The sequence below is a fragment of the Thalassoglobus neptunius genome (genome assembly GCF_007859735.1).
In the GTDB taxonomy this organism is placed as follows: domain Bacteria; phylum Planctomycetota; class Planctomycetia; order Planctomycetales; family Planctomycetaceae; genus Thalassoglobus; species Thalassoglobus neptunius.
Genome location: NZ_SIHI01000001.1, coordinates 2,309,249 through 2,366,919 on the forward strand (window position 1 = coordinate 2,309,249; position 57,671 = coordinate 2,366,919).

At 52.4% G+C, this 57,671-nt stretch carries 53 protein-coding genes and 1 tRNA gene (1 of these 54 cut by a window edge); 19 read left to right on the forward strand and 35 right to left on the reverse strand.

Annotated features, from left to right (window positions below; all coding sequences use genetic code 11):
* The first annotated feature begins 224 nt into the window (after window positions 1–224).
* The 7 genes from KOR42_RS09090 to KOR42_RS09125 all read left to right on the forward strand — a co-directional run bounded on the left by KOR42_RS09090 (window position 225) and on the right by KOR42_RS09125 (window position 7,127).
* The gene (locus KOR42_RS09090) at window positions 225–617 is read left to right on the forward strand and encodes a hypothetical protein (protein WP_146508995.1); all 393 of its coding nucleotides are present in this window, start codon (window positions 225–227) and stop codon (window positions 615–617) included.
* A 192-nt stretch (window positions 618–809) separates the two neighbouring features.
* Entirely contained in the window at window positions 810–1,298 is a 489-nt protein-coding gene (locus KOR42_RS09095; RefSeq protein WP_197440998.1) for a YdeI/OmpD-associated family protein, read from the forward strand.
* Window positions 1,299–1,699: 401 nt separating this feature from the next.
* The gene (locus tag KOR42_RS09105; RefSeq protein ID WP_146508997.1) at window positions 1,700–2,422 is read left to right on the forward strand and encodes a YebC/PmpR family DNA-binding transcriptional regulator; all 723 of its coding nucleotides are present in this window, start codon (window positions 1,700–1,702) and stop codon (window positions 2,420–2,422) included.
* Window positions 2,423–2,593: 171 nt separating this feature from the next.
* Window positions 2,594–4,132, forward strand: coding sequence for a YifB family Mg chelatase-like AAA ATPase (locus tag KOR42_RS09110; RefSeq protein WP_146509000.1), 1,539 nt, complete (start codon window positions 2,594–2,596; stop codon window positions 4,130–4,132).
* Between the two features lie 24 nt (window positions 4,133–4,156).
* On the forward strand, window positions 4,157–4,963 hold the full coding sequence (locus KOR42_RS09115; RefSeq protein WP_146509001.1) for a hypothetical protein: 807 nt from the start codon (window positions 4,157–4,159) through the stop codon (window positions 4,961–4,963).
* Window positions 4,964–5,044: 81 nt separating this feature from the next.
* On the forward strand, window positions 5,045–6,073 hold the full coding sequence (locus KOR42_RS09120; protein ID WP_146509003.1) for a ThiF family adenylyltransferase: 1,029 nt from the start codon (window positions 5,045–5,047) through the stop codon (window positions 6,071–6,073).
* Window positions 6,074–6,398: 325 nt separating this feature from the next.
* Window positions 6,399–7,127 carry a hypothetical protein gene (locus tag KOR42_RS09125; RefSeq protein WP_197440999.1) on the forward strand — a complete coding sequence of 243 codons (729 nt, stop codon included), beginning with the start codon at window positions 6,399–6,401 and terminating at the stop codon, window positions 7,125–7,127.
* 52 nt (window positions 7,128–7,179) lie between these two features.
* Here KOR42_RS09125 and KOR42_RS09130 read toward each other — a convergent pair whose 3' ends face one another.
* The 5 genes from KOR42_RS09130 to KOR42_RS09150 all read right to left on the reverse strand — a co-directional run bounded on the left by KOR42_RS09130 (window position 7,180) and on the right by KOR42_RS09150 (window position 12,881).
* Window positions 7,180–7,737, reverse strand: coding sequence for a DUF6702 family protein (locus KOR42_RS09130; protein ID WP_146509007.1), 558 nt, complete (start codon window positions 7,735–7,737; stop codon window positions 7,180–7,182).
* Complete coding sequence (locus KOR42_RS09135; protein ID WP_197441000.1) at window positions 7,737–10,091, reverse strand: M1 family metallopeptidase; 2,355 nt, start codon at window positions 10,089–10,091, stop codon at window positions 7,737–7,739. Before KOR42_RS09135 ends, KOR42_RS09130 begins: the two co-directional genes overlap by 1 nt.
* A 116-nt stretch (window positions 10,092–10,207) precedes the next feature.
* Complete coding sequence (locus KOR42_RS09140) at window positions 10,208–10,831, reverse strand: hypothetical protein (protein WP_146509009.1); 624 nt, start codon at window positions 10,829–10,831, stop codon at window positions 10,208–10,210.
* A 174-nt stretch (window positions 10,832–11,005) separates the two neighbouring features.
* Entirely contained in the window at window positions 11,006–11,239 is a 234-nt protein-coding gene (locus KOR42_RS26520) for a putative signal transducing protein (RefSeq protein WP_197441001.1), read from the reverse strand.
* 25 nt (window positions 11,240–11,264) lie between these two features.
* Entirely contained in the window at window positions 11,265–12,881 is a 1,617-nt protein-coding gene (locus KOR42_RS09150; RefSeq protein WP_146509013.1) for a CREC-EF hand family protein, read from the reverse strand.
* A gap of 644 nt (window positions 12,882–13,525) precedes the next feature.
* Between KOR42_RS09150 and KOR42_RS09155 the strand changes: the two genes are divergently transcribed.
* The 4 genes from KOR42_RS09155 to KOR42_RS09170 all read left to right on the forward strand — a co-directional run bounded on the left by KOR42_RS09155 (window position 13,526) and on the right by KOR42_RS09170 (window position 17,601).
* Window positions 13,526–14,677: a tetratricopeptide repeat protein gene (locus KOR42_RS09155; RefSeq protein WP_146509015.1), complete on the forward strand. Its 1,152-nt coding sequence runs from the start codon at window positions 13,526–13,528 to the stop codon at window positions 14,675–14,677.
* Between the two features lie 61 nt (window positions 14,678–14,738).
* Window positions 14,739–15,734 (forward strand): RluA family pseudouridine synthase, encoded by a 996-nt coding sequence (locus tag KOR42_RS09160; RefSeq protein WP_146509016.1) that lies wholly within the window; start codon window positions 14,739–14,741, stop codon window positions 15,732–15,734.
* Window positions 15,734–16,612, forward strand: a complete 879-nt coding sequence (locus KOR42_RS09165) for a fumarylacetoacetate hydrolase family protein (RefSeq protein ID WP_146509018.1) — start codon at window positions 15,734–15,736, stop codon at window positions 16,610–16,612. Before KOR42_RS09160 ends, KOR42_RS09165 begins: the two co-directional genes overlap by 1 nt.
* A gap of 356 nt (window positions 16,613–16,968) precedes the next feature.
* The gene (locus tag KOR42_RS09170) at window positions 16,969–17,601 is read left to right on the forward strand and encodes a hypothetical protein (protein ID WP_146509020.1); all 633 of its coding nucleotides are present in this window, start codon (window positions 16,969–16,971) and stop codon (window positions 17,599–17,601) included.
* Window positions 17,602–17,832: 231 nt separating this feature from the next.
* On the opposite strand, the gene KOR42_RS09175 is transcribed toward KOR42_RS09170, so the two are convergent.
* The 4 genes from KOR42_RS09175 to KOR42_RS09190 form a co-directional block, all read right to left on the reverse strand.
* Window positions 17,833–18,732 (reverse strand): menaquinone biosynthesis family protein, encoded by a 900-nt coding sequence (locus KOR42_RS09175; protein WP_146509022.1) that lies wholly within the window; start codon window positions 18,730–18,732, stop codon window positions 17,833–17,835.
* Window positions 18,733–19,003: 271 nt separating this feature from the next.
* Window positions 19,004–19,813, reverse strand: a complete 810-nt coding sequence (locus KOR42_RS09180; protein ID WP_146509024.1) for an enoyl-ACP reductase FabI — start codon at window positions 19,811–19,813, stop codon at window positions 19,004–19,006.
* 167 nt (window positions 19,814–19,980) lie between these two features.
* Window positions 19,981–21,114: a glutamate 5-kinase gene (proB, locus tag KOR42_RS09185; protein ID WP_146509025.1), complete on the reverse strand. Its 1,134-nt coding sequence runs from the start codon at window positions 21,112–21,114 to the stop codon at window positions 19,981–19,983.
* A gap of 143 nt (window positions 21,115–21,257) precedes the next feature.
* A complete protein-coding gene (locus tag KOR42_RS09190; protein WP_146509027.1) occupies window positions 21,258–21,788 on the reverse strand; it encodes a hypothetical protein in 531 nt (176 codons plus the stop codon).
* A gap of 305 nt (window positions 21,789–22,093) precedes the next feature.
* On the opposite strand from KOR42_RS09190, the gene KOR42_RS09195 reads away from it, so the two are divergent.
* On the forward strand, window positions 22,094–22,516 hold the full coding sequence (locus tag KOR42_RS09195) for an MFS transporter (protein WP_146509029.1): 423 nt from the start codon (window positions 22,094–22,096) through the stop codon (window positions 22,514–22,516).
* Between the two features lie 293 nt (window positions 22,517–22,809).
* Here the strand turns inward: KOR42_RS09195 and KOR42_RS09200 are convergent, their stop codons facing one another.
* The 3 genes from KOR42_RS09200 to KOR42_RS09210 form a co-directional block, all read right to left on the reverse strand.
* Entirely contained in the window at window positions 22,810–23,013 is a 204-nt protein-coding gene (locus KOR42_RS09200) for a carbon storage regulator (RefSeq protein ID WP_146509031.1), read from the reverse strand.
* Window positions 23,014–23,187: 174 nt separating this feature from the next.
* Entirely contained in the window at window positions 23,188–23,463 is a 276-nt protein-coding gene (locus tag KOR42_RS09205) for a hypothetical protein (RefSeq protein WP_146509033.1), read from the reverse strand.
* Window positions 23,464–23,604: 141 nt separating this feature from the next.
* Window positions 23,605–23,677, reverse strand: a tRNA-Glu gene (locus KOR42_RS09210).
* 193 nt (window positions 23,678–23,870) lie between these two features.
* On the opposite strand from KOR42_RS09210, the gene KOR42_RS09215 reads away from it, so the two are divergent.
* From KOR42_RS09215 to KOR42_RS09225, 3 genes are all read left to right on the forward strand, one after another.
* Window positions 23,871–25,421 carry a serine/threonine protein kinase gene (locus KOR42_RS09215; protein WP_231740816.1) on the forward strand — a complete coding sequence of 517 codons (1,551 nt, stop codon included), beginning with the start codon at window positions 23,871–23,873 and terminating at the stop codon, window positions 25,419–25,421.
* A 154-nt stretch (window positions 25,422–25,575) separates the two neighbouring features.
* Window positions 25,576–27,471: a hypothetical protein gene (locus KOR42_RS09220; RefSeq protein ID WP_146509037.1), complete on the forward strand. Its 1,896-nt coding sequence runs from the start codon at window positions 25,576–25,578 to the stop codon at window positions 27,469–27,471.
* Between the two features lie 337 nt (window positions 27,472–27,808).
* Window positions 27,809–28,162, forward strand: coding sequence for a PilZ domain-containing protein (locus KOR42_RS09225; protein ID WP_146509039.1), 354 nt, complete (start codon window positions 27,809–27,811; stop codon window positions 28,160–28,162).
* Window positions 28,163–28,354: 192 nt separating this feature from the next.
* Here KOR42_RS09225 and KOR42_RS09230 read toward each other — a convergent pair whose 3' ends face one another.
* The 11 genes from KOR42_RS09230 to KOR42_RS09280 all read right to left on the reverse strand — a co-directional run bounded on the left by KOR42_RS09230 (window position 28,355) and on the right by KOR42_RS09280 (window position 41,217).
* Window positions 28,355–30,100 carry an SMP-30/gluconolactonase/LRE family protein gene (locus KOR42_RS09230; RefSeq protein WP_146509041.1) on the reverse strand — a complete coding sequence of 582 codons (1,746 nt, stop codon included), beginning with the start codon at window positions 30,098–30,100 and terminating at the stop codon, window positions 28,355–28,357.
* A 183-nt stretch (window positions 30,101–30,283) separates the two neighbouring features.
* Complete coding sequence (locus tag KOR42_RS09235; protein ID WP_146509043.1) at window positions 30,284–31,588, reverse strand: sensor histidine kinase; 1,305 nt, start codon at window positions 31,586–31,588, stop codon at window positions 30,284–30,286.
* A 129-nt stretch (window positions 31,589–31,717) separates the two neighbouring features.
* Entirely contained in the window at window positions 31,718–32,383 is a 666-nt protein-coding gene (locus tag KOR42_RS09240) for a putative metallopeptidase (RefSeq protein ID WP_231740817.1), read from the reverse strand.
* Window positions 32,384–32,724: 341 nt separating this feature from the next.
* Window positions 32,725–33,423: a bL17 family ribosomal protein gene (locus KOR42_RS09245; RefSeq protein WP_146509045.1), complete on the reverse strand. Its 699-nt coding sequence runs from the start codon at window positions 33,421–33,423 to the stop codon at window positions 32,725–32,727.
* 78 nt (window positions 33,424–33,501) lie between these two features.
* Window positions 33,502–34,512 (reverse strand): DNA-directed RNA polymerase subunit alpha, encoded by a 1,011-nt coding sequence (locus KOR42_RS09250; RefSeq protein WP_146509047.1) that lies wholly within the window; start codon window positions 34,510–34,512, stop codon window positions 33,502–33,504.
* Between the two features lie 108 nt (window positions 34,513–34,620).
* On the reverse strand, window positions 34,621–35,004 hold the full coding sequence (gene rpsK, locus KOR42_RS09255; protein ID WP_146509050.1) for a 30S ribosomal protein S11: 384 nt from the start codon (window positions 35,002–35,004) through the stop codon (window positions 34,621–34,623).
* Between the two features lie 225 nt (window positions 35,005–35,229).
* Entirely contained in the window at window positions 35,230–35,616 is a 387-nt protein-coding gene (rpsM, locus tag KOR42_RS09260) for a 30S ribosomal protein S13 (RefSeq protein ID WP_146509051.1), read from the reverse strand.
* A gap of 395 nt (window positions 35,617–36,011) precedes the next feature.
* Window positions 36,012–36,128, reverse strand: coding sequence for a 50S ribosomal protein L36 (gene rpmJ, locus KOR42_RS09265; protein WP_146509053.1), 117 nt, complete (start codon window positions 36,126–36,128; stop codon window positions 36,012–36,014).
* Between the two features lie 356 nt (window positions 36,129–36,484).
* Entirely contained in the window at window positions 36,485–36,940 is a 456-nt protein-coding gene (locus tag KOR42_RS09270; RefSeq protein ID WP_197441003.1) for a response regulator, read from the reverse strand.
* Window positions 36,941–37,247: 307 nt separating this feature from the next.
* Entirely contained in the window at window positions 37,248–38,666 is a 1,419-nt protein-coding gene (locus tag KOR42_RS09275) for a DUF1559 domain-containing protein (protein ID WP_231740818.1), read from the reverse strand.
* A gap of 193 nt (window positions 38,667–38,859) precedes the next feature.
* Complete coding sequence (locus KOR42_RS09280; RefSeq protein ID WP_197441005.1) at window positions 38,860–41,217, reverse strand: BatA domain-containing protein; 2,358 nt, start codon at window positions 41,215–41,217, stop codon at window positions 38,860–38,862.
* Between KOR42_RS09280 and KOR42_RS09285 the strand changes: the two genes are divergently transcribed.
* A complete protein-coding gene (locus KOR42_RS09285; RefSeq protein ID WP_146509059.1) occupies window positions 41,191–42,183 on the forward strand; it encodes a Swt1 family HEPN domain-containing protein in 993 nt (330 codons plus the stop codon). The genes KOR42_RS09280 and KOR42_RS09285 overlap by 27 nt on opposite strands.
* Before the next feature lie 13 nt (window positions 42,184–42,196).
* Here the strand turns inward: KOR42_RS09285 and KOR42_RS09290 are convergent, their stop codons facing one another.
* Together KOR42_RS09290 and KOR42_RS09295 are read right to left on the reverse strand one after the other, a co-directional pair.
* On the reverse strand, window positions 42,197–43,471 hold the full coding sequence (locus KOR42_RS09290; protein WP_197441006.1) for a Gfo/Idh/MocA family protein: 1,275 nt from the start codon (window positions 43,469–43,471) through the stop codon (window positions 42,197–42,199).
* Window positions 43,472–43,690: 219 nt separating this feature from the next.
* Complete coding sequence (locus KOR42_RS09295; RefSeq protein ID WP_197441007.1) at window positions 43,691–44,836, reverse strand: ATP-grasp domain-containing protein; 1,146 nt, start codon at window positions 44,834–44,836, stop codon at window positions 43,691–43,693.
* 431 nt (window positions 44,837–45,267) lie between these two features.
* On the opposite strand from KOR42_RS09295, the gene KOR42_RS09300 reads away from it, so the two are divergent.
* The gene (locus KOR42_RS09300; RefSeq protein ID WP_146509063.1) at window positions 45,268–45,729 is read left to right on the forward strand and encodes a RidA family protein; all 462 of its coding nucleotides are present in this window, start codon (window positions 45,268–45,270) and stop codon (window positions 45,727–45,729) included.
* A gap of 168 nt (window positions 45,730–45,897) precedes the next feature.
* Here the strand turns inward: KOR42_RS09300 and KOR42_RS09305 are convergent, their stop codons facing one another.
* The 10 genes from KOR42_RS09305 to KOR42_RS09350 all read right to left on the reverse strand — a co-directional run bounded on the left by KOR42_RS09305 (window position 45,898) and on the right by KOR42_RS09350 (window position 56,940).
* A complete protein-coding gene (locus KOR42_RS09305; protein ID WP_146509065.1) occupies window positions 45,898–46,590 on the reverse strand; it encodes a response regulator in 693 nt (230 codons plus the stop codon).
* The gene (phoU, locus tag KOR42_RS09310) at window positions 46,587–47,270 is read right to left on the reverse strand and encodes a phosphate signaling complex protein PhoU (protein ID WP_146509066.1); all 684 of its coding nucleotides are present in this window, start codon (window positions 47,268–47,270) and stop codon (window positions 46,587–46,589) included. The genes KOR42_RS09305 and phoU overlap by 4 nt, the downstream gene beginning before the upstream one ends.
* A 114-nt stretch (window positions 47,271–47,384) precedes the next feature.
* The gene (gene pstB / locus KOR42_RS09315; protein WP_231740880.1) at window positions 47,385–48,131 is read right to left on the reverse strand and encodes a phosphate ABC transporter ATP-binding protein PstB; all 747 of its coding nucleotides are present in this window, start codon (window positions 48,129–48,131) and stop codon (window positions 47,385–47,387) included.
* Window positions 48,132–48,236: 105 nt separating this feature from the next.
* On the reverse strand, window positions 48,237–49,274 hold the full coding sequence (gene pstA / locus KOR42_RS09320) for a phosphate ABC transporter permease PstA (RefSeq protein ID WP_146509068.1): 1,038 nt from the start codon (window positions 49,272–49,274) through the stop codon (window positions 48,237–48,239).
* Complete coding sequence (pstC, locus tag KOR42_RS09325; RefSeq protein ID WP_146509070.1) at window positions 49,271–50,248, reverse strand: phosphate ABC transporter permease subunit PstC; 978 nt, start codon at window positions 50,246–50,248, stop codon at window positions 49,271–49,273. The genes pstA and pstC overlap by 4 nt, the downstream gene beginning before the upstream one ends.
* 330 nt (window positions 50,249–50,578) lie before the next feature.
* Window positions 50,579–51,541 carry a PstS family phosphate ABC transporter substrate-binding protein gene (locus tag KOR42_RS09330; RefSeq protein WP_146509072.1) on the reverse strand — a complete coding sequence of 321 codons (963 nt, stop codon included), beginning with the start codon at window positions 51,539–51,541 and terminating at the stop codon, window positions 50,579–50,581.
* Window positions 51,542–51,663: 122 nt separating this feature from the next.
* Complete coding sequence (locus KOR42_RS09335) at window positions 51,664–52,965, reverse strand: O-acetylhomoserine aminocarboxypropyltransferase/cysteine synthase family protein (protein ID WP_146509074.1); 1,302 nt, start codon at window positions 52,963–52,965, stop codon at window positions 51,664–51,666.
* 396 nt (window positions 52,966–53,361) lie between these two features.
* Complete coding sequence (locus KOR42_RS09340) at window positions 53,362–54,360, reverse strand: sodium:calcium antiporter (RefSeq protein ID WP_146509076.1); 999 nt, start codon at window positions 54,358–54,360, stop codon at window positions 53,362–53,364.
* A 256-nt stretch (window positions 54,361–54,616) separates the two neighbouring features.
* Window positions 54,617–55,036, reverse strand: a complete 420-nt coding sequence (locus KOR42_RS09345; RefSeq protein WP_197441008.1) for a M90 metallopeptidase family protein — start codon at window positions 55,034–55,036, stop codon at window positions 54,617–54,619.
* Window positions 55,037–55,041: 5 nt separating this feature from the next.
* Window positions 55,042–56,940, reverse strand: a complete 1,899-nt coding sequence (locus KOR42_RS09350; RefSeq protein WP_146509080.1) for a sulfatase — start codon at window positions 56,938–56,940, stop codon at window positions 55,042–55,044.
* On the opposite strand from KOR42_RS09350, the gene KOR42_RS27365 reads away from it, so the two are divergent.
* Both KOR42_RS27365 and KOR42_RS09355 read left to right on the forward strand, forming a co-directional pair.
* Window positions 56,939–57,085, forward strand: a complete 147-nt coding sequence (locus tag KOR42_RS27365; RefSeq protein WP_231740821.1) for a hypothetical protein — start codon at window positions 56,939–56,941, stop codon at window positions 57,083–57,085. The genes KOR42_RS09350 and KOR42_RS27365 overlap by 2 nt on opposite strands.
* 66 nt (window positions 57,086–57,151) lie before the next feature.
* Window positions 57,152–57,671, forward strand: partial view of a sugar phosphate isomerase/epimerase family protein gene (locus tag KOR42_RS09355; protein ID WP_146509081.1) — the 5' portion only. 383 nt of this gene lie beyond the right edge of the window; only the first 520 of its 903 coding nucleotides appear in the window; the start codon lies at window positions 57,152–57,154; the stop codon falls past the right edge of the window.

A 57,671-nucleotide genomic window follows, 5' to 3' on the forward strand; every position in this document is an offset into this window, starting at 1 on the left:
TCTTCGCATGCGAATACGGCTCGACATACTTGCGTCCAATCCGAAGCGACAGCTTTGCCACTTCCAACAACACATTCGTTCGTGGGGAATCACTCATCACCAGATTTTAGCGCATTCTCATCTCAGATTCCAGAGATGTTTTCAACAATGCAATTGGTTTTCAACCTCAGATCTACGACTCGACAGCCAAGAGCTATTTAACCACAGATAACCAGTCTCCAGTGATGTTTGTTGTTTATCTCGATGCCGAGAATCGCGTACAGAACGTCACAGGACTTTACAAATGGATTTGGGGATTTCGCGGGGGCTTGGAGAAGACCCGCTATGACGATCGACGACTCGACCGGCTAAAGCGAATCGTTGATCAAATTGGCGAAGTCCGAACTTCGGAAAGCGCACTCCCGTTCGCATTCAATAGTCTGCTCGTAGGCCTCGAAGTGCCCGATGAAACCATGCTTGAGATTCTGAATATCATTCGCCCAGAGTGGGTTGTTGTTGGGAAGCTCGGTTTAGAGAGTGAGCTTGTCCTCACGCTCGAAGATTTGCGAAATCAAAGCGACAACCCGAAGATTCAAGAACGCATCGATGCCCTGATCACCGGAGGTGTGATCGAGTAGATCACGTGAATCCTTCTTGCGATCCTGTACATCCCGAGTGTTCATTCATCGCATCTCTTTTGCATTTGCTCTGTGAAGAAAATCGGGCACTTTAACTTCAGGTGTGTTCTCGATAAAACGCAATTTGAGTTCAGATTCCGAAGACGCAATTCGTCATGGACAGTTTGACTTGGAAATAATTCGAGAACCACCATGGATTCAGAAGTCGATACATACCTCTCAAACGCGACGAGTTGGAAGACAGAATTGACGGAACTGCGACGAATCGTTCTGAGTTGTAACTTGTCGGAAGAGTTCAAGTGGCGGATTCCCGTTTACTGTCACCAGAACGCGAATGTTGTGTCGATCTGTGCTTTGAAAGATTCCTGTGTGTTGAGTTTCTTCAAGGGCGCACTGTTAAAAGATGCTCAGAACATCCTCTCCAAACCTGGCGAAAACACACGATCCGCTCGGGTCATTCGCTTTTCGAATGTTGGAGAGATTATCGATATCGAGCCTGTCTTGATCGAGTACATCAAGGAAGCTGTGGCTGTTGAAGAGTCGGGCTTGAAGTTCGACTTCAAGAAAGAAGCAGAAGTCGATTTGCCTGCCGAAGTTCAAGCTGTCTTCGATGACAACTCGGAATTGAAGCAGGCATTCGACGGTCTGACACCCGGGAGGCAGCGCGCTTACGCCTTGTAATTCTCCTCAGCCAAACAAGCGAAGACCCGAGTCTCGCGAGTTGAGAAGTCCGCTGCGCGAATTCTCGAAGGGTAAGGACTGAACGACTGCACATGCGGTCTCTCTCAGAAAATGCCGTCGTGCGACGGTTCGCACAAATCGATCCGCTGAAAGAACTCTCCTCGGTCACAGCTCGTCGATCAGGGACCATTCGCCCTTGCTGAAAGAAATTCCGTTCTCGGCAGGATTCCATGAAGCTGGGAAATCTTTCTGGGTGGCGGAAGAATCCGAGATGGGCCACTACTATTGATCAATCGTCTTCTCGTTGCGAGAATTCTCGCCTGACTGGCCGAAATTCGCTATCGTAGGCGGCCGTACAGAACTCCTGGCTTCGCAAACATTACAGCAAACTGAAATCAATTATGGGACGAAGTTTCGAAAACCGGAAGCACTCGATCGCCAAGACCGCAGCGCAAAAATCGAAGTTGTACTCAAAGTACGGAAAACAACTGTACGTGTGTGCCAAAAACGGAGTGGCCGATCCGGAAGCAAACCCCTCGCTGAAGAACCTCATCGAAAAGGCCAAGAGAGAACAGGTCCCTGCTCACGTCATTGAAAAAGCGATTGAAAAAGCAAAAGGTGTCGGCGGCGAAGATTACACTCCCTCACGCTACGAAGGCTACGGGCCGGGTGGCTCTTCCATCATCGTCGACTGCTTGACAGACAATCCCAACCGGACAATCACCGACGTCCGCAACTGCTTCACGCGAGCAAACGCCAAACTCGGTGCTTCGGGTTCTGTCGTTTGCTTCTTCGACCATCTGGCCGTTCTTTCTTTTCCGGGAGAGAATGACGACGAAGTCCTGGAAGCGATGTTGGAAGCAGGCGTCGATGTTGAGGATGTCGAGTGCGAAAACGGTCGAGTCACGCTCTTCGCACCAGCTTCCGAGTTCAACAACCTCTCGCAGGCGTTTCAGAAATCGTTCCCGGAGATCGAACCAGAAGTCCTGGAAATTACCTTCGTTCCTCAATCCAACGTCACTCTCGAGGAAGAGGATATCCCAGGGTTTGAGAAACTGATGGAGCTGCTGGAAGACTGCGGAGATGTTCAAGACGTGTACCACAATGCGATCATTCCGGAGTAAAGACTGATTGAGAAGCAGAGAACGAACTGAACAAGAAGAGAACACGCGACGGCACAGTGACTGAACAACATTGCGGCATCTCAGCGACAGTGTTATTCTGTTCACTAAACGTTCAATATTGAAGGCCTCATCCGCCTCTTCTTTCTGACGTGACAGAAAACGAATCCGATCATGCTCGCGAAGTTGTTGACCTATTCGATTTTTGGAATCGATGCGCGAGCTGTCGAAGTTGAAGTTGATATCTCACCAGCTTCGCTCCCGAAAACAATTCTCGTCGGTCTGGCAGAAGCAGCTGTCAAGGAAAGCACTCATCGAATCGAGAGAGCCCTCGCCAATAGCGGGTACTCCCGACCGGTCGATCGAGTTATGATCAACTTGTCTCCTGCTGACTTCCCGAAGGAAGCGTCGTCGTTCGACTTGCCGATCGCGTTAGGAATGCTTGCTGCGAGTTCTCAACTTCAGTCAGAACAACTGGAGGATTACTGCGTTGTCGGCGAGTTGGCTCTCGACGGCTCCGTTCGCAAAATCCGTGGAACGCTTTCCATGGCTTTGCAAGCGAGAGAAAGTGGCAAGCGGGGATTGATCGTCCCGGTCGAAAACTCCAAAGAAGCGGCCGTCGTCGAAGGAGTCGAAATCATTCCGGTCAGTACCCTGACGGAAGCTGTCGGATTCCTGACAGGGCAGCTGCAGATCGACCCGATGCAGTTTTCATGGGAAAACGCCGTCGACAAATTCGGTCAATATCCAGTCGACTACTCCGATGTGAAAGGCCAGGAACTGGCGAAGCGTGCGGTCACGGTTGCCTGTGCAGGACGTCATCACTTGTTGATGATCGGATCCCCCGGAACCGGAAAGACACTGCTCGCCCGACGACTGGCAACGGTGATGCCATCGCTGTCTCCGGAAGAGAGTCTCGAGACAACGCGGATTTACAGCGCAGTCGGCCGGCTCGATGACGGGCAGGCATTGCTTCTCCAACGGCCATTTCGATCCCCGCATCATACCATCAGCCAGGCTGGTCTTGTCGGTGGAGGAAGCACTCCCACTCCGGGAGAAATCAGCCTTGCCCATCACGGGGTTCTCTTTCTCGATGAGCTTCCGGAATTCAATCGAAACACTCTTGAAGTGATGCGGCAACCGCTCGAAGAAAACCGTGTGACGATCTCACGTGCCATCGGAAGCATGACCTTCCCGGCGAACCTAATGCTCGTCGCAGCCATGAACCCCTGCCCCTGCGGCTACCGGGGCGATCCCAAACGTCAATGCAACTGCACCCCAATGCAGATTGAACGGTATCTGTCGCGGATCAGTGGCCCGCTGCTCGACCGGATTGATATTCACATCGAAGTTCCTCCTGTTCCGTTTCGTGAACTGTCGGACAGCCAGTCCGGAACCGACAGCAAGGAGATGAAAGACGCCGTCGAACACGCAAGAGAGATTCAAAGGCGTCGCTTTCAGGGTGGAGAAGCGATGCTGAATGGAACAATGTCGCCGCGTGAATTACGCAAACACTGCAAACTCGCACCCGCTGCTGAAGAACTCTTGAAAATGGCGATGGAAGAGATGGGACTGTCTGCCAGAGCGCATGACAAAATCCTACGCGTTGGACGGACAATCGCTGACCTCGATTCTTCCGGCCTCATTGATGCTCACCACTTGACGGAAGCCATTAACTACCGAACTCTTGACCGAAACTATTGGACGCAGTGACTGAAAAGAGATGAGGTCGATGCCATGATTTCCGCGAGCCAACTGTCCGCCAAGGTTCCGCCGGACCATCGTTTCGTCCTTCTCGGAGCCAGCAATCTGACACTTGGACTTCCGCTGCTCACGCGCTCACTGAGAGCAGCGCTTCCCGATCAACGAATCGAAATCCTCGCCGCCCATGGGCACGGTCGATCGTATTTGAACTGGAGCTACGTGATCATCCGGGGACTTCCCGGAATTCGATCGTGTGAGCTTTGGGACGATCTGAATCAACTTCCGCCAGCCAAACAGACTTACGCCCTCGTCACCGATCTGGGTTGCGATTTGATGTATGGAGCGACTCCGTCCTCGATCGTTGATTCCGTCGGTGAGTGTCTCCATCGATTACAGAATCACGGTGCCCGAACGGTTTTTCTTCGCCCGCCGCTGGAACGACTGAATCTCTTGAGTGAGTGGCAATACTTCGTAGCCAAGAACACTTTTTTCCCGGGGCCGACGCCTCCATGGTCAAAGATGCTTGCCGACATTACTCAGGTCGATGAACATGTTTTGACCGCTGCAAACCAAGTCAGTGCGTTGTCGATTTCGCCGCTTGTGGACTGGTATGGAGTGGACCCGATTCATATTTCTCGCGCGTCCCGAGTTGCTGCGTGGTCCGAAGTCCTTCAAGCTTGGGAGATCGGCGACGCAATCACAGCCCAGCCGGCATCAATCGGTGATTATCTGGGAGTCTGGACACAACGCCCCTCTGACCGAAGTCTGTTCTGGCTCCGGCAGATCCAACCTCAACCCGCATACGAATGGAACGACTCGACAAGCTTGTGGCTCTACTGATTTTCACATCGCCGCAGACAACTCGGCCATCTCTGTTGATCAAAGAACCTCGACTTCCGTTTCGAGCAAACAGTACAGACAATGGATCGCTACCAAAAACAGATTCTATTCCACGGAGTCGGAGAAGAAGGCCAGAAACGGCTTCTTGAAAGCCGCGTCGCTGTCATCGGTTGCGGGGCTCTTGGTTCCGTCATCGCTCAAACGCTGGCACGTGCCGGAGTGGGGCATCTCCGGATTGTCGACCGTGATTTCGTCGACCTGTCCAATCTTCAACGGCAGGTTCTCTACGACGAAAAGGATGTTCAGCAACGACTTCCCAAAGCCGTCGCTGCGCAGAGAAAATTGAGTGAGATCAACAGCGAGATCGAAATCGAAGCGATCGTCGCCGATGTTCACTGCGGAAACATTCTGGAACTGATCAAAGACGCGGACCTCATTCTCGACGGAACAGACAACTTCGAAATTCGATTCCTGATCAATGACGCGTCAGTTGAGTCGTCGATTCCCTGGGTTCACGCAGGGTGCGTCGGGAGCCATGGGCAAGTCATGACAATTCTGCCCGGTGAAACTCCCTGCCTCAGATGTTTAATGCCAGAGATTCCCGATCCGGGATCGGCCGAAACCTGCGACACCGCTGGAGTCCTTGCTTCGGCCATTCAAGTGGTTGCATCGCTTCAGGTTGTGGAAGCGATCAAGTATCTGACCGGACAGCCGGAACAGATTTCGCGGTCATTGACGATTGTCGATGTTTGGGACGGGTCTCTTCGAAAACTGGACACGAGCCAATTGAATCAGGCGAAAACTTGTCCCTGTTGTTCCGGCAAAGATCGCGTCTGGCTGCGAGGAGACCGCGGATCACACTCAACCGTATTGTGTGGACGAAATGCCGTGCAGTTCACTCCGTCGACCGAAATGCGGCTCGCGTTCTCTGAACTTGAGAAGAGGCTCGCAAGCCAGGGTTCGGTGCGAAACAATTCCTTTCTCTTAATTTTCAAGCCCAGCAGTTCGGATCATGAATTGACGATTTTCCAGAACGGACGAGCAATCATCAGCGGAACTGAAGATCTCGTCGAAGCCCGCGCAATTTACACGCGTTACATTGGTCAGTGATTACGGTGTCGATTCACAGCTTCGATCGCACGCATCCGCTGAGAGTGAAAAATGTCACACGGTGCCATCAATCCAACTATGAATTGCGTATGAACGGTGGCCCCCCGAGAAGATGGTCTGAGCACTTCGTCAACTTGTCAGCGAACATGATCACAATGTACGGATTTCTGGAAGCAGTCCATTCTTGTCGTTCGAATCGAGTCATTCGTGCGCGATCACTACAAGAAATTCCATGTTGGACGAGATTTGGCGGCCCGAATCGTTCGCTCAAGTGTTGAAAACAACTCTGCCGAGAAGCATTGTGAACCCATCGAGGAATGAAGTTATGAATCCGTATCAAAGAACACTTCTCGCAATCTTCTCGATCGGACTGGGATTTTCGATCTGTGCTGCGGTTGAGCAGAACGCTTCCTCGCAAACTGCCTCCAAAAAGGCGCTCGAATCACTGAACGAAATGATTGGAGAGTGGCGTGGGACGGGACAACTTCGACGCGGATCGAATTCTGGAGCGTGGCGACAATCGGGCCAGTTTGAGTGGGACTTCAGCAGCGAATCGCCGGCCATTCGATACATCGTCAACGACGGAAAGCTGACCACTTCCGCCTCGATCACATGGTCGCGCACCGAAAAGTTCTCGCTTCAACTGCTGCAACCGGATGGAACAAAGAGAACCTATCGCGGCGACTGGGACGAGGGAAAACTGGTGGTGATTTCCAAACCGGATGATGATGGAATTCGATATCGAATCACCCTGACTCCACTCAACGAAAAACGTCTACTTGTGCTCCATGAGAAAACGTCACCGAGCGGTTCAAGTTTTTTCCGGATCGCGGAAGTTGGCAACACACGGGCCGGAACACGTCTCGCCATCCCCGGAGGCGGCATGCGTGAGTGCGTGGTCACCGGCGGAACGGCACAGACTGCGGTAACACACAACGGAGAGACGTATTACGTCTGCTGTACCGGATGCAAACAAGCATTCGAAGACGACCCCGAAGGCATCATCGCCGACTTCAAATCCCGACTCAGTGAGCGTCTGAAAACTTCAGACTAAAGCAACTTGCTCTTTCCCGTGCGAGTGAGTGAAAATCCAATCCGAAAAAACTCTAGCTCGGGCTGCGAGATTCATCTTTCGCGGCTTGCGATCCCCAGCGATACGACTTTTCCTTGGCGTCCCAAAGCAGCTTCTTCTGATCTGTTTCGGCCGTGAAATTGAAGGTCTGCTTTTCTCCGGGCTGTAAAATCGTCACCGAGTTCACTTGATCGTGCATCTCAAGCAAGAGCTTGTTTTCAACCAGAAGATCATCACGTCCCATCAATGGCTTCAGTTCGAAATAGATCCACGTGTGACGCACATCGCTATCGATTCCGACGGATTGAAATGCGAGCTTCTTTCCTCCAGCAGTGACTTCGAACGTTTCACTCACGTACTCGAAGATTTTCTTTGACGCGGAGGGATCATCGATTCGAACAATTCGACCTGTCCGCTTCCGCAGGACTTTTTCGAGGTCAATGGAAGCCACACGTACCGAAACCTCGAAGCATGCGGACTCTTCGTTCCATTCCATTTCCGCATGGCTCGAATGGAAAGGATGCGCATCGGCTTGATTCCCCAGAACCAGCCAGCACGTCACAACGACTCCCAAGATCCAGAAGCGGTTCATCACTCGTCTTCCTTCTTGTCGTCGTCCTTCTTGTCCTCTTTCTCTTTTTCGGCGTCTTTTGCTTTCTGCATCGGATTCTTGCTCTTACTCTCTTTGAAGAGTTGGAATCGAGACTTTGTGATCCGTCGAGGCCAATAGTTGTTGTCTTTATCGGTGTCGGCAGTTTCCAAATGAGGATCAATTGTGATCGACTCAATTGTCTTGTCCGTAATGAACATCTTCGAGACGCGTTGATTGTTCCGCCTCCAGATTTCCGCCGGAATTCGCAACTCCTGAGACGACTCGTCCTCGAAATCGATCTTCAGAAGAATTGGCATCACAAGCCCTCCGAGGTTTTCGAAGTCGAACACATAAAAGTTCCGCCGCTCTTCAAGAAGTTCGCGTTCATCGTCGTCGAGTGATTTCAAGAATCGTTGATAGGCTTTGCGGTCCGCTTCGGTAATGTCCAACTCGTCGAAGTCGTTGTAAAAGTCTTTCAGAATCGGATATCGATCAGCCCGCTTGGGGAGATCTTTGTTTCGCTGGTCGGAAATGGATTCCGGTTTTTCGTCGCGTTCTTTTTTCTTCAGAGGCTTGGTGACTTCAGGATCGGGTGACTCGAGGGTGAAGAGGTGAACGTCGCTGATCGCGATGTCAGTATGGTCGGTTGTGTAAAACCATCCGCGCCAAAACCAGTCGAGATCCACTCCGGAAGCATCTTCCATTGTTCGAAAGAAATCAGAAGGCGTCGGCCGCTTGAACTTCCATCGTTGGGCGTATTCCTTGAATGCGAAGTCGAAAAGTTCGCGGCCCAAAATTGTTTCGCGAAGAATCGTGAGTGCTGTCGCTGGCTTGGCGTAGGCATTGTTTCCGAATTCAAGGATCGATTCCGAATTCGTCATGATCGGCACCTGATTGTGGCTTCGCATGTACGGCACAATCAACTCAGGCACCCCGCGACGCGACGGGTAATCGTCCTCCCATTCCTGTTCTGTAAGATACTGAAGGAAGGTATTGATGCCTTCGTCCATCCATGTCCATTGCCGCTCATCGCTGTTGACGATCATCGGGAAGTAATTGTGCCCGACTTCGTGAATGATGACCGAGATCAAGCCGTACTTCGTTCGCTCCGAATACGTTCCGTCTTCTTCAGGACGCGGCCCGTTGAAACAGATCATGGGATACTCCATCCCATAGACCGGACCGTTAACGGAAATCGCCACCGGGTACGGATAAGAAAAGGTGTACCGGGAGTAGACGTCGAGAGTATGAATGATCGACTGCGTGGAATATTTACTCCACAACGGTTCGGCTTCGTTGGGATAGTAAGACATCGCCATGACCGAATGCCCGTCCACGCTGTGGTGCATGGCATCCCAGATAAACTTCCGAGACGACGCGAAAGCAACATCACGCACGTTGTCAGCTTTAAAGATCCAGGTCTTCTGACCTTCGGGCTTGGACTTTTCGTTCTCCTTCGCTTCCTCCGGAGTGATGATGAAGACCGGGGACTTCGCCGTTTTGGCTTTCTCCAGACGTTCTCGCTGTTTCTCTGTAAGCACGTCCGCCGAGTTCTGAAGCACACCGGAGGCAGCGACGACGTGATCATCAGGAACTGTAATCCTGATCAGGAAGTCCCCGAGTTCGAGCGTGAATTCTCCGCGTCCCAGGAACTGCTTGTGCTGCCAGCCTGTGTAGTCCGTGTAAGCGACAAGTCGCGGATACCAGTGTGCGACTTCGTAGATGTTGTTTTGATCTTTCTCGAAGAACTCGTATCCGGTGCGACCTCCGATAAGATCGCTGTTGTTCATCTCGTAGTTCCAACGGACGGTGAACGTCACCGACTCTTTCGGCGCAAGTGGTTGAGGAAGGTCGATGCGCATCATGGTTTTCACGATCTGATGATCGAGATCCTGCCCTTGAGCGTCGACGAGATCAGTGATGGTCATGGTTCCATCAAATGTTTCCCTCGCGCGGATGCGTTGAAGAGCCCCCGTTGAGAGCCGATTCAGCGATGGAGCCGTCGCTGTGAGAGAGGCATCGGAATCGGGAGAGAAAATGTTCGCGTCGAGTTGCATCCACAAGTAAGACAGAGGGTGCGGCGAGTAGTTGTAGTACGTAACTTCTTCGGCACCGGTGATCGTCTTCTTCTCGTCATCCAACTGAACGTCGATGACGTAATTGGCTCGCTGTTGCCAGTACTGTGGCCCAGGAGCTCCTGATCCCAGGCGTGTCTCAGTCGGAGTCGGCAGAACTTCATCAAGTTGCCGAAACGAATCGACCTGGTTGTACTTCCGATTCGTGACTTGAGACTCACAGTTACTTGTCACCACAAAGAGGAGCAACGTCGTCAGCATGCAGGCACTAAATCGCATTATTGTCTCATCAACTCAAAGAATTCACAGGTGCTTACAATCAAAAGTCTGCCTGTGAATTATGGCGAGTCGAAAAGATGAGTGTCTACGCGATGCGCACGCAACTTTTAAGAAGTTTAAAAGAAGATGGGCTCGACGCTCGGTCCGTCGACTTCGACTCCGGGAGGACCATCGAAGTGTTCTTCGACGAATCGGTCCCATTCATCGCGTGTTTTCTTCGAGACAAGCTCCGACATTTTCGCGTTGCATTCATCGCAAAGCATCATCGGTGAGCCCCCCGCCAGCCCATCGTTGGAAAGATCAACGAGAAGATCATTGTCGATGAACAGCCCGACAATTTCGTACCGGTGGCAATCGCTTCGCAGTTTACTGCAGAATGTGCACTGCTCAATTCCGTCAAGGGGATTCGAGGATGGCTGACTTTCTGAGAGCGAGTCGTCTTCCACTGGCTGCTGAGGGACGTCCGTTTCTGAATTCTCGGCGCCTTCTCGGTTTAATCCCTGCTTCTCGAAGAAGTCTCGAAGATTCTGCGTCGTCTCTTCGGAATAGCGACTCCGCATCTGGAGTGCACAGTAAATGCAGATCGCCATTTCAAAGACTGTTTCTCCGCCCACAATGCTCTTCAGGACGGTGAACAGATCATGCGTGTCGCAGAATTCTTGCCCGCAGTCGATGCACTGAGTGAACGGTTTCTCGGTGAACTCTGAATAGAATTCTCGCGGAGTTTTCTTGCGGTCCATAATTCTTCGACCATCAACTCGATTCAATCGGCGTGAATGCGGGTGTCCCGGCGCCGGACCAGCGAAGTCCAGTCGAGATCGATATTCGATCCTTCGAAAGATCGAAAGATCGAAATCAAATCGACTGGAATTCTCTCCGCTTAAGATTTTTAGTGCGTTCCGCTTCCGGAAAAATCAGGCCGGATCGATCGTTTCGTCTCCCTCAGAATGCACATCGATAAATTGAACGGCGCGCTCCGAGTCTTTTTGCAAAACGAAAAGGCGAACGGCAGTGACTCCGGTGAAACCACCCTGATGCTCATTCTCGATCTCACACCGAATCCCTTCTCCCTCCAGAGCAGCGCGAATTACTTCCGCCTTTGCGAGATTGGTGGTTGTATAAATAGGGATGAGGGAATCTTCGGACATCGGTGTGTCTCTTTCTCTGTCGATTTCATTGCTGTCGAAGTGACTCCGCAGCTTCAGCTTCGGAAAGTTCCAGGAAGTTATCGCCATTTTGATCGAGTTCGTCAAACTTCTCTCGGCCTCCCAGGAACTCACGCCAGGAAATTTCTCCGTCAAGGTTATCATCCATTCGACGAAACCAGACCGGCCCCGACGAATCATTCACAATCCGACCTTGACGGGACTGTTCCATTTGATTGTTCGCGGGATTCCGTTCCAATATTTCCGGCTGACTGAACGTCACATCAAACTCTGTTCGAAACTCATCCTTGAGGAGTGCTCCGTCCTGATTCATGTCGAATGCCAGAAGGCGCTCCTCGCCTTCAACGAACTCTCGCGTATTCAAACGCCGGTCCGCGTTCACATCGAGTATATCAAATAAATTCTGTGTCGACTCGAAGAGTGTCAGAACGAGCCGCCCCTGCTCCGCTAGTCCATCCATCGAGAAGAAGAATTTGATCTCGTCACGCGTGACCTGTTCGTTTCCATCGAGATCGACTTCGTCAAATGGAACATTCGCTTGCAGCCCGAAATACTCTGCTTCAGACAGGTAGCCGTTCTTGTCATTGTCAGACATGATGAATCGCACAAGGTAAAGCCGCGTGGCGTCAAAGCGTTGATGAACATTGCTTCGAGCCTGCCATTTCACTTGAACTCCGCCAGCATCGATCACAGGACGTGTCGTTCCGTCCGATTCTCCTTTGACGACTTCAACCCGAGGAGGAGAAAGCGAGACCTTCATCACATAATCAGCCGGTGCGAATTCCAGAAACTTGCGAATCTCAACGGAATCCCAATTCCCGTCGCTGTTGAAGTCGAACCGTTCGAATTCGCGGTCTGACAGTGTGGGAAACATTGTTGCCGGGACGACATCACTGAGCCCATAGAACTCCGGTAGAGCGCGAACCGTCGCTTCGACTTCCGACTGGTCGCGAATGAAATGCAGTGCAATCGGGGAATTGTTTGTGGTCGATTCTTGTTGAGCCTGAATGACTGAGAGCGGAAACGGCTGCAATTCTGCGACGCTCAACGTTTCGTCGTCGTCGAAGTCCAGAGCTTTCAGGATCTCCAATCCCTGAGTGACCTCATCTCCGTCGATTCTCCCATCCGAGTTCAAATCGAGGTCATCATAGAGCCTCACGGATTGAGCAAGATTCGCTTTCCTTTCAATGGAGAGCGGCGGGCCCAGTGCTGTCTGAAGGAACGTGCTGAACTCTTCCTGGGAGATTTTTCCGTCTTCCGGGGCGATGTCGACCTGAGTCCATTTCTCTTCGAGTCGCAGTGCCCCTTTTCGCAGCCTCCCGGAGACAGGAATCTGCTGAGCTTCGGTATCGTTGAGAACCCCGTCTTCGTCGGTATCGAGTTGCCTGAAGACTTCGACCGCATACTGACGACGCATTTCGTCTATGCTGAATCGCCCGGTTTGGAATTCCGCTTCGATAATCACCGGTCGCGTCGGGCTGAGAAAAACAAGCCGGGCTGCTTCTTCCCGCTTCTGACCGATCGCGAGCGAAGCGAAGAAGAGAACAAACACCAATCCGCCACAGGGAACGGCGATTCGCCTCCTGATTGCAGACCAACTCGCCTTGAAAGCTCTGTCAATCATGGTCGAATTCTCCCGACAATCTGGGACGATGTTTCAATCGGTGGATTAAACATTGAAAGGGAAGTTCTCAGCACAACGTTTCCCGAATTTCAGGGAAGAACGTCGAAAAGGCTGAGATCAACACCCTGCGTGCTCACTCTGCGTGCTCACTTTGCATGCTCACTGAACTGGCTGCTCGCGAAGTCCGTCGCAGTTCTTGGAGATTCCGTCGCAAAGCTTCTTTTCTGATGCGACAACTCCCGTCTTGCAAAGAAACATTACGGATAGAACGTCACGACCTGTTGGCCGAGACTGCCTATTCGTTGGATGAATCTCGCAAAAACTCAATGATTCACGCAGCGGGACCGAATTTCTTCAGCTGACGCTTGCTGCAAAGTTGACTGATGTCATTGTCGCTCTCAGCATGCAATTCGTCGACCAAAAGGAGAAATTCACACCAATCTGAGGAACCAATTCCGGGACTGCGAGTACAAATTCCCTGCTCGTTGCAACGAGAAAGAGGACCGCAGCTTGACCGATTTTCCCAAACGTCTTTATACTAGCAGTTTGAGTCAATCGACTCTTTGATTTCACATGAATGCGATTCTGACAACGATAAATTCTTTCACGGAAGAATTTCTGACACGCCTGATCGACGGACCGTCATGAGCGAAGAAAAACAGACAACTGCCACAGTCACTTCCGAGAATCCTCCTCAAGATCCGGATTTCCATTTTCACCACGAAGCAGAGACGACTGAACTCGAAAAGTGGCTGAAGGCTGCCGGCAAGAAAATTGAGCCGTATTCCAATCAAATCCTGATTGGAGCCATCGCGCTCGCTGTTGTCGCTGCGATCGCCATTTACTGGGTTCGCTCGTCAGACGCGAGTCAGGGGGCTGCGTGGCAACAGTTCGTGAAAGCAACAACTCCTGCGGAATACGAGAAAGTTGCTTCGACATTCTCCAGTTCGCAGGTCGGCGCGTGGGCAATGCTCGAAAGCGGTCGCGGACATTTGCGAGAAGGTCTGAATACCGCTCTTACTAATCGCGAGAGCAGTGACAAAAGCCTCTCACAAGCCAAAGACGCATTTTCTCAAGTCCTTGATCATCCACACGCCACAGACGAAGCCAAAGCAGACGCCATTTACGGCCTCGCAACAGCCCTCGAAGTTCTCTCTGGGGATGACTTGAATCAGGCAATTGAACAGTATCAGCGGCTGATCGACACCTATCCCGGGTCGCAACACGTCGCATGGGCCACGCAACGCATTAAAGACCTCAAAAAGAGGTCCGCAGCGGAATTTTACGCCTGGTTCCGAAAGCAGAATCCTGAACCGGACGACCGTCGCCTCCCCAGCGATCTCACCAATCAAGGAACAATCCCGGGCGCGGAAGAGCTTGATTTGCTGATTCCTGACAGCGACGAGGTCGGAGAACCTGTTCAACCACTCGGAGTCGGTCCCGAGAACACCAACACCGTCCCTGAAGAAATGCCAGCCGAAGAAACTCCGGAAGACGACGCCAGCCCGGAAGCCCCAGAGTTCCCATCAGGCACTGATTCGTCAGGTACGGAGCCATCGGGCACCGAATCTTCGGAAACGGCTTCGCCAGCTCCGGAAGCAACAAGTCCTGAACCAGCCAGTGAGGACAGCTCCTCAGAATCGAACCCCGCCCCGGAAAGTTCACCTGAAGAGTCCGCTCCTGAGTCGGAAGAAGCTTCCTCAACACCTGAAGGCGAAGCTGACTCGACTTCGGAAGCCGCTCCATCATCGGATTCATCCAGCGACTCCGAAGAAACAGCCCCCGAATCCGAGTAATTCCGCGTGATCGTGTTTTAAAGTCGTTCTCGCGACGCTAACGATCTTTGAGACACAGACCATGACTGAAGATGCGACCACAAAACCTCAAATGCTCACCGTCGAGGGGCGTGCGCATGGATGGCGGCTCGATCATTACCTGACCCGGATTTTTCCGAATCACAGTCGTGGCCAGTTTCAAAAAGCCATCGCTGCGGAAACCGTGCTTGTGAACGGACTTCCGGTCAAGGCTTCGCGCCGACTGCGAGTCAACGATCGCATCTCAGTCTGTCTTCCGAAAGAACCCGATTCCACAATCACACCGGAAGATATTCCTCTGGATGTGATTTTCGAAGACGAGTTCATCGCGGTCATCAATAAGCAGGCGAACCTGATTACTCATCCCGGAAAGTCCAACTTCACCGGAACACTCGCTGCCGCGGTCCAGCACCACTTTGATCAACTCAGCGATGTCGCGGGGCAACTTCGACCGGGAATCGTTCATCGCCTCGACCGAGACACGACCGGCGTCATTATTATCGCCAAGAACAATCAGGTTCACCATCAACTCACTCGCCAGTTTGAGCAGCGCACGGTCGAAAAAGAGTACCGCGCCCTCGCCTACGGGAAGCTTGATCGTGACGCCGATCTCGTCACGACGCATGTGAAAACACATCCCAAAGCACGCGAGAAAATGATTGTCTGCCCGCCGGGACACAACACTCGCGAAGCAGTGACTCGGTACAACGTACTGGAACGATTCGATCGCTTCGTTTACGTTCAACTACTCCCCAAAACTGGACGCACGCACCAGTTGAGAGTTCACCTGCAGCACCTGAAGGCTCCCATTATTGCTGATCGACTCTATTCCGGACGTGAGTCACTCATGCCCTCAGAACTGAGCGGTCTAGACACTTCGGAAGAGGAATCCGCCCTCATTTCACGTCAGGCCCTGCATGCTTTTCGACTGAAGATTCGCCACCCGGTGACCGATGCCATCATGGAATTCGAAGCACCGTTTCCGGATGACTTTCAACGCACTTTGAACACCTTGCAAGAACAACGAAAGCCGCATTGATGAAACTCGGAAAGATTCAAACACCAGACGGTCAAACTCATGTCGCCATCGTGTCGGATACCGGGGCAAAGCTTCTTCAGATGAATCAATCGGAAGAAGTGTCGACGCTTGCTGATATCCTCAACAGCCCGAATCCCGCACAGCTTGCTGAGTCTCTCGCAGAATCGGGCGACGAGATTTCTCTCGAAGGCGTTCGCTTTCTCGCTCCCGTCGACAATCAGGAAACATGGGCGGCAGGAGTCACTTACAAGCGAAGCCAGGTCGCGCGAATGGAAGAATCGGAGACCGGAGCAAGCCATTACGATCGCGTCTACGATGCCGATCGCCCGGAGTTGTTCTTCAAAGCAACCCCCAACCGAATCGTTTCTCCCGGCGAAGCTGTTCGCGTCCGATACGACAGTAACTGGTCGGTCCCCGAACCTGAGTTTACCCTCGTCCTGAACCCTCAATTGAAGATCGTCGGCTACACCATCGGCAACGACATGTCCGCCCGAGACATTGAAGGGGAAAACCCGCTATATCTTCCGCAGGCCAAAGTCTACCGGCAATGCTGTTCGCTCGGCCCGGTTGTTCGACTGGCGGATAGCGAACTCGATTTGAAATCAACAACTGTTGAATTGATCATCCGTCGAGGCGGAGAAAGCGTTTTCAAAGGCGAGACCGATCTGGGTCAGCTTCATCGGAAACTTGACGAACTCGCCGACTGGCTCGGACGCGAAGATGACTTCCCGAACGGTGCCTTTCTCCTCACCGGAACAGGAATCGTCCCCGACGACAATTTCACGTTGGAAGATGGAGATGAGATTTCCATTTCCATCGCTGGAATTGGATCGCTGGAGAACAGTGTGGTCAAATCTGATCGACCAGCCGCACACTGACCCCAATCGATAAATTCCCCAGCATCTGGGCCGCCGTGAGTCTGATTTGGGATCGGAATTCGACTGTATTTGCGAATTCTGCCGATCTTCAAAGCAGACGGCTCAGTCTGCGGACTCGCATGATCGATGGAAAACATTTCCGTCTCGATCACTCACGTCAGTCCCCGGATGCTCGTTCGAGAATCGAACGCGCGACGAGTCGAGTCATTGTCCGTGCCTCGTCATTGGGAATTGAATTCATGTGTTGGAGAACTATCGCTCCTTGCTTCACTCTCCTCTTTCTTGCAACGAGTTCGGTCAGAGCGCAACCATTTCCTGCACCCGCCAGCGGATGTAATGAGTGTCAGCAGTCACAGGTGATCGCCCCCGCTGGTCCTGTGATGATGCCGCAGTATTCGGTCTCTCCCATGCCATACATGGCACCCGCGCCCTACTGCGGCCCTGTCCCGCTCGCATGCCGACCGAAACACAAGCATTGCCCGCTGAGAGGCATCGGCCTGGGTTGCCGACCATGTCCGCTCCTGTGCCCGTTGCGAGCAATCGCTCCTTGCGGCCCATGGGGTCCACCCGCGTACTGCCCACCTTATCCCGTCGTGCCGTACACACCTGTCGTTCCCTATGGAGCCACAGTTCCATACACACCAGCACCAGTCATGTCCGCACCGACGATGAGCCCGGTCATTTCTCCTGTGCCGTCTTCGTCGTACCCGACAGTTCCAAGCAATGGAACAATGACCGCTCCGACCGGAGATGTCTCATCAACAGGGACTCAATATTTTCAATATGAAAACCGGTCACCTTTGAGCGTTCCAAACCCCTATCTCGACTCCGCGACGGCGCCACAGGATTGGACACCGGTTCATCAAAGAACCGCAGCTTCGGGCTCCGATGCGACCTCAATGTACAACCCGACGCGAACACCTCAGAACAGCCCGAAATTTTCACAAGCACCAGCAAGCGTGCTTCAAGCGAATCGATTCTATCGCTAGAGCAAGTTTCTCTTTCCTGTGCACTCGCTTGAACACTTTCATCAGGTCAAAGGCTGAGTTTGCTCATGCGAGTGAGTGCAAACCAAAACCAAAAAGTGGCCTGATGCGATACTGTTCTTCCCTGTACGAACACCTGGACGGTTCCTCCCAGTCCGGTATGCGTACAAACGAAACAACCGAGTTGCGTCATCGAACGCAACTCGGTTGAACGTTGTGGAACGTTACTGAAAACTACTCACCGGAAATGAATTCCAGTTTGACAGGATTCGGAATAATCCCCGCTTCGAATCCTTCTTGAAGCAATCGGGCAACTGCTTCTCGTCCACGCTCACCGAAATCGAGCGTCCAGTCGTTGACGTACATCCCAACGAACTTGTCCGCTTTGGCATGATCAAGGTCTCGGCCATACTGCAGTGCGTGCTCGAGTGCTTCTTCGCGATAGTCGAGCCCATACTGAATGCTCTCTTTGAGCAGCTTCGTCACTTCGTTCATCTTCGTCTCGCCAAGATCCTTGCGGATTGCATTGGCACCGAGTGGAAGTGGAAGTCCGGTCCTCTCCATCCACCACTCGCCCAGATCGACGACAAGACTCAACCCCTGATCGCCGTACGTCAATTGACCTTCGTGAATGATGAGCCCGGCATCCGCCTCACCCCGTTCGACGACGTTCAAGATTTCATCAAATGGGTAAACTTCGTAGGTGAAGGTCCCGCAATCACCGGATGTGTGCGACTCTTTCGTCGACGTCTGCGGCTTTCCTCCCAGACAGAGGTTCAATGCCAGGAAAGCTGTTGTGAGAGTTCCCGGAACGGCAATTTTCTTGCCTTGAAGCTCAGCAATACTCGACTCGCCGCGAGTCACCACCATCGGGCCATAATTGTCCCCCATGCTGGCTCCGCAGGCGCACAAAGCGTAGGTATCTGTCAGATAAGCGTACCCATGCAGACTGACTGCCGTCAGTTCCAGTTCGGCAGCGAAAGCCCGGCGATTGAGCTTTTCGATATCCTGCAACTCGTGAGTGAAGAGATAGTCTCCGGTTTCGATTTTGTCGTTGGCGAGTGCGTGAAACATGAAGGCATCGTCCGGGTCCGGGCTGTGCCCAACATGAATTTCTGTCGTTTTTTCAGTCATTGCTGCACTCATTCAACCATTCCGATTTGAGGGATAACTCCAACCATGTCATTCGGTGGATTCAGCAGCTTCTGCAATCGAAGCAGCCGACATTTCGAAGCACGTGAAGAGCAACTCATGGAGAAGCCTTCGTAATTTTTCGGGAATCCAACCGACCTTATTGTGAGCAGACTTCGGTTTCAAGCTCACGCGATCTCTGATCTCAACACCGAGGAAACCGCAGCGAAAGCCGATCTTTCACCGCACGTTTCAAAGAATTCTCCCCGGAACACTAACCACCTTGATCCACTGCATTCTTGACGATCTGCTCGTCGAAGTAATTTGTTTCCATTCCCGCATCAATCACCAATCCCTGACAATTGATTCCCGACGACCGAGGACTCACCAGAAACGCCACCGTGTTGGCGACTTCAGCGGTCTGAACGGCTTGCTTTCGAAGTGTCGCTTGCTCGGCGAACAGATACGAATCGACATACCCGGGAATGCCGGCCGAAGCAGAGGTTTTCAGAAGCCCCGGGCAAACCGCATTAAATCGAACCTTTGAAAACCCGGAGAAAGACTTGGCGAGAAAACAGATCGACGAATCCAGAGCCGCTTTCACCGGTGCCATGTATCCGTAGTTCTCCGCTGCCATTCGAGTCGTGGAAATCGAAATCGTCACCACACTCCCAGATGAGGGATCGAGGATCTCGCGAAACGCATTGCACGTCGCAATCAACGAAAAACAGGAAATATCGACCGCCTGCAGAAATGCGCTGCGAGGTGTCTCGTGAAAAGGAAGCCATCCCGCTGAGTAGTCCGCAAACGCGATGGAATGAACAAGCCCTTGAATCTGAGAGCGATCTTTCGCCAGGGACTCCGCAAGTCGATCAATCTCCTCCTGATGTTCGACATCACAAACATAGATCGGAGCATCACCCACAAGCTTCCGAAGACTCTCCCGGCGCTGTTCGCTGCGAACAGAATAGAGAACGTCAGCGCCGAAGTCGGACAACAGCTTTCCCACATGAAATGCAACGCTCTTCCGATTCGCAGCTCCCATCACCAATACTGATTTGCCAGCTAGATCCAGAAAATCCATCCGTATTATCCATTTCAAATGCGTGCCTCTGACAAAGCGACCTCAATTCTGCATGGCCGAAAGACACAATCCACAAATTTACGAGAGCGTTTTCGAAACTGCGATCTCGTCAACAACCGACACGCAAAACCACCACGTGAACAATGAAGAACGTTCCCCGCGATCACTCATCGAATGACGCAGAGATTGTCACGATGAATCACCTCAACATACGGGACGGATCCCATCATCTCTTCCAGTTCTTCCGTTCTGCGTCGAGCAATTCGACTCACCAATTCCGAGTTGTAATTCGTGAGCCCCCGCGCGAACTCATGACCTGATTCATCGGTCAACGAAACAAGTTCACCCCGATTGAAGCTTCCGGAAACTTTTGTGACTCCAATCGGAAGCAATGACTTCCCGCGATGACGAACGGCATTCACAGCCCCGGCATCGAGCTCGAGTGTTCCATGCGGAGTCACCGTAAAACCAATCCATCGTTTCCATGCTGGAATCAACGGTCCCTGTGCAGTGAACAGGGTCCCAATGTCTTCACCGTTGAGAATTTCCTCGAGGACATTTTCATTCCGCCCGTTCGCAATAATCACACATCCCCCAACAGACGTTGCGACCTGAACGGAATCGAGCTTCGACTGCATTCCTCCTGTTCCACGCGAACTCTTGATCTCTTTCGCCAGCGACAAAATCTTCTCGTCGACCGAACTGATTCTCGAGATCCGCTGGCTTTCGGGATCACGAGGATCGCCATCGTAAAGTCCGTCGACGACAGACAGAATCACGAGCAGCGGCGATTCCAACAGATTGCTGACCATGGCCGCGAGTCGATCATTGTCACCGAATTTGATCTCCCGCACACTCACCGTGTCATTCTCGTTGACAATCGGCACGACTCCATATTCGAAGAGCGTGTTGAGAGTGTTCCGAACGTTGAGATAGCGATCGCGATTCCGAAAATCGTTCGCGGTGAGGAGCATCTGGGCTGCGTGGTAACCAAATTCCTGAAGAGCTTCATCGTAAGCCCGAATCAGACTCGCCTGCCCTGCCGCAGCGGCTGCCTGCAAGTGAGGAAGATCCGTCGGTCGACCCGGAAGTCCGAGAAGACCAATCCCAGCTCCGACCGCTCCACTCGAAACGACGAGAACTCGCCGCCCGGTTGATCGAATCAAGTGAATCTGACGAGCGAGCGCGCGGACACGATCGACGTCCAACCGGTCATCATCTCGGGAAAGGACATTCGTCCCCACTTTGACCACGACGATGCGTGCATTCGCAACGACTTCCTGTCGCACAAGATCTTGCATGAATTCCGTTTTCATCCAGTTTGAAACAGGTCCTCAAGTTCTGTATCTGCATCGCAACAGTCGACTCAACGTTGCGACTGCAAAGAGAAGTTCGATAGAGGCAAGAGCCGGTCAATCACTAAAGCCAGGCACACGAACGAAGGCTACTCGTCTTCTGAATACGGGAGTCCGTTCTCTTCGTGAAGACGTTTCTTCTCTTCGCGGTCCTCGAGAATCGTGACGGTGCCGTTGGTCTCGTCATACGCATAGACCTGCCAAGGATAAAGCCCCTTCATGTTGTTCGGGTTCAACCGAACCTGTTCATCGAATTCCTCGAACGTCAACGGCTTGGGGTCTTCGGAACTATCAATCGAATTCGCGAACGACGAAAGCTTCGCGTTGTACTCCATCGTCGCTTTGTTCAATCGTGACGTGGCAGCGAAATGCGATTGTGTGACAGCAGTCAGATAATCTCCCGCGTTGGTTTCGTTGGAAACCTCGACGAGATTCGGGTTCTCTTCAAGAGCTTTATTCTTGTCGACAATTTTCCATTCGAGTTTTGAAAACCCTTGCGGCTTCTTTTCGACAGGTTCTTGCTGAACAGCTTCGGGAGAATCGGCGGTGGAATCAGAACTGGGCGCTTTTTCACAGCCTCCCAGAAAACAGATTGTCAGGAGAGCGCAAGCGGTTCTCATGGAATAATCTCTGTCGAATTTCAACAACGTTGGCTCAAGACACCCTGAACCCTTCCCTTATTATGGATCGATTGCGTCGAGCCTTCAATAAGCTGATCTCTGATTCTGAGGGAGTGCATTGAATTCGCAATGACGAAATTCGGCCGGACCCCTCATCTCTGGTTGATCAATCTCAAGGAATCGAAGTCGAGGCTTCCCGCCTCCTCGCATCAAAATCGACTGGTGCGGAAAACTTGACCGATCACCCGCCATTCGTGATGATGAACAATGGTCCCTCTTCTTTGCACTCGCAGACGGAACTCAATATGCCAGGCGAGTTTTTCAATTCATCCGGGAAGCCGAACGGCTCGATTCTGGCATCGACGTTCGTCCTCCTGACCGGCGCCATCGGGCTGCTTTTCGTCATTGCAGTCACCGGGGGAGATCCGTACACAACCATCGTCAGCGGAATTATCACCTTCGTCGGCCTTTGCCTGCTTGTTTTCCTGATCCGCGCGACGTCGTCATTCAGCCCCAAAAACGTCTACAACTGGGTCTTCAGCAAACAAGCCCGGCCCGAGCATGAATACGAACCACGACGCGCGGAAAGATCTTCCCGCTCTTACGGAGGCAACCGCCCTCCGAATGCCGAAGAACTGCGGGACATGAAAGATGGGCTGAGAAACTGGGTCCCTTCCAACGTCTCGAAGAACTCGAAAACAACGCGTCGAAATCGACCGGAAGCGTAAATAGACTGGCTTCAGGCGGTGAAAACGAGCAGCAGGAATTCCACCGAAAACGTGTTCACTTCAGGAACACCGTCGCATTCCGGGCTCAAGAATAGAATTGCGACTTCAGGAATTACGAATAGAACGGGCCTCGAAAACCTTCATTGATTCACAGAAAGCCCCGCGCTGGGAACTGCCGCCCACACGCATTCGCCCAAGAAACAACAAAGCCCCCGCGTTCAACAAAGCGAAATCGACATACGGTTTGGTCGACTCCGTTTGCCCGGGTTTTCGAAATCAAACTCACCGATACTCTACTGAGCGGCGAGCTTTTGATTCTTCTTTTCAAGTTCAGCGGGCGAGCCCTCACCGTCGCAGAGTTCATCGCGAACGATGTTCATCTCGCGAGGAGCATCAATTCCGATACGAACAGTGTTTGGGCCGATGCGAACAACCGTGACCGCAATGTCTTCACCGATCAGGATGCGCTCACCGGGTTTTCTTGAGAGAACCAACATAGTGTGGTTTCCTTCCTGTGGGAGTCTCGTTCAAGGAGCGGCTTCCTGCCGCGTCTGGCGCCATCAAAACGAGCATGACATCACAACGATACCAGCATCCAAACGAGTTGTCCAGCACCCAACACCCAATAAGACAGCTGCCCACTTTTCAGGCACTGCCACGCTGCACAACTTTTAGGCACCCTGAGCCCCTTGGAACCCGAGGCTCTTCAGCCCCGCAAGCGGTTCGGTATCCGTCATCTTAACTGCCGTAATGGCAGAGAATGCGAGGACGACTTTTCTCGCTCCGGAGGTATCCGGCCTCTCGCGCTCGAACGCGACGAGCCCCTCGGAAGTCAGAAATTCACGAAACTCAATCGTCTCACCAGCAGCAGTGACCACCAGCCCCCGACGAGGCATTGATGTCGGCCAGTTTTCAAAGAGTTGCTGCCAAGCAAATGCAGTATCCATCGATTCCCTTGATTTCGAACAAGTCCATACATGGAGTATTCGTCGGAATCCGAGCCCGGAAGAGGAAGATTTGCTTCGCCGAAGAAATTATGGCAAGAAGAAAGGCGGCAACGATCGTAAAATCGTTGCCGCCTGTTCAGGTGACCCCAACGGGATTTGAACCCGTGTTACTGGACTGAAAATCCAATGTCCTAGGCCGCTAGACGATGGGGCCAGCGAGACATACGGTATCGGCTGATTCGACAATGTCAAGCAGACCCATTCACGAAAATATCGCAAACTTCCAACAAAGTTCGAGGATCGCAGTGACACACCCGTCGGACACGCGAGATGACAGAATTGTTCGCATCCTGGACACACTTTTGCAAAAAATGCACAGCGAAAAAGCATTCAACCTCGAAAGAGAATTGGAAAAATTTCCAGATTTCGCTCAGGAAATTCGTGAACTGTGGGCCACGATCATTGTTGCTGAGAATCTTCACTCCCCGATTTCTGATCCGGGCAAACACGAAGGCACCCCAACTCAATCTTCTGAACTTCCTGAAATCAACGATTACGAATTGATCGCCGAAATTGGACGCGGCGGAATGGGTGTTGTCTATGAAGCACGACAGATTTCCCTCAATCGTACTGTCGCCATCAAAATGCTCCTGCAGGGAGCCTCAGCGACATCCATCAACCATTTTCGATTTCAGAGCGAAGCAAAATCCGCCGGCAGACTCGACCACCCGAATATTGTGTCGGTCTTCGAAACCGGGAACTCCGAGGGGCACCCGTTCTTTAGCATGCCCCTGATCAACGGAACCACTCTCGCCAAAAGAATTGCGGAAGGCCCTCTTTCAAATCGTGAGTGTGCCGAACTCATGATCCCCGTTTGCAGAGGGGTCGCCTACGCACATCGACAGGGAGTCCTTCACCGGGACCTCAAACCTTCCAACATTCTGATCGATGAAACCGGTCGTCCTTTTGTTTCTGACTTTGGACTGGCGAAACGCTTTGACACCCCGTCTCTCACACATGGAGAGAATTCAGACACCCTCACTGAATCGGGCGCCATTCTTGGAACTCCAGGATACATGGCCCCCGAACAGGCAGCTGGGCAAAGAGAACAGGTCGGACTCGGAACCGATATCTACAGCCTCGGAGCAATTCTCTACGCATGCCTCACTGGTCGTGCTCCGTTTCAGTCAGCAACGCCCATTGACACTCTCATGATGATTCTTGAGCAGGACCCTCCCCTGCCGAGACTCCTCAATCCGGCCGTCGACACTGATCTCGAAATGATCGTATTGAAAGCGATGCAAAAGCCGGCGGACCTTCGCTACGCAACTGCCGACTCACTTGCTGACGACCTGCAAGCTTTCCTCAATCACGAACCGGTCAGCGCCAGATCGTCGCACTTCTCGCAGGTGTTGAGCCGCGCATTTCGTTCAACTCACCACATTAACGTCCTCGAGAACTGGGGGGTTTTATGGATGTGGCATGCAGCAGTCCTCCTGTTTCTCTGCCTGGCAACAGAAGCAGTCAGAAACAGCGGCATTCACTCCCGGATTCCCTATTTCGGACTTTGGACATTCGGCCTCGGCACGTGGGCTGTCATTTTCTGGAACCTTCGGCGGCGATCGGGACCGGTCACATTCGTCGAACGACAAATCGCTCACGTCTGGGCAGCCAGTATGGCGTGCTCAACCGGACTGTTCGGAATTGAATACCTTCTCGACCTTCCAGCACTGACACTCTCCCCGGTGCTCGCTTTGTTTGCCGGAGCCGTCTTCATCGCCAAAGCGGGAATTCTCTCCGGCGAGTTCTACATCCACGCCACGATTCTGTTTCTCACTGCCATTCCGATGGCGATTTTCCCGCAGTACGCGCTCTCAATATTCGGAGTGATTTCCGCAGGAACATTTTTCCTCCCGGGTTGGAAATTTCATCGAATCAAACACCGAAGCGAAAGGTGATCCTCTCCTGAATCAAAGCATTCCGTCGGAGTAATCGGAATTTTCGATAGCGTCAGAGCATTTCGAATTTCGTTCAAATTCCTCTGATCCGAGCGAAGCTTCACTGTCGATACCGAAGAAGATTCTCTAGCTCATCACCAAAGGGGGGGATGTGATGCGCATTCAACAACCGCGCATGCGCGGTCGCATTGCTGGACTTGTTCTCGCGGCAACTTGTGCTTCTGGTCTTCAATTGACTGGCTGCGCACGACCATCGCCGCGCCACTTGGGCGCTGTTCTTACGAAAAAGTCTCGGGCTGAGGCAGCAACTCCGCACGAATCCGATTCGCCGACGCTGCGCAGTACGCGGCACTCTCCGGGCCCGGATTTCGTTTCGGTTGACGACGCTTCCAGTAAATCGTCACGGTCTTCGCTCCCGTCGCGAAGAAATCAACATCCACTTGCATCCAATTCGATCGACCCACTTCCCAATCCGCATCCCGATCCGTTTCTTGGGCTGGATGAAATCCGGTTTCCACAAGAGAAACGAGCGGCTTCAGGAAACGAGACCACGGGCAGCTCGGCGTTTTCTTCGGGAATCTCTTTCCGCGAACCGTCCGCAGGGAACGGAATTCAGCAGATCGACCAATCCGTCATGGAAGACCTCGAATCGCTCGTCCGCACCGATTCCGCACGCCCATTCCCGGGATTCGAAGCTGCAGATTCGCCCGCTCCGTCGCAATCTGCTCCTTCGCAATCAGTCCATCCGATTGCAGAGAGCAGCGAGCCGACAGCTCCGACCGAGACAGTTGTCTTGAAACATCAAATCGTTCAAGTCGACGAAGAATTCACAAGCAGCGCTCCCAATGCGCAGCTTCAGCCAGCGAGTGCGACGGATTCACAAGAGGTCGTCGCGCTGCCTGAGCCGTCTCTCGGAGAACCGCTGGCACACGATGAACATCAGCCGAGAGTTCAATTCGCTGATGCCCAACAGCAAACGCAGCCTGACTCCGCGCAACTTGCAGAAATTCAACCGCGCCGATCGGCAATCAAGCGAGTCAATGACGAAGAGATCACCCCGGTCACTCGCGAAACTAGCGCAAGAGATCGGATGGAACAGCTCATCTCAATGGCACGCACTCACCAGATGCGAGGCGAAACTCACGCCGCGTACCGAAACGCATTGCTCGCCAAGCACATCGCGGACAAACACGAGTTGACGATCGGAGTTCTCGACCAGTGTCCAGTGGCCCTCTGCGAAGAAATTGCAGGACAACTTTGGGGCTCACCATCGGATCATTCGCTTCCTCATGATGGGAAGCATCCGTCAGCGGTTCCGAGCATCAAGCCGAAGGAACAACCGAGCGAAAGCCATCAAAAAGTGTTCGCAGGCAAAACCGAGTCACCGTCATGGGAAGGACTTCCCGACAAGCCCGCATCTCAGTTCAGCGAACAGAATACTGCTTCGCCAATGCGGAAACTTGAACCTGCTCCTGGCAGCAGCAACGTTCCACCGATGGCAGCTGTTCCGGAAACCGAAATCGCAGACGCGTTCTCACTTGAACCGGTCGCCGATCCAGACTTGCCAACCGCTGCACCGACACCCAGCAACTTCGGACTGGTCGACAGTGACGCCACTGCGGCAGAAGCAACTGACGTCGAAAGCGACCAATCGAACGAATTGCAGCCGACCGTCGCCAGCGCTGACGCCGGACAGGAATCTTATCCGGATCGCGCGGTCCCACTGTTCGAGTCACTCGAAAACGCCGAAGCAGGTGACAGCTCACTGGCACAGTCATCGACGGCAACATCGAATGCCGCTGAACCGGTACTCGCTGCGGACTCAACAAAATCCGCAGCATCGGTCAGTCCAAGTGGAGAAAAGGCGAACGCAGCCACTGCGTCGACCAATCTTCGCTGGGGAACAATGGCATTCATTACCGCCACTGTGCTGACCATGATCGGAGCCCGTCTGAACCGTTCGAAACCGGCGAAGGAAGAAACACTTTCCGAAGAAGCCTCTTCCGAATCATCGAAAAAGGTCGAACTGAAAATCCGGCGCGCAGCCTAGAGCAAGTTGCTCGTTCCTGTGCACTCGCTTGAACTTTTCCATCCGGGAAAAGGCGGAGTTTGCTCGTGCGAGTGAGTGTAAAGCAGAACAGAAAATGCTCTAACGAGGAGAGATCCTTCACGTTCTTACACTCCTGATCAGGATCGAAAATTCCCGATCGGAACAATGTGGAGTGATCTCAACCCTCATGCAGGAACCGAGCGTAGCAGTTGAGACGGTTATCCGGGATCAATCCGTCTTCACCCAGCTGCAATTCTCTGGTCAGGCCGTCGAACGGAACCATTGTGATCTAGCTTATCTGCAAGTGAACAGATAATTCCTGCAGAGAACTGTGACAATGTCTAACGATCCTGGTGCTCGTCCCAGTATGGATGATCTTCGTTCGGTGCTGGAGAGCATCAATCAGTCCGATGCGAATCACGAACGGAGCGCTGAACGACTTCAACTCTCCGTCCCGGCCGAGGTGACCACATTGCGTGGCAACACCATCTCCACGATGACCCGAGAAATCAGCCGCTTTGGAATTGGTCTGCTCCACAAGGGGCAAATCAATCCGGGCGAAGTCACCGTTCGAATGGCGAGTGAAACTCGGCAGTTCGAATATCGAGTCCTCATCGAATGGTGTCGTCCGTGTGATGGAGGCATGTTCATCAGCGGTGGACGATTCCTTGCCCGCCGCGACGCCGAGTAACAACTCCAACGGCAACGCTCGCCTTCAACTTTCTCACTCAAGAACCTCCAACTGGCGGAATTCTCTTTCCGCAACAGTTGAAGGGTCCGGCTGCGCTCGTAGCCGTTTCATGCGATCAAACGAGTCAACAGTTCAAGCGAACACATTGGCCTGAGTGAAATCCACTCAGCAGCGCGATCGATAAGGACTCGCCTATAAACTCGGCTTCGGCTGCTTGACCGCTGCTTCCCACGGTCGAACTCCGGTCGCTTTGATCTTTCGGGAGTACAATTTGTCACCACAAGTTGCGTAGAGAACGTCCAGGTTTTCGCCGCCGAAAACGACGTTCGAGAGCCAGGCGTCTTGCGGTTTCTCGATGATAAAGTGGACGCGGCCGAGTTGATCGAGCACCTGAAGACCGACACGAGTGGTGACGTAAGTTCTTCCTTCTGTATCAACGGCCATTCCGTCTGCCCCGCTCTTCAATTCCTGATCTTCAAGATGCAGGTGCCCATAGACCTGCTTGTTCTGCAGCTGGGTGTTCTCATCCAGAGTGAATGAATACGTGAATCGTCCGTCAGTATCGGCAACGGTGAGAATCGACTGATCCGGAGAAACAATAATCCCGTTGGGACGGGCAATCCCTTCGTCAGCCAACGTCACTTTTCCTTCGGCGTCGAATCTCCAGACTTTCTTGTTCTGCGGGTCTGTGAAGAACCCAACTCCATTGGGGAGAACCACGAGGTCGTTGCACGGATAACCTTCGCAGACGACTTCCTCTTCGCCGTCGAGTGTGTAGCGGACGATTTTCTTCGTTCCGTTTTGACACCCATACAGCTTCTGATCGGCACCGAACATCAATCCGTTGATCCCGGGACTGTCCTTCACGAACACCGATTTGTTTCCGGATCGATCGATCTTGTGAATCGTCGCATTGGGAATATCGGTGAAATACAAATTCCCGTCGCTATCAATTGCCGGCCCTTCAGTAAATCGATGACCGCTGCTGACCTCGACCCAGTCTTCTCCCGGAATCAGCAAATCCGTCCGTCGTCCTTCGGTAGTTCCAACAGACACTTCCCCGGGATAGCCTTCCCACAACCACTTCAAAGCTTCCGGCATGATCGAAGCAGCATGCTTTGAGTTGTGCCCCCCATCGCCCCAGGCATGATTGACTTCGTATCCCGCGAACTTCAGCGCGGACAGCATCGCCTGATTCGCGACAAACCATTCTCCGCCGTAAAGATTGAGATCCGTACTTCCATCCTGCAGAAAGACTCGAATCGGTTTCGGCTCGTGTTTTCGGATCATCACGGGATACGCATCACCTCCACGCAAACCGACAAAGGTGCCAATGGTACTCAGCACGCGCCGGAACTGATCGGGACGTTCCCAGGCAACAGTGAATGCGCAAATCCCACCGGAACTCGCGCCCGCAATGGCGCGATCGTTGGGGTCGTCACTCAACGAGTAGTCCTTGCCCACTTCGGGAAGAATCTCCTCAACAAGAAATCGAGCGTATCGATCACCTAGACCGTCATACTCGAAGCTTCGATTGAATCGCGGCTGCGATTGATCATTCGCCGCAGGCACACCGCCAGGGCTGATGAAAATTCCGATCTGAACCGGGATCTCTTTTTTGTGAATCAGGTTGTCGAGAACTGGAAGAAGGTGCCATCCCTTCGCACGGTTGAGGCCGTCTTGAACGACAAAAACACATGCTTCCTGAGAAGGGTCGTACTGCTGCGGAACGTAAATCCAGTAATCACGCACAGTCCCGGGAAAGATCTTGCTGCGCCACTGAATCGGCCCGATCACTTTCCCTTCCGGAACACCGTCCTGCCGGATCGAATCCTCAGTGAGTGGATAATCCGTTTCCGCAAAAGCGGACTGATTCAATGACCAACCCAATGTGGCACACACAGCAAACCCGAAAACGAAATAACGCAGAACGCTCATGCTGATTCTTTCCTCAGAAACCCGAACAAATCCAACAATCTGGATGCTACTTCAAGTTCACACAAAGTGCGATCAACATCACATGGCCGACACTGAAAAGAACCTGCCGGGCGACTCACGACGAAGAGCCTGCGCTTCCAGTTCAACAAGACCGCCCTTCCAACACCGCAACTTGACGCGACGTTATTGGATAATCGGCAACGTCACACGAAAGACGGTTCCGACTCCCGGTGTTGACTGAACGAGATTCATCGTCCCCCCTGCCGAACGCGTGATGTTGCGGCAAACGAACAATCCCAACCCGGTCCCGTTGGACTTCGTCGTGAAATACGGCTGAAAGAGTTGCTCTTGTGACTCGAGCGGAATCCCACATCCATCGTCCGCGACATCGATCTCCAAAGCATCGTTCTGAACTCGAACGATGATCTCGATCGTCCCGCCTTCTTCTGTCGCATCGAGCCCATTCAAAATCAAATTCAAGAAGACCTGAAGAATCTCGTCGCGAACCGCAGTCACCCGGGGCAGATTCTCCGGGAACTCCGTTTTGATCGTCTTCCCTTTTTTCCGCTTGTAATACTTTGCGATATCCAAAGCGTTACGAATCACTTCATGAATATCGATCCGCTGCAACATCTTTGTGCCCGGGCGGGAGAATTCAATCAACTCTCGAAGCGTCCGCGTGATTCGTCGAAGTTGTTCGTCAATCAATTTCAGGCGGTCTTGAGACTCCGGATCGAGTTCTTGCCGATTCATCATTTGAACGAGAGAACTGATCGCGGTCAGTGGATTCCCAACCTCGTGTGCAATGCCCGCAGCCAGAAGCCCGAAGGCTGCCTGTTTCTCCTGCTGAACAAGAATCGCCTGCGACTCTTGCAGCTCTTCTGTTCGTCTTTGAATACGGCCCTCAAGTTCCTGATTGAGCAGAGTGAGTTTGCGCCCAGTCTGCCTCAAGAGATTGGAAAGTGCAGTCCCCGCCCATGTCACCCAGCCCATGAATATCAACATCAAGACCAGCGACACAAAATCTTGGCGCGACAATTCTCCTGGCTCAAATGCCAATGTTGAGTAGCTGACCGCGTGCAAAGCGAACGTCGAGTACGTTACCGAAGGGGAATACCTCAACGAACAAACTAGAAGTGAGAGAAAGTAATACAGCCGAAAAGGGCTGTTTATGCCTTCGTCGTAGTGGCACAGAAGGCCGATGAACACAGCCTCCATGAATGACACAAACAACGGAAAACGGCTGAAGAAAACCTCTCCGCGATAGTGCCACGCCAGATCAAACAAGGCATACACAGCTCCGACAGTCAAGATTCCATTCAGGTACGGCTGACTGGGTGTCGGAGAGAGAAAATTGACCAGGAGATAACCAACGATCAGCCCAAACCATCGAATTCGAAGCGTAATCGACTCCGCTCGCAGCTGCCAATTGGCCTCAATGGTCAGATCAGAGTCAGGAACGTCATCGTTTGGCTCAGAGTCACTCATCTGTTGCCTGAAAGTCAGTGAGCACGGAATTCCACAAAGTGCGATTCTAAAGCAAGATGCTCGTTCTTGTGCACTCAGCCGAACAGATTTGATGTGCGAATTTCACTTTTCGTCAAGCAAAATTTGTCATCACCCCCGGTCTTCTCTTCCCGGCAGCGAGCCAGAATTCCCTGTGATGAGTTTCGCGCGAGCAGCATTCTTGACGGGAATGAGTTTGGGAATGGGAATCCTGACACCCACGACTTCCCCATGACGTTTCTGCAACTCTTCGAAACCGCAGTGGAGAAATGTGTACAACGATTCGGGAGGACGCATCGCCAGATACTCCCGAGCAAAGACTTCCATCTGGCCGTCATACTCTTGCTGGGAGTGGGTATGCACATGGCAACGCCCCGAAAAACGTCGAATATCTCCATCAAATTTCGGGCTGATGTGATAGAGCTCGTGCAGAATTGTGACCATCTTTTCCTGAAACGATTGATCCAGGAACCGGGGCAAATAGAAGGTGAGAATGTATTTCATCTCACGCTTTCCGAGATACAGCCTCTGCACCGTCCACGTTTGACCATTCCGTCGCCAGGTCAACGCCCCGTCTTCGAACCGCATCGGTGTCAATTTGGCTTGCAACCCATGCAACACTCGAGAACGAGCTTGCGCGAAGCTGACAGCGACTTCTGCCATATCGATATGGAGAAACGCTTCGTGTCGGTTGGTGATGTCTTCACAGAGTTGCGATATCGCTTCGGTAAAATCGAACGGACCAAGTGCCGAGCGAAGTCGAGTCAAACGCGCCACAACAGCTTCCTTTCGCAATGGCGTCAGAGTCTACAACAGCACGATTCCAACCGTGCGGGGCACCCCGAAAAGGAACACCCCGGTTGCACACCCTGAATTCTGTCGACCGGCAATATTACTGCTTTTACCCATTTCTGAAAACGCAATTTCTCATCGATTGCCAGTCGTTTGAACCGATTCGGCGCCGCGAAACATAGAATGCTCGTTCCCCAACCGATTCAGCGGGCACGTTTCAGAAGAACGAAACAGCGCGAAGAGTTTTGCTTTGACCAACAAAAAAAGAGGTTGCGACAACATCGCAACCTCTTTGAATTTGAACTGAGTTCACTCCGCGACTCACTCTAAGAAGTCTTTTCTTCGCCTTCTTCAGTCGCTTCTGTGCTCGCTGCTTCCACTTCGGCTGTGGTCTCGGATTCATCGCCTTCAGGTGCTGAATCACCGGCAGCTTGAGTATCGCCTTCGACGTTTTCTTCATCGTCTTCAACGACAACAGGGGCGACACTTCGTTGCTTCACGCGATCACGCTCACCAACGAATTCGATAAGGGCCTGCTTACCAGCGTCCCCAAGTCGAACCTTCGCGAGTTGCACGATGCGAGTGTATCCGCCGTCGCGATCAGCAAATCGTTCGGCCAATTCCGAGAACAAGATATCAACAGCTTCTTTATCGCGAAGCAATGAAAATGCTCGTCGACGATAAGTGACAGCTGGAGCCATGGCCTGAGCCCATTGCTCCCATTCGCTCGATCCACGCCATTTCTTCCAGGCGTCGCTGCCTTTTTCGGCAGTTGTGGCGAACTGTGCTGCACGCTCTTCGTGTGGAGCAGCCTTCTTCGCAATTGTCACCAGTCGTTCGACAAATGGTCGAAGTTCTTTGGCTTTGGCAACTGTCGTGACAATTCGACCAGAAACCTTCGGCGCACCTTCGGTATCTTCGTCGATTCGCACAGTCTTGATCAGACTCGCAGCCATATTTCGAAACATCGCTTTACGATGGCTCGAATTGCGACCGAGCTTCCGGCCTCTCATCAGGTGTCGCATAGTACTTTATCCACAATCAATTCATTGAGCTGCTTGCCTGCAACTCATCAATATCCTGAATCTGAAAACTCCAGCTGATCACATCCGTGATCGTTCAGGAACTCGCATTCCCAAACGCAATCCGATCTGATTCAACTGCTCACGCACTTCAACCAATGTTGTTTCACCAAAGTTGCGAACGGTCAGCAACTGGTCCTCAGTTCGAGAAACGAGGTCTCGTACCGAGTTGATGCCTTCTGATTCGAGACAGTTTGTCGCTCGAACAGAAAGGTTCAGTTCTGCCAGACTACGATTGAGCTTCTCTTCAAGTTCAAGATCAATCGGTGAGTAGCCCGTTGCTTCCAGCATACCCTTCAAGCCTGCCTCTGGTGGCAGTTCTGGACCTGGTTCCTGGTAGTTGATGAACGGATTGAGGTGCTTCCGCATAATCTTGGAAGCTTCAACTAGTGCCATTTCCGGAGAAACGGTTCCGTCCGTCCAGATTTCCAGCGTCAACTTGTCGTAGTTTGTCCGTTGCCCAACGCGTGTGTCTTCAACGTTGTAACGAACTCGAGTCACTGGAGAGAAAGCTGCATCGAGAGGAATCACGCCCAGTTCTGGACTGTTCTCATATGCTTCTTTGGCCGGGATGTAACCACGTCCGTTTTCGACGGTCAATTCCATGCTGAGTGGAACGTCGTCGGTCATAGTGGCGATGATCAAGTCATTGTTGATCACTTCAACTTGATCGTCAGTGATGACATCGGCACCCGTCACAACACCACGTTCGTGCTTTTCGATACGCAGTGTTTTGTTGGTGCTGCTGTGGTTCTTGACGACGAGTGATTTCAGGTTCAGACAGATATCGGTGACATCTTCGACAACACCCGGAATCGTTGTGAACTCGTGCTGAATCCCACCGATTTTCACGCGTGTGACGGCACTTCCCTCAAGGCTTGAGAGGAGAATTCGTCGCAGGCTGTTGGCAATGGTGTGTCCAAATCCGCGTTCGAAAGGTTCAGCAATGAACGCACTGTATGTGTCAGTCGCTGTCTCGTTGACGGGAACGACACGACTTGGGAGCTCAAGATTTCTCCATCGGATTCTCACCGGGCAGTCTCCTTATTTCGACGATCAGTGTCGATCAAAAGCCGGATCACGCACATTTCTGAACGGATCGGGCGAACTGGCGATTAATTACATGACACCAGACGGTGATTAGACGCGACGACGCTTACGAGGCCGACATCCGTTGTGAGGAAGAGGTGTCACATCTTCGATTGCTTTGATCGAAATCCCTCCGACCTGCAAACCGGTGATTGCGCTTTCTCGCCCTGAACCTGGTCCTTTGACTCGGACTTCCAGTTCACGGACACCAAACTTGCGAGCTCGGTCGGCACACGTTTCCGCAGCACGTTGAGCAGCAAACGGAGTGCTCTTTCGAGATCCCTTAAAACCGACAGTTCCGGCGGACGCCCAACACAGAATATCGCCGTTCGTATCAGAGATCGAAACGAGAGTGTTGTTGAACGTCGCTTTGATGTGAGCAACACCGCGATTGACATTTCGCCGTGTTCGTTTTTTCTTGTTGGCCTTGGCCACAGAGCGAACCCCTCAAAAAAGTAGTTTGTTCGAATACGATTCAGGAAATCTCATCAGGCACGAAACCTGATTAAACATCGCGGACAGCTGCCATCCGCATTCTTTGACCTCAGTTGAAATGGGGTCCATCTATGAGAACAGTCGCCCGTGATCTCGTCAGACAGTATCTCGTCACGCAGTGAGTAAGTTGACGGGACCCCACGAGACGAATCCGACCACAGCCAATTAGTGACGCATGTCCTTAACACCCTTTTTACCGGCAACCGTTTTCTTGGCACCTTTACGTGTTCGGGCGTTTGTCTGTGTATTTTGACCTCGTACCGGCAACCCGCGACGATGGCGGACTCCTCGGTAGCACTGAATCGAGCGAAGTCGGGAGATGTTGTCACCGGTCTGGCGACGCAACTGCCCTTCGACAACGAATTGATTATCGAGGATGTTGTTGATTCGCTGAATATCATCGTCGCTCAATTCACGAGCCCGACGATGAGTTTCGAGACCAAGCGTCCGGCAGATCTCGATGGCTTTCACCTCACCAATCCCATGCAGATACTGCAAAGAGATATAGGTTGGCTTGTTGTTTGGAATGTCCACACCCAAAATACGAGGCATGAGAGTTTCCTGTTTCTACTTCGCTAAACTCGTGACTTCTAAATTTCTTCACTCGACCGAAGTCACGTTTTTTGCTGACTGCGGAACTCGACTGAAAAACACGACGAGGAACTGACTCCTCGATCTGGAATACAACACTCTGGCCATTTGTGTTTCAGTGACACCATTCGTGAGGAAGAACACACTTCACATCCCGACGTCGACCATCCTGCCTGTATTCACTTCCTCAATTCTGCGATTTCCCAACGGCAACTGTGCGGAGACAGATTTAACATCGACCAGAATTCAATTCCTGACACTTTGTCCAATGCTGCGACCGAACCACCTGCCCAATGCTGAAGCGCTACGAAAATCGCCGCCGATAGACTGCGACCATTTTCGATGACCGTTGGAGATCACCCTTGCCGTTGTTTGTGGCGAGGGTTGGCTGAGCAAATGACAAAGTTGCGACCTTTTCGGCGGACAACTTTGCAATGCTCACAGATGCGTTTAACGCTTGAGCGAACCTTCATTTCAATTGACTCCGTATTTAACCACCGATGTTATGCAGGCGCAATCACACGATCTGCTCGATGGAATCACCAGTTCGACTTCAATGTGGAGACTGGGGGCGCTGTTGAGAACGAAAGCGTGGCAGTATAAGCGAGCAGCACCAGTTTTCACAAGTTTCCGGGCCTCACTCCAGGCCCTCACAAGACAACAACTTAACCCGTTACTGACAAAACAGTTACGACATACACCCCGATTCCGGGCTGTTTTTTTTTGAAATTTGCAAAAATAAATCCTACCGCCCAGCGAGAACAGTAAACAACACACGGAAAAAGAGTTACGTCGATTCGCACCACAAAACAGGCGAATTCAACTTCATCTACTTCGACTGCGGGGCGTCAACTTCCTGCAAATAGGCGAGGAGGCGATCACGCTCGCTTGTTAAGTGTCGAACACGCAACAGCGACCGCACTCTCGTCTTCAATTCGAGACGATTCACAGGCTTGCTCAGGAAATCGTCAGCTCCGGCAGCGACCGCTTTCTCAATGTCGCCGGACTCCTTGAGGGCTGTCACCATCAAGATCGGAATCCGTTTTGTTTCGTCGCCCGATCGAAGTTGTTGGCAGACTTCGTAACCGCTCATCTTCGGCATCATGATGTCGAGCAGAATCAAGTCCGGAAGCTCAGCCCGTGCTTTTTCCAACGTCTTCTGCCCGTCCTCCGACATGAGAATCTCGTGCCCATCATCGCTGAGATACGCTTCCAACAGTTCCCTGTTCTGTTCGTTATCGTCAGCAATGAGGATTCGCCCGGTGATGGTTTCCGTATTCGTCATGACAGCAGTCTATCAGCAGTTAGGTCGAGAAAAGCTAATGATGCCAGTAGGCTCACAAATGGACGATCAATCAACCAAAAGGCAATCGTCGACGCGGTTCGTCTCATACTGAGCGAATCAACGGAATTCTACACACAGACGATTGCATCATCCAAGCCTGATCGCCGTTCTTCCCGTTTCTCTGTCGCGACACGAGATCGAATTTCGTTCAACAGTCAGGTGCACACGATCAAGACAACCATCGATCGGGACGAGAACTTCTCCCAAACCTGACTTGCGTGCTCGCAGCAGCAATCACAACCAATCGTCAATCTTGAGGAGACTTCGACGGATCATCTTTCGGAAGAATTCGAATCCGCCTCGCTTGCACTTCAAAGTCTAATCCCACCGAAGCAGTGATCTCTTTCAACAGCTCCAGAAGATCGACGTCCTGCAAGCTCAATGTCACTCGATGATCCAATTGTTCGGGATCAACGTCACTGTGATCAACGGACACTCCGGCAATCTCCGAGAACTCTCGCAAGAGGATTCCAACTTGTGTGGGATTCACCAATCGATACTCAACGAGTCGCTGCTCTAGTCGCTCGTCGATCGAGAACGGAGCGGCATCGGACGCGAGCAGAGGAAGCACAGGTTCGTGATCAGACGAATCTTCTGGCTCCTCCTCAACGCGATCGTCGAATTCGACAGGAGTCCCGTTTTCATCGGTTTCGAGGCTGAGCCCATCGGCCATCGCAGCCATTCGTCGAATGATGCGCGGATCAGTCTCAGCAGAAACCTGTTTCACGGATCCATCTGCCATCAGAACAAGCATCGAATCCTGATCGCCGGTTCCAATTCCATCCGGCCCATTTACATACGGTTCCTGATTGAAGCTGCGAATCGTCGCGTTTCCAGGACGAGCCCAAGCCCCCAGCATCGACTGCACTCCGACGATCAACATCGTGTTGGAGGTTCCATCCACGATGTCCGACTTTTGTACGGTTCGAAACGGTGAGAAAATTCCCGCACGCGGATGATTGATCGACAAACGCTCTGAGTCAGGTCCCACTCCGGAAACACCGGCGAAATGCGTCGCTGGGTAACGATCATCACCTGCCAGACGCGTCACTTCCGGGTTCTGATATTGTTCCAATCGGCGACGGACAAAAGAATCGTTCTGGCGGTCGTTCCAGGCCGCTTTCCAATCCAAAGAAAGATTCCCGGCGTTCTCTTGCCGCTCCAGTTGTGCAATCCAACTCCATCGAGGAACGCTCTCATCGCGAGTTAAATCCATCCCGTTCGCGTACGATCCAGTCAGGGCAAGGTTGCGATCGAGCGAATCATAAATGCCCTTGAGTCGCTGTTGCAGTAGACCGTTGCCATCGACATCAGCTTCATTCGTCTCGTTTGCACTCCCGTCGCCTTCGATGGTTATTGGCCCGACGTCAGTCCCTCCCGAGGTTTCCAGCGATTCCTCCGGCACACTGGTCTCCGAATGTGTGGCTGTGTCGGTCGATACTGTTTCTGGTTTCAGAAGGAACCAAACAATCCAGGTGACAACAAGAATCCCGACGAGAAGAATTCGGACCGGAAACGAAGACCCCACTCGCGATTGCAACGACTCCGGAAGCTGAATCGGCTCAACTCCCACCAGTCGACCGTCCTGCTCTTCCAGCAAGACTGGTTGACTGCAGTCCGGGCACTGAATCGTCTGTCCGCGACGACTCAGGTCGCGAACTCGCAATGGGGCAGAACAGTGAGGACAGGGAAACCGATTCAAATTGCTGACTTTCACTTCAGTCGTGAGGAACCGCCGAATTCTATGATTCCCGGGCGAATGCCTCCAGAGCATCTTATTCTCTGCATCGCAGCGACTCCCGAGACCGCATCAAGATGTGCTCTCGCCGCACACTCCCGACGTGGCCGAGAATGAAGGCTCAAGCGGAACTCCCAGCCCCTCTGAAGAATGTCATTCGAATCCCCGGTGCTCGCGTCAGCAAAATTCCCCCCAGTGACATCGTTCCAGCAACCACGACGAAAATTGCATTGGCGGACATCGGCAACGACCAGATGATCGCGATACCGCACAGAAGCCCCAACAGCATTCCAACCCCGAGTCGATACGAAGCCCCGAGGACCGCGTCGATGAGGAGAAACAGAAACGCAAAGAAAAACAACCAGCGAGAGTACGCATGAACCGAAACGGGATCGGAGAACTGGGAGTATCCCGATGAGTCATTAAGTGAGTCGGTCACTGTCACATTCAGCCCCTGAAAGATCTCCTTTCGAATTCGATCACGGGAATCGAGCGTCTTCAGATCACTCTCAGCTTGGTCACAGTTCCGAAACAGAACTTGTTGAGCATCTTCGTTGTCTCGATAGCTCAGTCGGAACACGCCAGGACGGGCAAGAACAGTGCCCAGAAGCTGATCTGTCGAAGTCGGCCGCCCGACCATTTCCCACACCAGATTCTCTTGCTCATCGACGATGCGAGTGAGTGGACCGCTCATTGTCAGGTCCAAAAGGTCTCCGCTTCCGACCGTCGAGACCACAACTTTTCTCTCGAGTGAATTCAAGTAACGAACCATTTCCTGAATCATCGGAAGATAGCTGGGCCACAGAACCCAACTCCCCCATTGTGGTTCAAAGCTCGTATTGACGAGAACGACCGCTCCCAGCCCGACTTGTCTTTCCACAATCAGCGGATCACCGTTCACAAGATCGACGACTCGCTTAACGCCAGCGTCAATATCATCCGGAATACTCGACTTCACGTACTGGTAGATCCGAGTGGTTGAGAAACCCGATTCCGGAGAATTCCGAAACTCACGCACGATCGGATGCGTCGACGGTTCCGATTCGAATCTGAACGACTCTTCAAACCTCGGATCGATGGACTTGTGTTCTCCCAGCACTGCGGGCAGCAGATCAACTCCTTCACTCCCGAAAACCTGATTCACAGCGGTCGCGTTCGTTGTCTCGTCAACTGAGAACATAACGCCCCCTCCAGCCTCGACGAACTGCCTGAGCCGTTCAGCATCAACGAGAGTCAGCACAGGAATCCCACAGAACAGCACCACGTCGAACTCATCGAGCTGTTCGCTGGAAAACTCATTGCGAGGAATGTTTGTGACCCGATGAGAAGCAGCTTGCATCGTGTCGCGGCGAGATTGTTCATTCGGAACCTCAAGAGCCGCAGCCAGAAAGTCGCTCGCTGAGACGTCTTTCACCTCATCGTTTGCTCCCCGCACAAGAAGGATGTTGGCCGGACCGTTCACAACCACAGGTGACCAGAAAACATTGTCAGCCATCAATGCATCGGGAAGAGTTTGCGTTCTAAGCGCATGCACACCGGGCTGATGAATCTGAAACAACATCGTTCCGGCCGATCGGTCCTGTTCACCGACAATCACATTTCGAGTCCCAATCGATTCGCCATCAACCTGAAAACCGATCTCAATCGAATCATTTTCGCTCGCGAAGCTCGTCACCTCGAATGGAACTTCCACCTCGTTTTGCTCGGACAGATCAACGTCGACGATGCCTGAGTTGACTGTTGAATTCGAGAGGCGATTCCCGTCATCCGACGAGACCACCATGACCGTTGCCAATCGACTGAGCTGATCGAGCAGTTCACGAATTCTGCCCGGCAATTCCGTTGAACTCGCCCATTCTGACCGTTGAAGATCGGTGAAGAAGATGACCTCAACGGCATCGGAAGGAAACTCCTCTGCCATTCGAATCGCCCGAGTGAGAGTCGCAATCACGTTCCCGGACTGAAAAGTGGGTTTCAGTTCACGGATTTCTGAAGCAACAGCTTCAAGCTGAAAACTGGGGAGTCGAATTCTTTCTGGCCGAAAGCTGTTGCCATGCAAGAGCAGTTGCCACGAATCATTCGGTCCGCTTGTACGGAAGAGATTTTCCAATTGGCCGAGCACGCGTTCGAATCGGGAAGTGTCATCATCGACGACTCCCATACTCATCGAGACGTCCACAATGAGGAGTCGGTGCGCCGGAACATCAACTTCGGAGGCATCCCAGTCGCTGGCCTGATGTGGGTCCGATGCTCCCAACACCAGCAAGACGATGACGAGGATTCTGAGCAAGAGCGGCAAAATCGAGTGAAGCCGAATTTGATGCCGCCGCTTCTCGACAACGACCTGCAAGAATCGCGTTGCCCCCCAATTCTCGATGCGAACCTGTCGTTTCATCAACAGATAAATCGCTACGGGAAGAACGGCACTTGCGATTCCCCACAAAAGCCCCGGTTGACCGAACACAATTTCCGGAAACACTATCAAAGCCCCAACAAATCGGAATTGGCGGAAGAACCCGACACATTCGAGGCGCAACAGCGATGTCGATTGCAGCGATTGCCCGGATTGATCACTCTATCCAATGTCATCGGAATCTTCGTCCTTTTCCATTCAAAAGCGATCGGACTCGACGATCGCACGGGCTGTCCGAAATTCATCATCGCCGAACGGGTCTTCATCGACAACAATAGTCCAGAGCCTTCCTTGCCCCTCAAGAGTATTACCGTGGCCACCAATCGCGAACGCATCTCCACCGGACTCGACCTTCTCACCGAAGGACTTGCTCCGTACGTCGAAGAAAAACTGAGGAAAATTCACCGCGACAACTGGATCCGATCCGTTGAGAGCAGCTTCCGAGACGACCGAAGTCGGCTCACACAAGACGGAAAATCGATCGACTGGGATGCCCACTCGCTGTTGACGGTCATGTGGGATCAATGGAATTCGGTCTTTCGACACGACCTCGGACACTATGAACGAAGCCTCGTCAGCGAATTGAGAGAATTTCGAAATCGCTGGGCTCATCAACAAGCCTTCACATTCGACGACGTCTTTCGTGTCCTCGACAGCTGTCACCGACTTCTCAAATCCGTTGATGCCAAGAACGTCGTTGTGATCGAACGAGAGAAGACGGACCTCCTCGAATCTCACGTCGCTGAAAAGGTCAACTCGCAGGTTCAAAAGACAGCGTTTCAGCGAAACAAATGGTGGGTGATTGGAATCTACGCCCTCTGTTGCTGCCTGATCATTATCCATGCGATCATGTTTAGCAACGAAGGCTCGATCACGTTGATTTCGTTTGTCCTTCTCATCTTTATCTATCTGATCTACCAGCAGTTCAAGATGGAAGCACCTCTGCTCTACGGGCCGAGGGAATGCCCGCGATGCCACCGGATTGTGTACCGCAAGCCGTGTCCGTATTGCCAGTTGGGCGCCAACGAATAGGAGCGTGAGCCTCTCACAAACGTGGTTCGTAAAGAACCTCCGGTTCCGCTTTCCCGGGAAGATAAAGGACCAGTCCGCCTCGCTCATCGTTGACACGGGCGACACCATCGGGTTGACCATTCGCAGCCGAGTACAGAATCGCCTCCAACGCCTGGACGGCACACACAACTTGCCGATCCGCATCGACATCGTTGTATGGAAGCGACTGCATCGCCTTCAGCCGTTCGATACGTTCGCTTTCCGGTCCTCCCAATTCAACGCAGGCAACTTCTCGAACAAACCGCTCGATCACCTCGATTCCGTATCCTCGCTGGGACCGTTCTCCCCACGGCTCCAGAAACGATCCGTTGTAGTGGTTGTTGATCGACTGTTTCATCTCGAGAGGGGTTCGCCCTTCGACAGTCAATTCCACTCCGCGCTTGCGCGAATGGCCATTCCAGACACCATTATCAAATCGGAACTGCACTTCCTGCTCGACATAGCCCGGGAAGTTGTCGGGAGTGACCCACGATGTATGCAGATCGAAGGCTGCTTCGCGCCCATCTTCATACTCGTAAATCAGTCGCATCTGCACACTGTCCCAGGTGTCGGAATCCGCTGCTCGAACCAATCCTCGTTGACCGGTAGCCTGAACGGTTTTCAATCGTCCGCCAAAGGTATAGTCGATCAATTTGATGTAGTGGACCGCGACATACGTCCCCGGATTTCGACCGGTAATCCATTCCGAAAACTGGCTTCCTGAGATCAGCTTGGGTTCAAGAAGCGTGCAGTATCCGTTGTTCACATGTTGAAGCACGTTGTCAGCGACAAGCGTTCTGAGCTTCTTGTGATCCGGGTCAAGAAGCTTGTGATAGACGACCTTCGCAAGCACATTCTTTTCACGCGAAAGCTTGATCAACTCGTCAAGCTGATCGAGCTTCAACACAGACGGCTTTTCAATCAGAAGATGTTTCCCAGCCTGAAGAACTTTCTTCGAGATCTCAAAATGACGATCGTCAGGAGTCGCGACGCAGGCGAAGTCCAAATCCTCGTTGGACAACATTTCGTCCACAGCTGATGGCCCGACAACGCTGACGAAATCCTGCATCTCTTCCGGAGCCGAGGAGCGATAGGCTTCGGCGCGAGTTCCGGTTCTGGACCCGATTGCAGCGAGGCGAACGTCGACCAGTCCGAATCGACGATCATAAAGCCCCTCACGAGCAGCAGTCTCAAAAAAGGGACGATAGGTTTCGTCGAAAATCATTCCGACTCCGACCATTCCACCGCGCAACTGTTGACGCTCACTCATCAAGCCATTCCCATGCATTGCCGAATTTCACACCGGACCAGCTATCGACCAAGACAGCCGGCTTGCGTCCTACCATGTGCAGATTCGACAGATGAATCAAGTGGCCGGGAAAGAAAATCAGAAGTCGCCGCAAAGTGTTGCATGCGTCACATTTGATGCTCACCCGCAACCGCGAAGCCGTTCCGTCCCATTCACCAATTTCAGACTCTGAGAACAACGCTACTCAAGTCGACGATTCAAGTCCGCAACACGTGCATTGAGTTCGTCGCGGCAGGCCTCCAGAGAGCTTCCCTTTGCGTAGACGGTGCAGAACGGGTCACCTTGGTGAAATTTCACTCCCGCCTGAGGAATATCCCCGAACTCGGGATAGTCGTTGAAGCTGCAGACTTGCTCGACGAGTTCGCCGTTCGAAGTCATCTCTCGAGGAGCATAGACAACCATCTTGCCGAAGTATTCGTTCTCCGACTGGAACGTCCAATTCAGCGTCTCAACCGAGTCATCAAAACACTTCACGTGTAGTGCAAATAGCCCCTGACAGGTGGCGAATTCGAGGATGTCCAGCGACGCAGGATAGCGAGGATTCACTTCCAGAACATACACGTCTTCATCGTCACTGACGATAAAGTCAACTCCGAACAGGCCAACGATCCCGAGCTTCCACTTCAACAAGTTGCCCACGCGGCGCATCTTGTGTTCCAGCTCCACAGAAAGCGTGACCGGACCGATGTTTCCACACCACTGAAAATCGTGTGCGTTGGCTGCTTCTTCCCCGTGCAATTGATGAGTCAGTCCCACAAAACGAACATCGCCGGTGCTGGCTCCAGCAACATAGATTCCGGAGTAACTCTTCCCGGAAATGAACCGCTCAAACCGGTGTTCCTCATTGAGCACCTCTGAATTCCGGGCATCTTCGGTCCATAAGATGATCCCGCTTCCGCCACTTCGTCGTGTCGGCTTCAGAAGCCATTCCCCGTTGGCTTCAGGAGGATCGGAAGAAGGTCGCCACTCCGGAATTTTCACTTGCGCCAGACGAGTCGCTTCGGTCAGTTCCTTCGGATCACGAGCCTGCCGCACCACTGAAGAACTATTTCCCCACAGCGTGCGACTCTCTGAAATCTCGTCGAGGAGCTCGGGGTAATTCTCAAGTCCTCCAACATACACAACCGGAAGCGGAGGACGATCACTCAATCGCTTGATGAGATCATGCGGGTACTGGTCAACTCGTTCGACATGTGCATATTGCGCAAGATCGCTGTCTCCAAACAGATCGAGGCAATCCGGCCTTAAACCCGATCTCAAGGCTGAGTAAGCAGCGGCACGTGTACTGGCACCAATCAGAATAAAGTCAGCAGTCGGCTCAATCAACGAGAGGTTCCAATGCAAACTGAACAAAAAATCAACGACCAATGATCAAAGCTAATGAGGCTCAGGGGCGTTTCCCAGTCGAAACGCAATCCGTTTATGGAAATCAGGGGAAAACCGCTTCAAAACGATTCAGTTTATGCCGAATCTTTGAGATTTCCCGGGAAGGTGAAACGGAAATCAACTTCTCACACAGAACTCCGTTTCCAATAGCGTCGACGCACCAACTGCCTCGCCTCCGACAGCCTCCATTCGCTACCATCGAACAGCTTTGCAACGAAACTCAACTTTGCAACAAAATTCAACCGTCCCTAACGTCTGTTGATTCACCATTCACGGATGATGACGAAGAAATCTCCATGAAACGCTGAGTCAATTCGTACGGACGAAAACTCATTAACGAGCAACTTTTTCACACAGAAGGTCATCGCCCCATGTCTGCAGAAGCAGCCCTCAAGTCTCTTGGTCTCGAACTCCCACCCGCACCGAAGCCTGCAGGCACCTATAAACCGATCGTCCGAATTGACAATCTGGTTTACGTTTCTGGACACGGCCCTTTACAGTGCGACAAGACATTGATCACCGGCAAAGTTGGCGTTGATCTGGATGAAGCCGCAGCCAGGGAAGCAGCAAAAGTTACAGGTCTCGCGATTCTGGCCACCCTTCGACAATCGCTCGGTTCACTCGACAAGGTCGTGCGCACGATCAAAGTCCTGGGAATGGTGAACTGCACACCCGATTTCGAGAACCATCCGGCAGTGATCAATGGGTGCAGCGACCTGCTTCGAGAAGTCTTCGGGGACGACGGAGTCGGCGCCCGATCCGCAGTCGGGATGGGTTCGCTTCCCGGACGAATCGCTGTGGAGATCGAAGCAATCTTCGAAGTCCGTGACTGAACCAGCCGCATGACTCAAAGAGCTGTCACCTTTTGTTGACAGCAACTCTCTCGAGGATTGCTCAGCTTGTTGAATTGATCTGCATCCTTCTCGCACTGGAGAGAGCAACTTGCTCTAGCTTGTCGAAGGAAACTCGTCAGCCGCGTGCAAAGAAACCCGCAATGCGGATCAGATTCGATCTGGTTTGAATCGATATCCGATTCCGCGAATCGTTTCGATCAACTCTGCACGTGCGCTGAGCTTCTTTCGTAACGCACGGACATGAACGTCGATCGTCCGTTCCATCGAGTTTGCATCTTCGCCGCGGCTGCAATCGAGAAGTTCATTCCGACTGAATGTTCGTCCGGGCTGTCGTGCGAGAGTCCACAAGAGACGAAATTCGGTCGGTGTGAGAATCAACTCATTTTCGTCGACCGTGACCATGTGATTCTTACGGTCGATCGTAATTCCATCGACAACGGTGATGTCACCCGATGGCTCTTCAGCTCCTGCCCGCCGAAGCAACGCTTTGACACGTTCAATCAGCGGACGCATCCGAAACGGCTTGGCGACATAGTCATCGGCTCCCATGTTGAACCCGACGATTTCATCCGTCTCGTGATCTTTCGCGGTCAGCATCAGAATGCGGACATTCTTGGTCCGCGGATCACTTCGCAATTCTCGACACACCTGAAGACCATCAGGCGGAGGAATCATCAAGTCGAGGATGACAATGTCCGGCACTTGACTCTGACACTTGCGAAGAGCTTCGCGTCCGTCAGTTGCCGTGGTCACATCGAAATTCTCTTTCTGCAGGTTGTACAGCAGCGCATCGAGAATCGGGATCTCATCTTCAACAATCAGTACGCGAGGTTTGGTCATGGTGATGCCTGATCTTCTCGTTCAAATTTCCCGGCGTGCCGGATGATTTTGCCTTCTACGAGATAAACAATGTCTTCCGCGATGTTGGTCGCATGGTCCGCAACACGTTCGATCGTTCGCACTGCCGAGAAGAGATGAAGCAACGCGTCGATCTGATCGGGCGACTCATGCATTCGCTGAATCAGATCGTTGATCAACTCTTCGTTCATGCGGTCAATTTCGTCGTCTTCCTCGCAAATTTGACGCGCAAGCTGGCTGTCCATATCGACATAACAGTCGATGCTTCGATGCAGCATCGACACAGCCCGAGTCGCCATTTCAGTCAACTGGCTGGGGACGGAAAACTGCGGCGTATTCAACAATCCGCAGGCTCTCTCGCTAATGCTCACAGCAAGATCCGCGACACGTTCCAGTTCCGCAGCCACTTTCATGACCGTTGTAATTCGACGCAAATCGACCGCGACCGGCTGATACAATGCGAGAATCTTCAGGCAATGATCTTCAATCCGGACATCCCAGCGGTCAATTTCGTTGTCTTCCTGAATCAACTCTCGAGTCACTTGAAAGTCCGGACTCGACAGCTGACCGACTGACCTGTGAATCATGTCCTCAACACGTGTGCACATCGCCAGCAACTCTCTGTGCAGTTCTGAAAGGTCGAGTTGCATATGTACTGTCATGGCATCACTTTCGAGAACATGAACCGCGATCCACAGCGAGTGAAGTCATTCGTGTTGAATCTTGGTGAGATTCGTTGTTTCAACAGCTTGGATTGCCGTTCATCTCAGGACGGATCAACCAAACCGACCGGTGATATAATCCTGCGTTTGCTTTTCGTCAGGATTCGTAAAGAGTTTTTCGGTATCACCCCGTTCGATCAAACGTCCTTCGTAGAAGAAGGCTGTGAAGTCACTCACTCGAGCAGCCTGCTGCATGTTGTGAGTCACAATGACGATGGTGTAATTCTCTTTGAGTTCGAAAATCAAATCTTCGATCCGCGACGTCGACGCCGGATCGAGTGCCGATGCAGGTTCGTCCATCAGCAAGACTTCCGGATCTGTCGCAAGTGCTCGGGCGATGCAGAGACGTTGTTGCTGTCCCCCGGAAAGTGCCATCGCTGAATCTTTCAAGCGGTCTTTGACCTCTTTCCAGAGTGCCGAACGGATCAACGATTTCTCGACGATTTCCGCGAGCTGCGCGCGGTCACGCATCCCGTGAATTCGGGGGCCGTAGGCGACGTTGTCGAAGATTGATTTCGGAAAAGGAGTCGACTTCTGAAACACCATGCCGACGCGTTTTCGGAGTTCGACGACATCGACATTGGAATCGTAGATATCTTCGTTTTCGAGCAGGACCTCACCGGTATGACGAGTCCCTTCGACGATGTCGTTCATTCGATTGAGCGTTCGAAGAAAGGTACTCTTTCCACACCCCGAAGGACCAATCAGAGCCGTCACCGCTCGCTGCGGAACAACCATTGAAATGTCAAACAGGGCCTGGTTTTCGCCATAGTAGAAATCGAGATTTCGGGCCTCGATCATGGTCGTCTGTTCGACCGGCCCCGCTTCCCCAGACGAATCCCCTGCGGCATCGCGGTTTTGGATTGAAGCGGAAATGTCTGCCATTTTTACCTCAGTCATTTCGAATTACCAATGTAGATGCCGACTTGAGCGATACCGAAGGTACACAGCAACTGCATTCAGTAACAAGAGAATAAACAGCAACACCACAATCCCTGCCGCTGCCACGTTTTTAAATTCTGCTTTTGCCTGACGAACCCAGTTGAAAATCTGAATCGGGATCGCCGTGAATGTGTCGAAAGGTGCCTTCACCAAGCCTTCCGGGTGTTCTGCCAAATAGCCGAGGCTGTCGACATCTCCCGGAGCAAAGTAAACAAATGTCATCGCTCCCAGCATGACCAGTGGAGCCGTTTCTCCAATCGCTCGAGAGATCGACAAGATCACACCGGTCATAATCCCGGGAATCGACGCAGGCAAGACCTGAAACCAGATCGTCTGCCATCTGGTCGCCCCTAATGCCAGCGAAGCATGTCGAATCGAGGGAGGAACCGCCCGCAGGGCTTCCTGCGAAGCAATGATAATCACCGGGAGAATTAAGAGCGTCAGCGTCATGGCTCCGGCCATCACAACTCGGCCAAACGGAAGTGGAATCAGGTAACCGTTGTAATGATCCGACCAGAAGAAGCCTTCAATCGACACCCCCAGTGCACGACTCAAATATCCTTCCTGACCAAATAGACCGAACATTCGCACGAACGCTGTCAGCCCCAAGATTCCGTAGACGATCGAAGGAACCCCGGCCAGGTTCGCCAGGTTCGTTCGGATGATCCGTGTCAGGAACGTATCGGGTGCGTATTCCTCCAGGTAGATCGCAGCTCCAATTCCGATGGGAACGGAGAACAAGCTTGTCAAACCGATCAGCCAGAGCGTTCCGAGGATCCCCGAGAGAATCCCGGCCTTCTCTGGTCGGCGAGAATCAAAACTCGTCAAGAACTGCCAGTCCAACCAGCCGACAGCCTGATACGTGACCGCCCCAAGCAAGACAATCAGCACGACAACACTTGACCAAGTCGCGAGCCAGCAGATGAAAGCAAAGAACCAACTGTCTTTCTTTCCTGATGCTCGAAGCTTTGGAGTGGATGTGGGTTGTTCTGGACCGCTCAATTGTAAACCTCACGAAATCGACGCATGACGGCCTGAGAGAGAACGTTCATCAGCAATGTGATGCAGAACAGAGTCAGCCCGACGGCATAGAGGCTCTTGTATTCAATTGATCCGGCGGGTGTATCACCGAGACTGACATTCACGATATACGCCGTCATCGTTTGAACACTGTGGAATGGACTGAGCGTGAGATTGGGACTTTGTCCGGCGGCGATCGTCACAGCCATTGTCTCCCCGATCGCTCGGGAAATCGCAAGAAGAACGGCCGCCACAATTCCTGAAAACGCAGCTGGCAAAACGATTTTGACACAGACTTCGTATTTCGTCGAACCGAGAGCGTAGCCAGCTTCTCGAAGGCTTCGCGGGACAGCTCTCAACGCATCTTCACTGAGAGAACTGACCATCGGAATGATCATGATTCCCACCACAATTCCCGCAGACAATGCGTTGTATCCATCCACATCAAACCCCATCAAACCGCTGAAAATCGGTTTCAAAAACAAGGGCGTGATGAATTCGAGCGCGAAGTATCCGTAAATCACGGTCGGGATTCCGGCGAGAATCTCCAGAAACGGCTTGATCACTCCACGAAGTCGCGGACTGGCATATTCACTCAGGTAGACAGCTGTCAGAATTCCGATCGGCAAACCGACCAAAGCCGCGATCCCGGCGACCAGAAATGTCCCCGTAAACAACGGCAGAACGCCAAACGACTGCGGTTTGAAGTTGGGCGCCCAGCGTGTTCCAAAGAAGAAATCCATCGGATTTACTTCTTCGAAGAACGCTTTCGCGGGACCAATCGTATAGACCGCCTCTGTGATCAACACAAAAATGATGCTGAGAGTGGTCGCAATCGAGAGGGCCGCACACAGGAACAGAACGATTTCGATACATCGTTCCTGTAAGCGAAATTGATTATGTTTCGTTCTCAAAGACACGGGCACTTGCCGCCGACGAATGGAAAGTAATGGCATTTGCTCGGGATGAATGTTCCGAACAACGAAATCTGAGTCAACAGGCGACCGAGGTCCGACGAGGTCTTGAAACCTCACTGAAAGTGAACCCAATCGTGGGCAAGCTGGCCTGCCCCTGTCCTTTGTTCAATGACTTGCTGAGTACCTTAACTCAAAACACTCGTACAAAAACAAACTCGGGGTCACAAGTGGCAACAGTTCACGGGCGACGACTCACCATCGAATCACACGCCGCTGAGTTCTCTCACAAGTGTCGCTGCAGACGGGAATCTCGACCGGCCGCACGAAAATCTTCGTCGCTGGACCGGTCGATGTGTCCCTTCTCCGCAACTATTCTCCGCTGACTTCTGCAACGGCAGCTTCCAGCTTCGCTCTTTGTTCTTCGTACTGTTTGTCCGACAGTGGAACGTATCCCGATTCTTTGACCAGATCTTTTCCTTCGTCCGACAAGTAGAACTGAAGAAACTCGACCATGGTCGCATCTTTCAGCTTCGCTTTGTTGACATAGAGGAACAACGGTCGAGACAGCGGAGTGTAAGTTCCGTCTTCAATCGTTTCAGGATTCGGAGAAACAGGCTCTCCGCCATTGTCGGCAATCGCAACAGCTCCGAGTGCCCCTTCGTTTTCGATGTAGTAGGCGTACCCGAAATATCCGAGTGCGTACTTGTCGCCCGAGACACCTGTCACGAGGAAGTTATCATCAGCACTCTGCTGGTAGTCGCTGCGACTTGCGCCTTCTTCGCCACAAACCACTTCAGTGAAGTAGGCGAACGTTCCGGAATCAGTGTCTGGAGCGAACAGCTTGATGATCTCTTCCGGGAAGTCGCTGCGGACTTCATTCCACTTCGTGATCTTGCTTTCCGGTTCCCAGATCTTCTTGAGTTCTTCGACTGTCAGATCTTTGCAGAAATCATTTTCCGAGTTCACAACGACGGTCAACCCATCAATTGCAACGGTCAGTTCGAGGAATTCGATTCCGTTTTCTTTGCAGAGTTCGATTTCCGATTCTTTGATCGGACGGGACGCATCGTTGATGTCCGTTTCACCCTGCACGAACTTCTTGAAACCGCCACCAGTTCCGGAAGTACCGACAGGAACGCGGACACCCCGATGGGCGATCGAAAACTCTTCCGAGACAGCCACAGAAACAGGAGCGACGGTACTTGATCCGTCAATAATGATTTCGGAACCAGCACCCGAGGTTTGTGAGCCTCCTTCACCAGAACCGCTTCCGCCGCAGCCCATCGCCACGAGCGTGCAAGCACACACCAAAACAGTAAACATACGGACCATTGGGGATTCTTCCTGTCCGGGAAAGTTGAAGAATGAAACGTGATGATTGATCAGAGATGACTCTAAAGCTCAATTGTTAAGACGGCAAAACCCAATTGTTAAGAAAGAGCAAATCTTCACAATCAAATTGATTCCAGTGACTGCTTCAGGTCATTGATCAGATCATCGACGTCTTCCGTGCCGATTGACAGTCGCACCAAATCGGGCGTAACCCCAGCTGCTGCCTGTTCTTCCGTCGTCAACTGCTGATGCGTGGTACTTGCGGGGTGAATGATCAAGGACTTGCTGTCACCGATGTTGGCCAGGTGGGAGAAGAGCTTCAACTGATTGATCAATTTGATGCCATTTGCAGTCTGCTCTTCAGCGTTGCCTCCGGTGATCCCGAATCCGAAGACCGCACCACAACCGTCTGGCATGTACTTCTTCATGCGAGAATGAGACGAGTGCGATTCCAATCCGGCGTAGTTCACCCACGAGACTTTAGGATGCGATTCCAGGAATTCAGCAACCGCCTGGGCATTCTCACAGTGACGTTTCATCCGCAAGTGGAGCGTTTCGAGTCCCTGGAGGAACTGGAAGGCGTTGAATGGGCTCAAAGCTGGTCCCAGATCCCGCAGTAGCTGAGTCCGAATCTTGAGGATGTACGCCAGATTCATCGGCCCGAACGTTTCGAAGAACTTGAGTCCGTGGTACGAAGGATCCGGTTCCGTCATTTCGGGGAACTTCCCGTTGTCCCATGGGAATCCGCCCTTCTCAACGATGACACCACCAATCGACGTTCCGTGACCGCCGATGAACTTGGTACACGAAGCAACGACGATGTCCGCACCGTGCTCAAACGGACGGAAGAGTGCCGGAGAGGCCATCGTGTTGTCGACAATCAACGGAATCCCGGCTTCGTGGGCGATTTCGCTGATCGCGTCGAAATCGGGGATATCACAACGTGGGTTCCCGATCGATTCGAGATAGATGCAACGAGTGTTTTCATCGATTGCGGATCGGAAACTCTCTGGCTCAGCAGCATCGACGAATTTCGTCGTGATTCCAAACTTCGGAAACGTGTAGTGAAACAGGTTGTAGGTCCCGCCATACAAGCTTGCTGAAGAGACAATATTCTGACCAGCTTGTGCGATGTTCAGAATCGCAAGAGATTCGGCAGCTTGCCCACTCGCAACCGCCAGCGCTCCGCTTCCTCCTTCGAGCATCGCCAGTCGCTTCTCGAGAACATCATTCGTCGGATTCATGATCCGGGTGTAGATGTTGCCGAATTCCTGAAGAGCAAAAAGACGCCCAGCGTGATCGGTATCGTTGAAGACAAACGATGTCGACATGTAGATCGGAACGGCCCGCGCGTTGGTTGCCGGATCCGGAACCTGCCCGCCATGAAGACATGCTGTGTCCAGTTTCATTGAAATCTCTTCCATCTCACTCGCTCCCCGTTCGAATCTCACAACCTGAAAAACAAATCTATTCCCGACGAATTCTCACGCAACACTCGACCATTCCTGCGGTCTCTCTGTACTCGCCTGAACTCGTTTCTATTGAAGAATGCTGCGTTTGCTCGTCCGAGTTGGTGCAAACCAAAGATGACAATACTCGAGAAATGACGGACGGCTGCTGTCCTTCTTCGTCGAGCATGCACACCGATGAGATAAGCCGGCCCCGATGAGCCGCCGACCTGCTGCACGCGTATGCTAGTCACACCCTTCAACAATCTCAAATGCGCGGTCATTTGAACTCGACGCCCGATCTTCTTTCAGCTACCGCGACTTCTCCAATTGGGAAACCCGGAATTTCGGCCGCGTCGCGACTTTGATCTCCTATCGAACGGCAATCACGGGCGGGTCATAGACCAGATACAACGCACCGACAACTAACAGAATGATCACCACTGCATCGGGTTCGAGAAACAGAACACGCTTTTCAGCCCGATAAAGCAAACCGATCACAGCCACGGTCGTGATGATGACAATTGAGACCGCTGTGACGATGTGAGTCAACGACGCAGATGCCAGGATCGGATCGGGACTCGCGAAGTCAACGAGTGCGAGAATGAAGATGTTGATGCAATTGCTTCCGAAGATATTTCCGACCGCCATGTCAAACGCACCGAGCCGAATGGCTGTGTAGGTCGCAACAACTTCGGGGAGTGAGGTGATCAGCGCGACGAAAACTGTGCCGAAGAACGTCTGGCCAAGACCTGTCAATTCCGACAGATCATTCGCGACATGGGCAAGCTGAGGGGCTGCGAAAAGGATAACAGCTCCGCTTCCCAGATAAATCAGGATCGCCCAAACGAGTGATTTCGACTTCGGCGCCATTTCAATTGCCGGTTCATCAGCCGGAACCTGCTGATCATTATAGATGAGCCGCATGCACGCGAGATACACAAAGAAAATGGCCCAGGTTCCGAATCCGAGCCTCAGGAATCGGAAGTCTGATGTAATCAACAGCCCGAGCATGACAACCGCCGCAAGCAGAATGCAAACCGCCGCTGAGAGAGCGTGTGCAGCTGCGAGCCGGGAAAGCATCCGCCCGCGTGTCCTCGTGACCAGATCCATGATGGCCAAAATCAACAGATTGAGAAGACAGCTTCCGAGTAACTCTCCCACCGTCAGATCAATGGCTCCGATCGAAACCCCGGTATACCCGACCAAAAGCTCCGGAAGACTTGTTGCCCCCGCAAGCAGCACAAGACCAGCCATCGAGTGCCCCAAACTGGTTGCAGAGGCAATTTGATCGGCCGAGTTCGCCAGGAAGACCGCAGCGATAACAACAAGCGCGGAGAGACCACAAAAGAGCAGCAGGAGTTCAACCACGGAAGTTCTTTCAGATTATGGCAACGAAAATCGTGACGAGCCAGACAGACCTAAACGGCAAACGCCTGAATCATTCACGGGATCACGGAAATCACGAATTCGCGATATCGAAAACTGGTTTTGAAACTGCCACTGACTCGATGACGTTTCCGAACGTTGCCCTCCCGACCGGTTTTGAGATCAATTCGAGAATCCCCAGCACTCCTTGATAGAAGCATTCATCGAAAGAAACGAGTCTCAACGACTGCATCAAGCTTTAGTCCCCCATCCAGATCGCTGTCATCAACGCATGGACTTCGGGCAATTCTGTTTTCAACTCCCCGCGAACGAATGGGAAAAAGTCATTAGTTCCGAGAAACGACTCACTCATTTCCGCGAAGAATTCCTTGTGATTCGTCAGTGCATAGTGCGGCCGCATTTTCCCATCGATATGAAGCACAGATTCATACTTTCCGGAATCAACAAACTGCTGATGCGCGTCCCGAATGAATTTCTCATTCCATCCCAAATACTGATCATGGTACGCATGAGCCAGTTCATGAAGCAGGCTCCACGGTTGAGCTTGATTGGAAATATGATCGACAAACCTTTGAGCTCGAGCGATGTGAACGGACTTCTCCATGCTGGGATCGTATCCATGATCTCGAAGCCATTGCGCATTGGGATTATACTGCATCGAGGTCAACTCGTGCTCCCCGTCGAGCCAGATGGGAACCTCCTGCAATTGCTCGATTCGTTTCTTCGGCAAACGCAATTCAACTCGAAGAGTTTGTCTTCCAACAGCCTCAGCGCAGTCTCTCCGAGAGCCTCCTGCTCACCAGACAAAAGTTTTTCGTCGACGTAAACGGTCCAGCCTTCGATATCTCGCGACTGATGGTTCAAGTTTTTTGACTTGTCACCAACGAATGCGACTTCACCGGCATCTGTTGCGTCTGAAGTCGGGATGACGATGGTTTGCTCTGCTTCCGTACATTCAAATTCTTCATGAACTCGGCCGCTTGTGGATTGAACCCGGAATTGATGACCGATCGTTGTCTGAATTCTTCGCGACTCTCCCACTTCAATTCCTTTGAGCGGGACGCTCTCCGCGTTTTCCGGAAGCCAGAACAACTCGAGAAACTCTCCCGTCTGATTTGTAATTGTGAGAGAAGGTCGCTTCGCAGGCGGCAGAATTTTGGGTGCAAAGTCTTCCGGAATCAATTCGCGAAACTGGGCGAGAACATCAGCGAAGTATTTGTTGGACGCAAGATTCGTCCACTCGTAGGGGTCGTCTTCGATGTTATAAAGCTCTTCGCTTCCGTCGATGTAGCGGATGTACCTGTGTTTCTCGCCACTCAACGAGAAGACCCCGGGGCGGTCGAGGTGAGTCATTGGAACTTCATCCCATTCCGCTTCCGGATCCTTCAACAGCGGCACGATGCTTCTTCCATCGTTGTCACTTTTCTCCGGAATGCCAGCCAGTTCGGTCATTGTCGGGAAGAGGTCGAGAAGACTCACTGGACGCGAACAGACAGCTCCGACAGGTGTTCCTTCCGGAAGTGCTTTGAACCCGGGAGGAACTCGGATCATGAGCGGAACGCGTGCGCAGACTCGCCAGGCGGTGTATTTCTGCCAGTGCTCTTTCTCACCCAAATGCCAGCCGTGATCACTCCATAGAATGACGATCGTCGAATCAGCATTCGGCCCCTCTTCCAATGCATCGAGAACCCGACCAAGCATCTCATCCGCGAAGGCAATTGAAGCCAGATAGGCTTGAATGGCGTTTCTCCATTCCCCGTGTGCCTGTATGTGTGGAAAGTACCGATTTCGCGCGAGTGCACGGGCTCTTTCCGGGACATCAATCAAGTCTCCCGGCTTCCAGCCAGGCGGAATGCGAATCGACGAGACGGGGGGAACGCGGTCGAAATATCGCTTGGGAACAAACCACGGTTCGTGCGGTCGATAAAAGCCGCACGCCAGCCAGAACGGCTGATCGCGTTTCTTCTTGAGTTGTTCACTGACCCATTCGGAAACCAGATAGTCGCCTCCAAACTCTTCATCGGTCGCATCAAGTGCTCCCCAATCTGTCTCGATGTATTGCCAGTCGCCAGCACGTGGCAAGCTGACCGGTCGATTGCTCGGGTAAAGAGTTCGCGGAAACGGATTCTCTGACTCCGCCTCGGGAAAGTATTCAGTCCACGAATCCGCATCGATGAAGTAGTGCAGGATTTTCCCCGATCCTCCGGACCAGTACCCATGCTCAGAGAAATACTTCGGAATGATTTGAGCATCCGGAAGCACTTGCCGCATGCTTTGTCGATTCGCATACAAGCCGGAAACATGCGGAGAGATCCCGGTCATGACTGCGGTGCGAGACGGATTGCACGAAGCGGCCGGACAATAAGCGTTCGTAAACAAAACGCCCGAAGCTGCCAGTCGATCGAAATTCGGAGTGATGGCCTGCGGATGTCCACCAAGGCAGCCGATCCAATCGTTGAGATCGTCCACACAGATAAAGAGAAAATTCGGTCGTTCATCTGCCGCTGCCAGAAAACTGGCGTGCCAACAGCAGATCATGAGGATGAAAATTCGGAACATCATGCGTCAGTCTATTTCGAAGATCAGGTCTGTTCGGCATTGTGACGGGATCAGTGAGTTTCGTCGAGTCGTCAATCACAGCGAAGCCACCGGAAACGATCTTCCCAATCTCGTCACAGACGCTTCCTGCGATGCCCCCGTCAATTGACGACGACGCACTGTGTCGTTCAACTGCACAGTCTCTCCTTCTCTGCCATCCTTTGGAACACCAACCATGAGACCCCGGATCTCAGCCTTCCCGAAATGCTATCTCGATGCCATCGCCGGTGAGAGATCAATGACTGTCTTCGAGTGGATCGAACTCGCACAAGGCCTTCCGGCAGAAGGTCTCGAAATGTACGACGGGTTCTTCACGTCGACAGAAGATGCCTACATCGACGAAGTCGCCGCCGCTGTTCATCGTGCAGGGTTCGTCGTTCCGATGCTTTGCTGCTCTCCCGATTTCACCAATCCGGAAGCATCACAGCGAGAGGCCGCCGTTCAACGTCAACTCGAAATGATCCGCGTTGCGCATCGCCTCGGCGGAGAAGGAACCGTTTGCCGCGTCTTGAGCGGGCAACGATATCCTGAAGTCGAACGCGAACAGGGGATTCAATGGGTGCGCGAGTGCATCGACCAGCTTCTCCCAACCGCGCGAGGCCTTGGAATCATCCTCGGTCTCGAAAACCACTACAAAGACGGGTTCTGGAAATACCCCGAGTTTGCACAGAAGCAGGACGTGTTTCTTGAGCTAC

Coding starts and splice junctions, on each gene's coding strand:
- KOR42_RS09090 (WP_146508995.1), top strand. CDS start 225: ATGTTTGTTGTTTATCTCGATGCCGAGAATCGCGTACAGAACGTCACA.
- KOR42_RS09095 (WP_197440998.1), top strand. CDS start 810: ATGGATTCAGAAGTCGATACATACCTCTCAAACGCGACGAGTTGGAAG.
- KOR42_RS09105 (WP_146508997.1), top strand. CDS start 1,700: ATGGGACGAAGTTTCGAAAACCGGAAGCACTCGATCGCCAAGACCGCA.
- KOR42_RS09110 (WP_146509000.1), top strand. CDS start 2,594: ATGCTCGCGAAGTTGTTGACCTATTCGATTTTTGGAATCGATGCGCGA.
- KOR42_RS09115 (WP_146509001.1), top strand. CDS start 4,157: ATGATTTCCGCGAGCCAACTGTCCGCCAAGGTTCCGCCGGACCATCGT.
- KOR42_RS09120 (WP_146509003.1), top strand. CDS start 5,045: ATGGATCGCTACCAAAAACAGATTCTATTCCACGGAGTCGGAGAAGAA.
- KOR42_RS09125 (WP_197440999.1), top strand. CDS start 6,399: ATGAATCCGTATCAAAGAACACTTCTCGCAATCTTCTCGATCGGACTG.
- KOR42_RS09130 (WP_146509007.1), bottom strand. CDS start 7,737: ATGAACCGCTTCTGGATCTTGGGAGTCGTTGTGACGTGCTGGCTGGTT.
- KOR42_RS09135 (WP_197441000.1), bottom strand. CDS start 10,091: ATGCGATTTAGTGCCTGCATGCTGACGACGTTGCTCCTCTTTGTGGTG.
- KOR42_RS09140 (WP_146509009.1), bottom strand. CDS start 10,831: ATGGACCGCAAGAAAACTCCGCGAGAATTCTATTCAGAGTTCACCGAG.
- KOR42_RS26520 (WP_197441001.1), bottom strand. CDS start 11,239: ATGTCCGAAGATTCCCTCATCCCTATTTATACAACCACCAATCTCGCA.
- KOR42_RS09150 (WP_146509013.1), bottom strand. CDS start 12,881: ATGATTGACAGAGCTTTCAAGGCGAGTTGGTCTGCAATCAGGAGGCGA.
- KOR42_RS09155 (WP_146509015.1), top strand. CDS start 13,526: ATGAGCGAAGAAAAACAGACAACTGCCACAGTCACTTCCGAGAATCCT.
- KOR42_RS09160 (WP_146509016.1), top strand. CDS start 14,739: ATGACTGAAGATGCGACCACAAAACCTCAAATGCTCACCGTCGAGGGG.
- KOR42_RS09165 (WP_146509018.1), top strand. CDS start 15,734: ATGAAACTCGGAAAGATTCAAACACCAGACGGTCAAACTCATGTCGCC.
- KOR42_RS09175 (WP_146509022.1), bottom strand. CDS start 18,732: ATGACTGAAAAAACGACAGAAATTCATGTTGGGCACAGCCCGGACCCG.
- KOR42_RS09180 (WP_146509024.1), bottom strand. CDS start 19,813: ATGGATTTTCTGGATCTAGCTGGCAAATCAGTATTGGTGATGGGAGCT.
- proB (WP_146509025.1), bottom strand. CDS start 21,114: ATGCAAGATCTTGTGCGACAGGAAGTCGTTGCGAATGCACGCATCGTC.
- KOR42_RS09190 (WP_146509027.1), bottom strand. CDS start 21,788: ATGAGAACCGCTTGCGCTCTCCTGACAATCTGTTTTCTGGGAGGCTGT.
- KOR42_RS09195 (WP_146509029.1), top strand. CDS start 22,094: ATGCCAGGCGAGTTTTTCAATTCATCCGGGAAGCCGAACGGCTCGATT.
- KOR42_RS09200 (WP_146509031.1), bottom strand. CDS start 23,013: ATGTTGGTTCTCTCAAGAAAACCCGGTGAGCGCATCCTGATCGGTGAA.
- KOR42_RS09205 (WP_146509033.1), bottom strand. CDS start 23,463: ATGGATACTGCATTTGCTTGGCAGCAACTCTTTGAAAACTGGCCGACA.
- KOR42_RS09220 (WP_146509037.1), top strand. CDS start 25,576: ATGCGCATTCAACAACCGCGCATGCGCGGTCGCATTGCTGGACTTGTT.
- KOR42_RS09225 (WP_146509039.1), top strand. CDS start 27,809: ATGTCTAACGATCCTGGTGCTCGTCCCAGTATGGATGATCTTCGTTCG.
- KOR42_RS09230 (WP_146509041.1), bottom strand. CDS start 30,100: ATGAGCGTTCTGCGTTATTTCGTTTTCGGGTTTGCTGTGTGTGCCACA.
- KOR42_RS09235 (WP_146509043.1), bottom strand. CDS start 31,588: ATGAGTGACTCTGAGCCAAACGATGACGTTCCTGACTCTGATCTGACC.
- KOR42_RS09245 (WP_146509045.1), bottom strand. CDS start 33,423: ATGCGACACCTGATGAGAGGCCGGAAGCTCGGTCGCAATTCGAGCCAT.
- rpsM (WP_146509051.1), bottom strand. CDS start 35,616: ATGCCTCGTATTTTGGGTGTGGACATTCCAAACAACAAGCCAACCTAT.
- rpmJ (WP_146509053.1), bottom strand. CDS start 36,128: ATGAAGGTTCGCTCAAGCGTTAAACGCATCTGTGAGCATTGCAAAGTT.
- KOR42_RS09270 (WP_197441003.1), bottom strand. CDS start 36,940: ATGACGAATACGGAAACCATCACCGGGCGAATCCTCATTGCTGACGAT.
- KOR42_RS09290 (WP_197441006.1), bottom strand. CDS start 43,471: ATGAGTGAGCGTCAACAGTTGCGCGGTGGAATGGTCGGAGTCGGAATG.
- KOR42_RS09300 (WP_146509063.1), top strand. CDS start 45,268: ATGTCTGCAGAAGCAGCCCTCAAGTCTCTTGGTCTCGAACTCCCACCC.
- KOR42_RS09305 (WP_146509065.1), bottom strand. CDS start 46,590: ATGACCAAACCTCGCGTACTGATTGTTGAAGATGAGATCCCGATTCTC.
- phoU (WP_146509066.1), bottom strand. CDS start 47,270: ATGACAGTACATATGCAACTCGACCTTTCAGAACTGCACAGAGAGTTG.
- pstB (WP_231740880.1), bottom strand. CDS start 48,131: ATGATCGAGGCCCGAAATCTCGATTTCTACTATGGCGAAAACCAGGCC.
- pstC (WP_146509070.1), bottom strand. CDS start 50,248: ATGCCATTACTTTCCATTCGTCGGCGGCAAGTGCCCGTGTCTTTGAGA.
- KOR42_RS09330 (WP_146509072.1), bottom strand. CDS start 51,541: ATGGTCCGTATGTTTACTGTTTTGGTGTGTGCTTGCACGCTCGTGGCG.
- KOR42_RS09335 (WP_146509074.1), bottom strand. CDS start 52,965: ATGGAAGAGATTTCAATGAAACTGGACACAGCATGTCTTCATGGCGGG.
- KOR42_RS09345 (WP_197441008.1), bottom strand. CDS start 55,036: ATGCAGTATAATCCCAATGCGCAATGGCTTCGAGATCATGGATACGAT.
- KOR42_RS27365 (WP_231740821.1), top strand. CDS start 56,939: ATGCGTCAGTCTATTTCGAAGATCAGGTCTGTTCGGCATTGTGACGGG.
- KOR42_RS09350 (WP_146509080.1), bottom strand. CDS start 56,940: ATGATGTTCCGAATTTTCATCCTCATGATCTGCTGTTGGCACGCCAGT.